This is a genomic window from Ruegeria sp. AL11, from assembly GCF_056540865.1.
The window spans coordinates 57,180-114,850 of sequence record NZ_JBQFXO010000009.1; the positions used below are offsets into that span (position 1 = coordinate 57,180).

At 55.7% G+C, this 57,671-nt stretch carries 50 protein-coding genes, 1 tRNA gene and 1 pseudogene (1 of these 52 only partly in view); 24 read left to right on the plus strand and 28 right to left on the minus strand.

The window, feature by feature from the left end:
• The first annotated feature begins 67 nt into the window (after positions 1 to 67).
• The gene (locus ACR0IP_RS15230; protein ID WP_480526502.1) at positions 68 to 2,077 is read left to right on the plus strand and encodes a peroxidase family protein; all 2,010 of its coding nucleotides are present in this window, start codon (positions 68 to 70) and stop codon (positions 2,075 to 2,077) included.
• 208 nt (positions 2,078 to 2,285) lie between these two features.
• Entirely contained in the window at positions 2,286 to 2,693 is a 408-nt protein-coding gene (locus ACR0IP_RS15235; protein WP_480526676.1) for an alpha/beta fold hydrolase, read from the plus strand.
• Here the strand turns inward: ACR0IP_RS15235 and ACR0IP_RS15240 are convergent.
• Both ACR0IP_RS15240 and ACR0IP_RS15245 read right to left on the minus strand, forming a co-directional pair.
• A complete protein-coding gene (locus tag ACR0IP_RS15240) occupies positions 2,619 to 3,326 on the minus strand; it encodes an IS6 family transposase (protein WP_480526504.1) in 708 nt (235 codons plus the stop codon). The two genes, ACR0IP_RS15235 and ACR0IP_RS15240, sit on opposite strands and share 75 nt — an antisense overlap.
• Positions 3,327 to 3,383: 57 nt before the next feature.
• Positions 3,384 to 3,548: pseudogene (locus ACR0IP_RS15245) on the minus strand (IS6 family transposase); the annotation flags it as partial.
• A gap of 163 nt (positions 3,549 to 3,711) precedes the next feature.
• On the opposite strand from ACR0IP_RS15245, the gene ACR0IP_RS15250 reads away from it, so the two are divergent.
• On the plus strand, positions 3,712 to 5,523 hold the full coding sequence (locus tag ACR0IP_RS15250) for a BCCT family transporter (protein WP_170719234.1): 1,812 nt from the start codon (positions 3,712 to 3,714) through the stop codon (positions 5,521 to 5,523).
• A 21-nt stretch (positions 5,524 to 5,544) separates the two neighbouring features.
• On the opposite strand, the gene ACR0IP_RS15255 is transcribed toward ACR0IP_RS15250, so the two are convergent.
• Positions 5,545 to 6,153, minus strand: coding sequence for a TetR/AcrR family transcriptional regulator (locus tag ACR0IP_RS15255; RefSeq protein WP_170565504.1), 609 nt, complete (start codon positions 6,151 to 6,153; stop codon positions 5,545 to 5,547).
• 171 nt (positions 6,154 to 6,324) lie between these two features.
• Between ACR0IP_RS15255 and ACR0IP_RS15260 the strand changes: the two genes are divergently transcribed.
• A complete protein-coding gene (locus ACR0IP_RS15260) occupies positions 6,325 to 7,719 on the plus strand; it encodes an aminotransferase (RefSeq protein WP_480526506.1) in 1,395 nt (464 codons plus the stop codon).
• Between the two features lie 64 nt (positions 7,720 to 7,783).
• On the opposite strand, the gene ACR0IP_RS15265 is transcribed toward ACR0IP_RS15260, so the two are convergent.
• The 7 genes from ACR0IP_RS15265 to ACR0IP_RS15295 all read right to left on the minus strand — a co-directional run bounded on the left by ACR0IP_RS15265 (position 7,784) and on the right by ACR0IP_RS15295 (position 16,589).
• Entirely contained in the window at positions 7,784 to 9,352 is a 1,569-nt protein-coding gene (locus tag ACR0IP_RS15265) for a trimethylamine methyltransferase family protein (protein ID WP_170565509.1), read from the minus strand.
• 25 nt (positions 9,353 to 9,377) lie between these two features.
• Positions 9,378 to 10,577 carry an aromatic ring-hydroxylating oxygenase subunit alpha gene (locus tag ACR0IP_RS15270; protein ID WP_480526508.1) on the minus strand — a complete coding sequence of 400 codons (1,200 nt, stop codon included), beginning with the start codon at positions 10,575 to 10,577 and terminating at the stop codon, positions 9,378 to 9,380.
• Between the two features lie 8 nt (positions 10,578 to 10,585).
• Positions 10,586 to 12,652 (minus strand): oxidoreductase, encoded by a 2,067-nt coding sequence (locus ACR0IP_RS15275; protein ID WP_170660088.1) that lies wholly within the window; start codon positions 12,650 to 12,652, stop codon positions 10,586 to 10,588.
• A gap of 94 nt (positions 12,653 to 12,746) precedes the next feature.
• Positions 12,747 to 13,802 carry an ABC transporter substrate-binding protein gene (locus ACR0IP_RS15280; protein WP_170565520.1) on the minus strand — a complete coding sequence of 352 codons (1,056 nt, stop codon included), beginning with the start codon at positions 13,800 to 13,802 and terminating at the stop codon, positions 12,747 to 12,749.
• Positions 13,799 to 14,914 carry an ABC transporter ATP-binding protein gene (locus ACR0IP_RS15285; protein ID WP_480526511.1) on the minus strand — a complete coding sequence of 372 codons (1,116 nt, stop codon included), beginning with the start codon at positions 14,912 to 14,914 and terminating at the stop codon, positions 13,799 to 13,801. The genes ACR0IP_RS15280 and ACR0IP_RS15285 overlap by 4 nt, the downstream gene beginning before the upstream one ends.
• 20 nt (positions 14,915 to 14,934) lie before the next feature.
• On the minus strand, positions 14,935 to 15,729 hold the full coding sequence (locus tag ACR0IP_RS15290; protein ID WP_170565526.1) for an ABC transporter permease: 795 nt from the start codon (positions 15,727 to 15,729) through the stop codon (positions 14,935 to 14,937).
• Positions 15,726 to 16,589 carry an ABC transporter permease gene (locus tag ACR0IP_RS15295; RefSeq protein ID WP_170565529.1) on the minus strand — a complete coding sequence of 288 codons (864 nt, stop codon included), beginning with the start codon at positions 16,587 to 16,589 and terminating at the stop codon, positions 15,726 to 15,728. The genes ACR0IP_RS15290 and ACR0IP_RS15295 overlap by 4 nt, the downstream gene beginning before the upstream one ends.
• Positions 16,590 to 16,781: 192 nt before the next feature.
• On the opposite strand from ACR0IP_RS15295, the gene ACR0IP_RS15300 reads away from it, so the two are divergent.
• Positions 16,782 to 17,423, plus strand: coding sequence for a TetR family transcriptional regulator C-terminal domain-containing protein (locus tag ACR0IP_RS15300; RefSeq protein WP_170565532.1), 642 nt, complete (start codon positions 16,782 to 16,784; stop codon positions 17,421 to 17,423).
• Positions 17,424 to 17,919: 496 nt separating this feature from the next.
• On the opposite strand, the gene ACR0IP_RS15305 is transcribed toward ACR0IP_RS15300, so the two are convergent.
• Positions 17,920 to 18,792: a bile acid:sodium symporter family protein gene (locus tag ACR0IP_RS15305; RefSeq protein WP_170379994.1), complete on the minus strand. Its 873-nt coding sequence runs from the start codon at positions 18,790 to 18,792 to the stop codon at positions 17,920 to 17,922.
• Between the two features lie 227 nt (positions 18,793 to 19,019).
• Between ACR0IP_RS15305 and ACR0IP_RS15310 the strand changes: the two genes are divergently transcribed.
• The 4 genes from ACR0IP_RS15310 to ACR0IP_RS15325 all read left to right on the plus strand — a co-directional run bounded on the left by ACR0IP_RS15310 (position 19,020) and on the right by ACR0IP_RS15325 (position 22,266).
• Positions 19,020 to 19,997, plus strand: coding sequence for an AraC family transcriptional regulator (locus tag ACR0IP_RS15310; protein ID WP_237217123.1), 978 nt, complete (start codon positions 19,020 to 19,022; stop codon positions 19,995 to 19,997).
• Between the two features lie 161 nt (positions 19,998 to 20,158).
• A complete protein-coding gene (locus tag ACR0IP_RS15315) occupies positions 20,159 to 21,025 on the plus strand; it encodes a cysteine hydrolase family protein (protein ID WP_058282012.1) in 867 nt (288 codons plus the stop codon).
• Positions 21,026 to 21,073: 48 nt separating this feature from the next.
• Positions 21,074 to 21,559 (plus strand): YHS domain-containing (seleno)protein, encoded by a 486-nt coding sequence (locus ACR0IP_RS15320; RefSeq protein WP_170379992.1) that lies wholly within the window; start codon positions 21,074 to 21,076, stop codon positions 21,557 to 21,559.
• Between the two features lie 137 nt (positions 21,560 to 21,696).
• Positions 21,697 to 22,266, plus strand: a complete 570-nt coding sequence (locus tag ACR0IP_RS15325; RefSeq protein WP_170473744.1) for a carboxymuconolactone decarboxylase family protein — start codon at positions 21,697 to 21,699, stop codon at positions 22,264 to 22,266.
• Between the two features lie 11 nt (positions 22,267 to 22,277).
• On the opposite strand, the gene ACR0IP_RS15330 is transcribed toward ACR0IP_RS15325, so the two are convergent.
• Both ACR0IP_RS15330 and ACR0IP_RS15335 read right to left on the minus strand, forming a co-directional pair.
• On the minus strand, positions 22,278 to 22,706 hold the full coding sequence (locus tag ACR0IP_RS15330; RefSeq protein ID WP_170769020.1) for a LysR substrate-binding domain-containing protein: 429 nt from the start codon (positions 22,704 to 22,706) through the stop codon (positions 22,278 to 22,280).
• Positions 22,707 to 23,566: 860 nt separating this feature from the next.
• A complete protein-coding gene (locus tag ACR0IP_RS15335) occupies positions 23,567 to 24,784 on the minus strand; it encodes an adenylate/guanylate cyclase domain-containing protein (protein ID WP_480526515.1) in 1,218 nt (405 codons plus the stop codon).
• Positions 24,785 to 24,986: 202 nt separating this feature from the next.
• Here ACR0IP_RS15335 and ACR0IP_RS15340 point away from each other — a divergent pair, with 202 nt between their 5' ends.
• The gene (locus ACR0IP_RS15340) at positions 24,987 to 25,787 is read left to right on the plus strand and encodes a methyltransferase domain-containing protein (RefSeq protein ID WP_170379997.1); all 801 of its coding nucleotides are present in this window, start codon (positions 24,987 to 24,989) and stop codon (positions 25,785 to 25,787) included.
• Between the two features lie 106 nt (positions 25,788 to 25,893).
• On the opposite strand, the gene ACR0IP_RS15345 is transcribed toward ACR0IP_RS15340, so the two are convergent.
• Together ACR0IP_RS15345 and ACR0IP_RS15350 are read right to left on the minus strand one after the other, a co-directional pair.
• Entirely contained in the window at positions 25,894 to 26,673 is a 780-nt protein-coding gene (locus ACR0IP_RS15345) for a methyltransferase domain-containing protein (protein WP_170379996.1), read from the minus strand.
• Positions 26,674 to 26,895: 222 nt separating this feature from the next.
• Entirely contained in the window at positions 26,896 to 27,468 is a 573-nt protein-coding gene (locus ACR0IP_RS15350; protein ID WP_170379995.1) for a carboxymuconolactone decarboxylase family protein, read from the minus strand.
• Between the two features lie 537 nt (positions 27,469 to 28,005).
• Here ACR0IP_RS15350 and ACR0IP_RS15355 point away from each other — a divergent pair.
• Positions 28,006 to 30,744 carry a cation-translocating P-type ATPase gene (locus ACR0IP_RS15355; RefSeq protein ID WP_480526516.1) on the plus strand — a complete coding sequence of 913 codons (2,739 nt, stop codon included), beginning with the start codon at positions 28,006 to 28,008 and terminating at the stop codon, positions 30,742 to 30,744.
• 246 nt (positions 30,745 to 30,990) lie between these two features.
• Here ACR0IP_RS15355 and arcC read toward each other — a convergent pair whose 3' ends face one another.
• From arcC to ACR0IP_RS15380, 5 genes are read right to left on the minus strand one after another with little or no spacing between them, the layout of a single operon-like run.
• Positions 30,991 to 31,929 (minus strand): carbamate kinase, encoded by a 939-nt coding sequence (gene arcC / locus ACR0IP_RS15360; RefSeq protein ID WP_480526517.1) that lies wholly within the window; start codon positions 31,927 to 31,929, stop codon positions 30,991 to 30,993.
• A gap of 3 nt (positions 31,930 to 31,932) precedes the next feature.
• Positions 31,933 to 32,931 carry an ornithine carbamoyltransferase gene (argF, locus tag ACR0IP_RS15365; protein WP_170423409.1) on the minus strand — a complete coding sequence of 333 codons (999 nt, stop codon included), beginning with the start codon at positions 32,929 to 32,931 and terminating at the stop codon, positions 31,933 to 31,935.
• A gap of 55 nt (positions 32,932 to 32,986) precedes the next feature.
• Entirely contained in the window at positions 32,987 to 34,213 is a 1,227-nt protein-coding gene (locus ACR0IP_RS15370) for an arginine deiminase (protein ID WP_170719940.1), read from the minus strand.
• On the minus strand, positions 34,210 to 35,589 hold the full coding sequence (locus tag ACR0IP_RS15375) for an amino acid permease (protein WP_480526518.1): 1,380 nt from the start codon (positions 35,587 to 35,589) through the stop codon (positions 34,210 to 34,212). The genes ACR0IP_RS15370 and ACR0IP_RS15375 overlap by 4 nt, the downstream gene beginning before the upstream one ends.
• A 9-nt stretch (positions 35,590 to 35,598) precedes the next feature.
• The gene (locus ACR0IP_RS15380) at positions 35,599 to 37,086 is read right to left on the minus strand and encodes a YfcC family protein (protein WP_480526519.1); all 1,488 of its coding nucleotides are present in this window, start codon (positions 37,084 to 37,086) and stop codon (positions 35,599 to 35,601) included.
• A 500-nt stretch (positions 37,087 to 37,586) separates the two neighbouring features.
• Here ACR0IP_RS15380 and ACR0IP_RS15385 point away from each other — a divergent pair, with 500 nt between their 5' ends.
• Complete coding sequence (locus ACR0IP_RS15385; protein ID WP_170660751.1) at positions 37,587 to 38,354, plus strand: inositol monophosphatase family protein; 768 nt, start codon at positions 37,587 to 37,589, stop codon at positions 38,352 to 38,354.
• Between the two features lie 6 nt (positions 38,355 to 38,360).
• Here the strand turns inward: ACR0IP_RS15385 and ACR0IP_RS15390 are convergent, their stop codons facing one another.
• From ACR0IP_RS15390 to ACR0IP_RS15420, 7 genes are all read right to left on the minus strand, one after another.
• Positions 38,361 to 38,927 (minus strand): histidine phosphatase family protein, encoded by a 567-nt coding sequence (locus ACR0IP_RS15390; protein ID WP_170660750.1) that lies wholly within the window; start codon positions 38,925 to 38,927, stop codon positions 38,361 to 38,363.
• 2 nt (positions 38,928 to 38,929) lie between these two features.
• Positions 38,930 to 40,003: an ABC transporter ATP-binding protein gene (locus ACR0IP_RS15395; protein WP_425085049.1), complete on the minus strand. Its 1,074-nt coding sequence runs from the start codon at positions 40,001 to 40,003 to the stop codon at positions 38,930 to 38,932.
• Positions 40,000 to 42,126, minus strand: coding sequence for an ABC transporter permease (locus ACR0IP_RS15400; RefSeq protein ID WP_425085059.1), 2,127 nt, complete (start codon positions 42,124 to 42,126; stop codon positions 40,000 to 40,002). Before ACR0IP_RS15400 ends, ACR0IP_RS15395 begins: the two co-directional genes overlap by 4 nt.
• Positions 42,127 to 42,216: 90 nt before the next feature.
• The gene (locus ACR0IP_RS15405; RefSeq protein WP_117872863.1) at positions 42,217 to 43,242 is read right to left on the minus strand and encodes an ABC transporter substrate-binding protein; all 1,026 of its coding nucleotides are present in this window, start codon (positions 43,240 to 43,242) and stop codon (positions 42,217 to 42,219) included.
• A gap of 585 nt (positions 43,243 to 43,827) precedes the next feature.
• Positions 43,828 to 45,318, minus strand: coding sequence for a phage terminase large subunit (terL, locus tag ACR0IP_RS15410; RefSeq protein ID WP_480526520.1), 1,491 nt, complete (start codon positions 45,316 to 45,318; stop codon positions 43,828 to 43,830).
• The gene (locus ACR0IP_RS15415; RefSeq protein WP_170719166.1) at positions 45,299 to 45,748 is read right to left on the minus strand and encodes a DUF5681 domain-containing protein; all 450 of its coding nucleotides are present in this window, start codon (positions 45,746 to 45,748) and stop codon (positions 45,299 to 45,301) included. Before ACR0IP_RS15415 ends, terL begins: the two co-directional genes overlap by 20 nt.
• Positions 45,741 to 47,135: a site-specific DNA-methyltransferase gene (locus ACR0IP_RS15420; protein WP_480526521.1), complete on the minus strand. Its 1,395-nt coding sequence runs from the start codon at positions 47,133 to 47,135 to the stop codon at positions 45,741 to 45,743. Before ACR0IP_RS15420 ends, ACR0IP_RS15415 begins: the two co-directional genes overlap by 8 nt.
• 448 nt (positions 47,136 to 47,583) lie before the next feature.
• Between ACR0IP_RS15420 and ACR0IP_RS15425 the strand changes: the two genes are divergently transcribed.
• Genes ACR0IP_RS15425 through ACR0IP_RS15440 form a run of 4 tightly spaced genes read left to right on the plus strand, consistent with a single transcriptional unit; the run spans position 47,584 to position 49,902 of the window.
• The gene (locus ACR0IP_RS15425) at positions 47,584 to 47,814 is read left to right on the plus strand and encodes a DUF3489 domain-containing protein (RefSeq protein WP_170554399.1); all 231 of its coding nucleotides are present in this window, start codon (positions 47,584 to 47,586) and stop codon (positions 47,812 to 47,814) included.
• Positions 47,811 to 48,227, plus strand: a complete 417-nt coding sequence (locus tag ACR0IP_RS15430; RefSeq protein WP_480526523.1) for a DUF2924 domain-containing protein — start codon at positions 47,811 to 47,813, stop codon at positions 48,225 to 48,227. Before ACR0IP_RS15425 ends, ACR0IP_RS15430 begins: the two co-directional genes overlap by 4 nt.
• Positions 48,224 to 48,499 carry a hypothetical protein gene (locus ACR0IP_RS15435; RefSeq protein ID WP_480526526.1) on the plus strand — a complete coding sequence of 92 codons (276 nt, stop codon included), beginning with the start codon at positions 48,224 to 48,226 and terminating at the stop codon, positions 48,497 to 48,499. Before ACR0IP_RS15430 ends, ACR0IP_RS15435 begins: the two co-directional genes overlap by 4 nt.
• Positions 48,397 to 49,902, plus strand: coding sequence for a recombinase family protein (locus tag ACR0IP_RS15440; RefSeq protein WP_480526678.1), 1,506 nt, complete (start codon positions 48,397 to 48,399; stop codon positions 49,900 to 49,902). Before ACR0IP_RS15435 ends, ACR0IP_RS15440 begins: the two co-directional genes overlap by 103 nt.
• Before the next feature lie 375 nt (positions 49,903 to 50,277).
• Here the strand turns inward: ACR0IP_RS15440 and ACR0IP_RS15445 are convergent.
• Positions 50,278 to 50,367 (minus strand) — tRNA-Ser (locus tag ACR0IP_RS15445).
• 202 nt (positions 50,368 to 50,569) lie between these two features.
• Here ACR0IP_RS15445 and ACR0IP_RS15450 point away from each other — a divergent pair.
• The 8 genes in view from ACR0IP_RS15450 to ACR0IP_RS15485 are tightly spaced (at most 59 nt apart) and all read left to right on the plus strand, a layout consistent with a single transcriptional unit that may run on beyond the window.
• Entirely contained in the window at positions 50,570 to 51,886 is a 1,317-nt protein-coding gene (locus ACR0IP_RS15450; RefSeq protein WP_480526528.1) for an SPOR domain-containing protein, read from the plus strand.
• Between the two features lie 16 nt (positions 51,887 to 51,902).
• A complete protein-coding gene (locus ACR0IP_RS15455; RefSeq protein WP_480526529.1) occupies positions 51,903 to 53,069 on the plus strand; it encodes a D-alanyl-D-alanine carboxypeptidase family protein in 1,167 nt (388 codons plus the stop codon).
• Positions 53,066 to 53,692, plus strand: coding sequence for a dTMP kinase (gene tmk / locus ACR0IP_RS15460; RefSeq protein ID WP_480526531.1), 627 nt, complete (start codon positions 53,066 to 53,068; stop codon positions 53,690 to 53,692). The genes ACR0IP_RS15455 and tmk overlap by 4 nt, the downstream gene beginning before the upstream one ends.
• Positions 53,693 to 53,695: 3 nt before the next feature.
• Positions 53,696 to 54,817, plus strand: a complete 1,122-nt coding sequence (locus ACR0IP_RS15465; protein ID WP_170660727.1) for a DNA polymerase III subunit delta' — start codon at positions 53,696 to 53,698, stop codon at positions 54,815 to 54,817.
• Positions 54,814 to 55,620, plus strand: coding sequence for a TatD family hydrolase (locus ACR0IP_RS15470; protein WP_480526533.1), 807 nt, complete (start codon positions 54,814 to 54,816; stop codon positions 55,618 to 55,620). Before ACR0IP_RS15465 ends, ACR0IP_RS15470 begins: the two co-directional genes overlap by 4 nt.
• Positions 55,617 to 56,414: an MBL fold metallo-hydrolase gene (locus ACR0IP_RS15475; RefSeq protein WP_170691986.1), complete on the plus strand. Its 798-nt coding sequence runs from the start codon at positions 55,617 to 55,619 to the stop codon at positions 56,412 to 56,414. Before ACR0IP_RS15470 ends, ACR0IP_RS15475 begins: the two co-directional genes overlap by 4 nt.
• A gap of 45 nt (positions 56,415 to 56,459) precedes the next feature.
• The gene (locus tag ACR0IP_RS15480; RefSeq protein WP_170375187.1) at positions 56,460 to 57,392 is read left to right on the plus strand and encodes an AEC family transporter; all 933 of its coding nucleotides are present in this window, start codon (positions 56,460 to 56,462) and stop codon (positions 57,390 to 57,392) included.
• A gap of 59 nt (positions 57,393 to 57,451) precedes the next feature.
• Positions 57,452 to 57,671, plus strand: the beginning of a protein-coding gene (locus ACR0IP_RS15485; RefSeq protein WP_170375185.1) for a CbiX/SirB N-terminal domain-containing protein. The gene runs 479 nt beyond the window's last position; 220 of the gene's 699 nt are visible here — the first part of the coding sequence; the start codon lies at positions 57,452 to 57,454; its stop codon lies beyond the right edge, outside the window.

A 57,671-nucleotide genomic window follows, 5' to 3' on the forward strand; every position in this document is an offset into this window, starting at 1 on the left:
CTCAAATTGAACATGAACATTCACAATGCGCGCTGATTACCTCGGCGCGTGGCAAGAGAGGTGCGCTATGAAGCAGAGCTCCGCAAGAAGACAACCAAGAGACGATCGACAAGACCGCCGGTCAAACGAGAACTTCGAAGAGCGCGGTGATCGTCAACGTGAAGATCGACATGGCCGAGACGAAAACCCACGTTCCGAAGATGTAAGCGAGATAGTAGCTCGCGCCGTAGATGGAACCGGCAACAACGCGGCGAAAGTTGACTGGGGTTCTGCCGGACAGGACCTACTTAGACTGGCACCAAACAGTTTTGTGGATGGTATCGGAGAGATGGACGTCAGCAGACCAAATCCACGTGCAATCTCCAATGCGGTTGTTGCCCAGGAAGGTGAGATTCCCAGCAGTTTTGGTATCAGCGATATGGTTTGGGCCTGGGGTCAGTTTATTGATCATGACCTTGACCTGACCGAGGGCGGAGACACCGAATTCGCTCCGATCGTCGCCCCTGTGGGTGATACTGTTTTTGAGCCCGGCGGCGTAATTTCCTTCTTCCGGGCTGATCCGGTTGAAGGCAGTGGCGAGGATTTTGAGCGCACATATCACAACGAAATCACGGCGTTTATTGATGGCAGTATGCTTTATGGCTCTGACCAAGCTACAGCCGCCACACTGCGTGATGGAGCCTATCTGATACTGGACGACAATGGGTTGCTAGTTCCAACCGAGGATGGCGGTGTTCTTGCGGGGGACGTACGCGCAGCAGAGAATATCGCGCTGACGTCTCTGCACACACTGTTCGCGCGCGAACACAACCGGTGGGTGGATACACTTGCAGAACGACAGCCTGGTTTGTCCGAAGAAGAGCTTTTTGATGCAGCCCGCATGCGGGTCGAGGCAGAGTTGCAGGCGATTACCTTCAACGACTTCCTACCAATCCTCGTCGGTGAAGAAGCTATCTCTAGTTACTACGGATATGATCCGACGATCAATCCGGGTATCGCAGTCGAATTCTCAGCTGCGGCCTATCGGTTTGGCCATTCTCTTTTGTCGTCAGATCTGTTGCGTCTTAACGAAGATGGCAGCAGCATCGCGGAAGGGTCTATTGCGCTGCAGGATGCCTTCTTAAACCCGCAAGCCATTGAAGACGCAGGGGGAATTGATCCAATCCTACGCGGATTGATGGGAAGCACAGCCCAAGAGCTTGATACTATGGTCGTCGAGGACGTACGTTCCTTCCTGTTTGCTCCCGATGGGTCCTTCGGGCTGGATTTGGCATCGATCAATATTCAGCGCGGTCGAGACCTTGGCGTCGCCAGCTACAACGACCTGCGTGAAGCGTTCGGTCTGGAACGGGCGGAAGACTTCTCGGGCGTGACATCGGATGCCGAAATAGCGGCAACGCTTTCGGACCTTTACGACAGTGTTGACGAACTAGACGCCTGGATCGGCGGGCTGGCCGAAGACCCCGCAGACGGCGGTATTCTGGGTGAAACCTTCTCGGCAGTGATAGTCGATCAGTTCCTGCGTCTGCGGGATGGCGATGCCTATTGGAGTGAAGCCGGGTATCTGAACAAAAGTGACGTAAAGGCCCTCTGGGATACGACTCTGGCGGATGTGATTGCGGCAAACACTGGTATCGAGCATCAGCAAGAGGATGTATTCTTTGCTGCTGGACGTATCGGCGGAACCAATGAAAACGATGTTCTCACTGGGACCGATGACCGCGATCTCTTGATTGGCTTTGAAGGCGATGACGTAATCACCGCAGCAAACGGCGATACCGTGGTTGGCGGTAGCGGAACCGACCGGTTTGTCTTTGAAGAAGGCGGAGCATTCATCGCTGACTTTAGCAAAGCAGATGACGATATGATCCAGATTGATGGCAGTGCCTCGCGTGTTTTAATCAGCTACGAAGTGGAGGACGACGAAATCACAACGCTGCTAACGTTGTCATACGGTCGTCGAAGCGAAGTCGAGGAACAGGAAATCCTGATCGCTGGAGACATCGTGGAGGCGGATGATCTAGAGACACAGATCTCGATCAGCGTTGACCACAGTAGCCTAGACTTGATTGCCTAGATGCTGACGAGAGGCAACACTTTGGCAATTGACTAAGACTTCATACACAGTCAGAAAATTTGCCTCTGGTATTCGCAAACAGGGCCTGCTCTGTTTGCGATTTTATCCACTACCTTTGTCATGTTTGGAAAATAAGTTGGCCAATAAATCCGCATTTAGTTCCGACGGGATAAAGTTCTCGGTACACGGCGAATTCACAGACGATACCATGGTGTTTCAACGCGGTTTGTGCGACACCGCTCAATTTCCAATTGAGGCTTTTCCGAAGGACACAATTACAAGTGTTGCCGCGATGGAATTTCGCGGACATGGCGACTCAGAAACCGGGCCTGTTGATGACTTCTCGATCAGACAATTCACAGACGACACAATTGCGCTCATAGAGGCAAAGGCTTCCCGTCCTGTGGTAATCGGTGGTATTTCCATGGGTTCTGCAGTTGCTCTGCGTGTGGCATCTAAGCGACCTGAGCTTATCCGAGCATTGGTGGGGTGCTGTCAGACGAATTCGAACCAGTGTCAGTTTGCTGCGAAAACCGCGTACCTATCCGGAACAAAGTTGACGCCACTCGGCGAGAGTGGCGGCGCGGGTCAGCTTGAAGGTGTCCCGGCTGGCTAGCGATCTTTCCTGGTTGAAGTGGTTGTATACGGAGGTAAGGACGGAGGCGAATTTCTGTAGACTTCGCATGCGCCTGAAACGCTGCATCGCGCGTTCGCGTCGTCGAAACGGGAGGTGCGAATTCTCGACTCGGTTGTTGAGCCACCTGCCCGTCTGTTGTTTTTCAAGCGCGCCCATTTCTCTGAGCGCAGCCTTGTAGGAAGCGAAGCGATCTGTGACGATCTCTTCGGCGCAACCATGCCGCTTCATCAATTTCTTGAGGAATTTCAGTGCTGCAGCTTTGTTTCGACGCTTCGTGACAACGGCTTCCAGCACCTCACCTTCGTGATCAACAGCCCGCCAAAGATAATGCCGCTTGCCGTTCACTTTCACGAATACTTCGTCCACGTGCCACTTCCATTTCGAGAACGCGCGCAGTTGCTGAACCCGTTTTCTTCGGATCTCTGATGCAAACAATGGGCCAAACCTGTTCCACCAATACCGGACGGTTTCGTGGCTCACGTCGATGCCTCGCTCGTGCAGCAGATCTTCGACATTCCGAAGCGAGAGCGGGAAACAGATGTACAGCATCACCGCAAGGCGGATGATCTCGGGACTGGTTTTGAAGTACTTGAAAGAGGCAGGTCTGGTCATGGGAAAAAGCTACGCAACCGCCCTGCCCGCCTCAAGCCAAGTTCTTCTGACAAGGCCGTTCCACCAATATCGGACAATTTCGTGGCTTATGTCGATGCCTCGCTCATGCAGCAGATCTTCGACATTCCGAAGCAAGAGAGGGAAACGGATGCACAGCATCACCGCAAGGCGGATGACCTCGGGACTGGTTTTGAAGTATTTGAAATAGGCAGGTCCGGTCATGGGCAAAAGCTACGCAACAACCCTACCCCGCTCAATCAAAGTTCTTCTGACAAGACCAATCCCGCTGCTACACTCCTAATCTGGCTGGAATTGAAATAGTCTGAAACCCAGCGACTGACACCGTGGCGTGCAAAGCAGTCAATTTATGTAAGACCGGGAAAATATGGCGCTTGAAGAACCTTTCACAGAACTCAAGATAAGAACTCAGGGAACTGGCTTTTACAAAGGATATAGCCTGCCGATTGCGCTGGTAAGCAAACTTTCGGTTTCTCTGCTCGTTCTCTGGGCGCTGGTTTGGCCACTATCTGCGAACGATAAACTGCGATCCTGGAAGTCAGGAGTGCTGGCCGAGTTCAACACATTTTACAACCTTTCCGTTGGATTATTTGTATTTTTCCTTTTCCTTATCGCGCTCATACCTTCAACCGGCCGGATGAGGCTGGGTTTAGAAGATGAGAAACCGGAATTTTCAAACTTCTCTTGGTTTTCGATGATGTTTGGGGCGGGTCTAGGCGTGGGCCTAATGGTCTATGCAACCGCCGAACCACTCGGCCTTTGGGAAACAAATCCATTGACTATTTCCGGGGAAGTCGCACCCAAAAGCGAGGACGCTATTGATGGAGCCTACCGCTATACCTTTTTGCACACCGGATTTCACGCCTGGGCAATATACGTCGTCACCGGCCTTAGCCTTGCCTATTATGCGTTTACAAGAGGCATGCCGCTAACAATCCGCACCGCACTGACCCCATTGCTTGGAGAATACTCAAACGGTGTTGCAGGCCATGTGGTCGATGTACTCGGCGTCGTTGCGACAATACTCGGCGTGGCGGTAACGATCGGTTATGGCGTTTCTCAATTGGTGGACGGTGCGTTTCTAATTACCGGTGCGAATTGGCTTGTTGAAAAAGAAGTAACCAAAGTGATCCCGTCGACCGCCGGCCTAATTACGGCGTTGATCGTTGTTATGATTATGTCGACACTCTCAGCCGTCTCTGGCGTGGGGCGTGGTGTCAAATACTTGTCAAATATTAATCTTCTCTTTTCACTGGTATTGCTGGCGGTATTCATTGTTTATGGTTCATTCGCTTTTGCGGCGACGACCTACGCCACAGCACTGGTTGACTATATCAAAAACTTTGTCCCGCTGAGTTTCCAAGCTTTTCGACCGATTTCCGAAGGCGAGTTTGGCTCCGCATTGCCAGCTGAGGCTGCGCCCTTTGTCGGCGAACTCTTCGCGGGTGCAACTGATCCCTGGGGAACAAAAGCAACCTATCTTGAGGGTTTGAGCAACGATACAGCCGATCTTTCTGACGCGACCAAGACTGCAGCTTATGACGCGGGCACACGAGGCAGGTTGTTCGGATGGCAGGCCGGATGGACTACATTTTATTGGGCATGGTGGATCGCGTTTTCGCCCTTTGTCGGCCTTTTCCTAGCGCGTATCTCCAGAGGGCGAACCGTACGCGAGTTCATATTTGGCGCGGTCATTGCCCCGTCCCTCGTTTGTTTCGCGTGGATGGCCATTCTGGGTGGAGCGGCCATCGATCTGGAACTAAATGGGAATGCAAGTGGATCAATCCTCGCAGCTTCAACGACGGCAACCCTGTTCGTCACATTGGGGGAAATGATATCGGGCAACTTGCTCGCGGTAGTGAGTGTCATGTGTGTGCTCTTAACCATGACATTCCTTGTCACGTCCGCCGACTCTGGCATCCTTGTGATGAACACGATCATGTCCGGCGGGTCTGAAAACACCGGCCTTCTTCATCGTATCCTTTGGGGTGTTCTTCTGACTCTTGTAATTGGAACTCTGCTGATCGCTGGCGGCGGCGGATTGGAAGCATTGACCAATTCGATGATCATCGGGGCATTGCCGTTCAGCGTCGTTTTGCTACTGATGTGCGTCTCTCTGGCCAAAGCAATGATCAACGACTTGCGCCGATTGAACCACAAGACTCGGACGGGTTCGTGATTGCCCGTGGCTAGTTCCCAGTCACCTACTCCCGCGGATCGACCGAGTGCCAAAGTGTTTAGGAAACATCGATTGCAGCACAAACAGGCAGATCTTCAAAGCCTCGGAGGGGTTGAAGATATCTGAGTGCAAATGGTAGTCGGTCCAAAGCCCTTCCAACAAAGCAACCAACGCGTCTGTTGCAAGTTTGGCGCTTACATCCTCGTATTCGCCTTCACCCTTTATTTGTTCCAACAACTCCAGGATCACCGCGCGGAAACCTTTGTCGCGCGAGTCGATGAAAGGAAATATGTTCGGGTTCGAGAGCGCTTCAGCCCGAAAGGAAAACCAGATCGCGACGTCCCGCGCATTTAGGACCAGTGGGTCGAAATCTGCCTTTATAATAGAGACTAGCTTGTCTGCCGGGTCTAACTCTGGATTGACTGCAATGGCCGTCCACTGCTCCGCGTATCGGACTGACAATTCCTCAGCCACTGCAAGCAGCAGCTTTTCCTTGGAACCAAAGTGTAGGTTGACCATCCCTTGCGATAATCCCGACAATTCTTGGATTCTTGCCGAAGTTGTTCCGCGTATTCCGTATCTATAAATGGCGTCCGCAGCCGATTGGATCAGCAGCTTTCGGTTCTGCAATTTACCCAGGTCTCGGGCATTGGTTGGTGTATCACGCTCGAGATTAATCTTATTTCTCCTTCACTGGGGTAGTCGCCTTTGTCTTCTCGCATTTAGCGTTAAGACAGTTCAAGGATTGACATTGAATGAATGCTTGTTCAATTTGTGATTTATATTACATTAAGGTGCTGCATGACCCTTTTCAACTCCGACTTTCGGTCCATACGAGAATGGGACAACGAACATTTCCTGCACCCTTGGGAAGGGATGTCACACCTTGGCCAAAATGAACGAACCTTTGCCGAAAGCGGCCTTGGCGTTCATGTCGTCACAGAGGACGGAAAGCGCCTGATAGACGGCCCTGCTGGCATGTGGTGCATTCAATTGGGCTATGGAAACAACGAGATTGCCGATGCGATGGCTCAGCAGGCGAAACAGATGGCGTATTTTTCGCCCTTCAACAACGCCAACTCAACTCCGGCCCGTTTGGCACATGAAATCGCCAAGAGAACGCCGGGCGATTTGAACCATGTGTTCTTCACGACCGGTGGTTCAACGGCCGTGGATAGCGCTCTGCGGTTTGTACAATTTCGCAATAACCTGTTGGGAAAACCTCAAAAGAAAATCGTGATCTCGCGCCAGAAAGCATATCACGGATCGACCTATTTGGCGGCCTCGGTATCCGGAAAAGAGCGCGACAAAGGGTGGTTGGACCAAGCCTCGGACCTGACGCGGTTTTTGCCGAACGTGAATCCGTATATACGTCGCCCCGATCAGACGGTCGATGACTTTCTGGACGAAAAAATTGCAGATCTGGAGAACATGATACTGCAAACCGGAGCAGACAAGGTCGCTGCCTTCATCGCTGAACCGATACTGTGCTCTGGTGGCGTCATTGTGCCTCCGCAGGGGTATCACCAGCGCTGTCTTGAAATCTGCCGGAAATACGATGTCCTGTATATTTCAGACGAGGTCGTAACCGGATTTGGGCGGCTTGGACATTGGTTTGCTTCAGAAGACGTCTTTGGGATTAAGCCCGACATCATAACCTGCGCCAAAGGCATGACGTCTGGGTACGTACCCATGGGGGCTTGTATCATCTCTGACCGGCTGATTGAAGATGTAAGCGGAGACAATGCGCAGAACGCTACGTTTTCAAACGGCTTCACTTACTCAGGCCATCCAGTAAGCGCGGCGGCAGGCCTGAAGACGATTGAAATCATGGAGCGCGACGGCGTTCTGGAACATGTCCGCGCAATCACGCCGCTCTTCGAAGAGCGCCTCCAGGCTCTGGCAGATTTGCCGCTCGTCGGTGATGCGCGCGGCATGGGGCTCGTTGGCTGCGTCGAATGTGTTGCAGACGCAAAAGCAGATAATGCACTGGACCTAGATAAATCTGTCGGCGCTTTGATTGATCATCATTGTCAGGAGAACGGGCTGATTCTGCGGCCGATCATCAACATGTGCGTGTTTTCCCCACCTCTGATCATTACCGAAGGCGAGTTGAACCAGATGTTCGACGTCCTTGAAAAAGGTATCCAGCTGGCAACCGAAGACCTAAAGCAGCAGGGTACGTTTAAACCTTAGGAACTGCCTCGGCGCGCCATCGCGATTTTCATGGTTGCTATGCCTTCGCTTAAGTGCGCTGCGTTTAACCTGCCCGCATCACCTCTGGTGGCAATTTGATCGGGAACTTGGACCGAACCTCCGCATCCGCCTTGCTGCCAAAATAGTTTGGATAGTGATTGGATAGAATGTCGTTCACGACTGACCGGCTCCGTTCAAACATATCCTGACGACCGGCTTTTTGCCAAGTATCGGTTAGCTCCCGATCCATCAGGGTTGGATAGACATACTCAGTCTCCATGTATTGCAAGGTCTGCGTGTTGCCGAGGAAATGACCGGGATCAATTGCACATTCGTGGATGACGTCAACCGACAGAGTGTCGTCGCTCACCTCGATACCACGCAGGGTTCGTGAGATCATACCCGCGGCCTCGTTGTCGATGACCATGGACTCAAAGCTGCAACCCATCAGGCTGCCGAGCATACCGCCAAATTCGCAGAGCCTGTTGGCCCCAGCATGAGCCGCTAATGCGAAAGTCAACGCCTTTTCCAGACCATATTGTGCGTCAGGAATCTTGGAATCCGTCATGCCGCAACCAACGCTGGTCGGCAGGTTGTAGAAATTGCCCATTTGGATAGCCGCCGCGGATATCAATGCTTGCTCACCACTGCCACCCGTAAATGAACCAGTTCGCAGGTCAGTAATAAACGGCCAAGCTGCAAAGACGACGGGGGTGCCCGGGTTAATCAGGTTGGCAATTGCGACGCAAGATAGGGTCTCGGCTACGGCTTGCGCCAAAGTCCCGGCCAGAGGCGCAGGCGACGTCGCCCCAGCCTGTGGCGGAACAGCTAAATCGCAGACAAGCCCCATCTTCGCTGTATCAATCAGGATCTCCAAGTTTTCCCGCCCAAACCGGAGCGGGGATACTATGGGACAACCGCCAAAAATGACTGAGGGTTTCTCGAGGAATTTACCCTCCCCGCCTGATGCCAGATCGAACAGATGAATCGCGTCCTGAATATGCTCTCGAGTACGGAACGTCAGGCAAGATGGTTTTTCGCTACCCGCCAGAATGGCGTAGAGCATGCTCATGTCGTGCTCGTAGTCCTGTGGCACATCCGTTGCCAAAACCGTATCACCGGTCATGTGGATATTATCGAGCCGGTCAACCAATCGTGTAAAGTCGTAAATGTCTTTGAGCGTCGACGGCCGGTAACTGCGAGTTTCCGCATCAAACGTTGTCACAGCGGTGCCGGAGTTCGCATAGTACACCTTGTCTTTGGTGCAGTGCATGTCATCCTTACCGGCCCGCGATCCGCGTGCATGGACATAGAACTCACGGGCCGCCTTAGCCAAAAGATCTTCCATCAACGCGCGAGGAAAGCACAGCCTACCATGCTCGTTCAACGTCGCCCCTTTGGACAGCACGAGATCGAGAACTTCCTGCGTTGGATCACCGACGCCCGTACGCTCCAGAATGCTAAGGGCGGCCTCGTGAATATTTGACATGTCAGCATCTGAAAGGGGCTTGTAGCGCCCACCCGAAATGCCCGGCCAGATCGCTTGCGAAGCGACGTTGCTGGTTCGCACGGCTGCACGTGCTTCGCGCCCACCCCCGCGCCGCCTTGATCTGCGCTTCGTTAATTCTGTCATAGTATTTCTCCGAATTCTGAGCGTGTCAGATCATGCTGAAGTAATTGCGATAGAAACCCGGAATGCTCCATTCCATCTCGGACAGCGGTCCCGGCACGAAGCGGTGGGAGTTCACGCCCTCTTGGTTGTGACGGATGATCCGCTCATCATCGAGCGACGTGACATGCCAGAGCCATGTAATGGCATCCTTGTTATAGTCCCGACCTTCTTTAGCATCGCCGCGCACATACCAGACGATTTGAATATCCGTTTCCTGCAGCGCGCGTGGGACGAACCGGTAGCCAACCATGTGATCTGCATAAACAAGGAAGTAGTTCAGCGTCCCGATCCCCAGATCGGTGGCACCGCCATCGTGACCTTTCAGTTCACCCAAAGGCGGCGCCAGCGAAGCGCCATCCTTACTACCGGTCAAATAGCCGGGAAACAGCGGGTAGCGGCGCCAATAGACATCTGCACCCGGGGCGAGCGCGTTATCTCCGGTCAGGTCCAGCTCCTCAACGGGCACTCCGGCTTCTTTCATCCGCTCATGAAGTGCGCCGCTGAACTCCAGAACCTGAGCGGGGTCTTTCAACGAATGGCTGCGCGAATAGTCCTGATGAGACGGCGCGCAGTGGTAGCATTCCAGGTAATTCTCCAAAGCCAGTTTCCAATTTGCTGGAACTGGGTATGAGGCTTCATGAGCGACCTTCAGGTTTTCAAATTCGAACGGTTTTGACAGTGGGGCCAACTGCACCAACGCAGCATCTAGCGGCGGGGCGTCTTCATCTGCGCAGACAAAAATCAGACCTTGGAATATCTTCACCTGAACCGGGAGCAATCCGTATTGGCCCGGGTCGAAATTCGACCCCATTGAACGCCCGTTTCGTAGCTTGCCGTTCAGATCAAAAGTCCACGCATGATAGGGGCAGATGAAATTGCGTGCCTTGCCTTTCCGTTCAATGCAAACCCGCGATCCCCGGTGGCGGCAAACGTTCAGATGCGCGCGCACCTCACCTTCGCGATCCCGAACGATGATGATGGACTCGGGCCCATAGTCGAACAGGAAAAAGTCCCCCGGTTCTGCGACCTGACTAACATGGCCGACCCAGATCCAGTTACGGTTCCAGAACGCGCCGATATCGTTCTCGTATACTGCTTGAGACGTATAGAAGTGACGAGGCAGGGCGAACCCTTCCTGTTGCGCGTCCATCAAATCGCGCATTACTTGCAGGTCATCTTTTGGCATTGCGCACCTCATGCAGACTCAAGGGAAATGACTTCCCGGCGGAAGAATTCACGGTCGATGTCGTCCGCGTTACGTTCGAAATTCCGGGCAGCCATGTGACCCGAATATACAGCATCCGCGATCAAGCCGGGGTTTGCGGCATCTCCGATTAATTCCAACGTTTTCAGCGGACTTGCCGTCAAACCGCAAAGCTCGTCGTAAAGAGTGGTTTCTCGCATTCGCTGCGTCACCAGTACCACAGAGCTGCATTCAATGGAGTTCTCTCGCCCCGTGTAGACGCACTGCAATGTCGCCTGGCCGGGCGCGATACCGGCCAAGGTCTGGGACAGGTTCAGACGAACGCCTTTTTCCAACAGACTGCGTTGCACTTTAGTCTGCTCCAACGTCAATTCGGTAAACGGCGAAACTATTGAGGCCGGCGTTACAAAGACAACCTCTCGCCCAACCTGAGCCAAATGATCAGCCAAGACTCCACCGAGATAGGCTTGATCATCATCGTAGACCACAATCGGGCCGTCCTGCGGCATGACTCCGGCCACAATGTCATCCGGAGTGAAAATCTGAGAACCTAAACCGATTGATACACCGTGAAATGCAGATTTCCCGCGCCCGTCTCGCCGCCATTTTGCGCCGGTTGCAACAAAGACGTTCGGTATACCCAACTCGATGACCTCACTTGCTGACAAACGGCTGTCGGTGAACAGTTGAACGTTCCCGCGTTGTTGCAGGTCGTAGATTCTGTGATCTGTCACGCGCTTCCAAGCGGATAGCCCGGTCAGGGCAGCTTCCTGCATCACACGGCCGCCGAACTCTTGCTTTGCTTCCGCCAGAGTTACCTCGTAGCCCCGCCGCGCCAATTGCATGGCGCATTCAAGTCCGGCTGGTCCGCTGCCGACAACAAGCGCAGCTTCCTCGTTTACCCGACGCTCAATGATCTCAGGATGCCATTTCCTCCGCCACTCTTCACCCATAGTCGGGTTTTGAGTGCAGCGTATTGGGACGCCGAGAGAGTCGGATGAAACACAGATATTGCAACCGATACACTCACGTATTTCTTCGATGCGATCTTCCCTAATTTTGTTGGGCAGAAACGGATCGGCGATGGATGGTCGCGCCGCGCCGATAAAATCAAGGATGCCCTTCCTGACCAGTGACGCCATCAAGTCCGGCGACGTAAGGCGCCCGACGCCCACAACAGGCTTAGAAGTCACCTGTTTCACGAACTCGATATATGAGGTCTGAAAGCCGTCGCGGGGCTCGAACCGGGTCGTAGCAGAGTCGTTGCTCCAATCCGCCACATTAACATCCCAAAGGTCTGGAAGCTCGGCCAGCAATTCGACTACTGCACGGCCTTCTTCCTGCGCTTGCATCCCCTCTGACCCGAGCATTTCATCAACCGCGAACCGAAGGGCAATGGCGCAATCATCTCCGACCTCTTCCTTGGTTTCTTCCAGAAGCTCGCGGGTAAGTCGCACCCGGTTCTCCAACGAACCTCCATATTCATCCGTTCGATCATTGAACTGTGGCAGCAGAAAATGATGAGGCAATGTCATGTGATGCCCCGCATAGACATACACAATGTCGAACCCGGCTTCGCGCGAACGACGAGCCGCCGCGCGATGCCACTTGCGAAATTCTCGAATGTCAGCCTTGTCCATTGCCCTTGCCTGTTTCGGGTATGGAGTCTGCAAGACAAGTTCTGATGGGGCCAGCAGAGGCGCGCGGGTCAGGTGGTTTTGGGCATGGTGCCCGTTATGCGCCAATTGGATTGCCGCGAGCGAGCCCTTCTCATGAATTGAGTTGGTTATCAGACGCAGTGCGGGAATATCCTGATCGTCCCAAATTCGGTTTTCAGAATAAGGAGACAAATCCGAAGTCGGATGAATCTCGGCCTCCTGAGTAGACACCACTGCCCAACCGCCCTCGGCTTTCATCGCCCGCATGGCAGCTTCGGCCTGAGGTCGCAAATGACCCAAACCATTGCAGTGGGGCACCTGGTAGAACCGGTTTCGAGCCGTTACTGGCCCGATCTTGACCGGTTCGAAGAGAACAGAATACTCGTCAGCGCCTGACATTGCCGCGCTTCCTCCAAGGAAATTGGAAATTGGTTCGTGGGAATGGAAGGATTTCTACCTCCCCACCATTCCCGGGTGTGTTGTAAGAGTGCCCTTAGAAGCCAGCTTTAATGCGCTCGAATTCCTTCAACATCTTGGCCTCCAGCTCGGGGTTAACAGCGTCAAAGAACAGGCTGCCTTCAAAGAAGCTGTCCACATCCGAAAACCCGTAGGTTTCGATCAGCTCCGGGTCTGCCTGTGCAAAAGCGTCTTCATTGGCGTGGGCATAACCCCAGCTTTCAATGATGTATTTACCGCTTGCCGCAGAGCTGAGCGCGTTCAGCATGTCATAGACTTGCTCATCCGACTGCTTGGCAGATTTCAGATGCACATAGCCGCAGACCCAAGTCGCGATACCTTTGTCTACATCACGCATCATGACCGCTGGCGTTTCGTTCCAGATCAGGTTCAGTTCTGATTGGTTCCATCCCCAACCCAGCGTGACCTCACCGCTGGCAATTGCCTGATCCAGTTGGCCGGCGTCAGACCAATAAAAGCGCACGTTCGGATGAATCGCGCGCAGGTAGTCCGCCGCTTTTTGGAATTCCTCGTCACTCATATCGGTATAGCTGGAGGCGCCAGTTGCCAATGCCGCCATTGCAAAGGCACTGGAAGCGGCGTCCGGAATGGCGACTTTGCCCTGATATGCAGGATCGGCAAGCAATTGCAGCGAAACATCATCTGCCGAAATCATATCGGTTCGATAGATAAGACCAGTATTGCCCCATTCGAACGGAACCATGTAGGTCTGCCCATCAATGGTTATGCCATCGACCTCTTTGATCTTGGGCATCAGCTTGTCCCAGTTTTCCAGCTTGCTGGTGTCAATCGGCTTGATCATGTCTGCCGCTACCCACTTTCTCAGGGCATCCGTGCAGGGATGGGCCAAATCAGCTTCAAAACCGGACTGAAGCTTTGTGAACGCTTCTTCCACGCTGCCAAAATAGGTGTAGCTAGGCGCGCCGCCGTATTTTTCGACATAGTCGCCGTAAAAGCCCTGATCCTCATATCCGGACCAGTCAAAAACGGTCAGATCAGCGGCGTTCGCCAGAGTTTGGCTGGCGGCAAAGGTGGCAACTACTGCTGCCATAAGTGATGCTGTTTTATTCATTTGTCTCCTCCCAAAGATTCACGTTTACCCAAGTCAATCACCGAGGCGCTTTGAACGCCAAGCCAGACGGTATCGCCGCGCGTGTGATCGACCGTGTGAAAGTAGTTTGGTACTGCGACGGCGATACTGTCTTTCAGACCATCGACGCGCACATAATAGTGGACACTCTCTCCATAAAAGGCGACGTCCGAAACCTCGCCCTGAACAAGAGCATCGTACCCATCCGGCTTTTCCGCACTGATTTCCAATTGCTCAGGACGAACGCCGACAAGAAGTTCCTTGTCATGCAACTGGACGTTGGGGTTCACCCCGATTTCCATCTTCCCTAAGCCCTTAACGTTGACTTCAAACGTTTCAGCATTCTCTGCAGTCACTACGGCATCCAGAAAGTTCATTCCACCGATGAAAGAAGCCACTTCCCGGTTACACGGTTGGGAATACAGGACCTCTGGCTTATCCACCTGCTTGAGCTGCCCCCCAAACATGACGCCAATACGGTCGGACATGGTCATCGCCTCGTACTGGTCATGCGTGACCATTACAAAAGTTATTCCAAGCTTCTGCTGAAGGCGGCGCATTTCCAATTGCATCGCTTCGCGCAGATTCTTGTCCAACGCAGATAAAGGCTCATCTAGCAGTAAAACCTTGGGTCGCATGACGAGTGCGCGGGCGAGCGCTACTCGTTGCCGCTGACCTCCCGACAATTCGTTGGCCTTACGGTCCTGCAGGCCGCCCAGTTCAACCATCTCAAGCGCCTCGGCAACGCGTTCTTTAATTTCCTGCCGCGAAAGCTTGGTCTTGCGTAATCCGAAGCCAACATTGTCGCCGACATTCAGGTGAGGAAAGATCGCATAACTTTGGAACACCATATTGGTGGGACGCTTGTTCGCAGGCACCTCTCCCATCGTTCGACCATCGATCCGGATCTCGCCTTCTTCGTGATCTTGAAAACCCGCGATGATGCGCAAAGCCGTCGTCTTGCCGCATCCCGAAGGGCCAAGCAGCGAAAAGAACTCACCCTCTTTCAAGGTCAGGTTCAGATCGGACACAGCCACAAAGGAACCAAAGCGTTTTTCGACGCCCTGAATTTCGATGATGTTCTGTTCGCTCATCTTATTCGTTTCCTTTGGCTTCAATCTGACGATTGGATGGAACGGCGGCGGAAATATTCGGCGATCAACAACAGCAGCACCGAGGACAGCAAAAGCAGCGATCCTAGGGCCAACGTGTTGGGCAATTTTGCCGGGAAGCGGATCTGGCTCCAGATATAGACCGGCAATGTCGGGCTGTTCCCGGATAAGAAAAAGGCCAGGACGAACTCGTCAAACGACACCGTAAACGTGACCAAAAGGCTGGCGACAATACCCGGCGCTACGATTGGGAGGGTAACACGCCGAAACGTTCCCACGACGCTTTCACCAAGATCGAATGCAGCCTCCTCCAAGGACTGGTCGAAATCGTCAAATGCAGATTTCATAATCGACACGGAAAATGGCAACGCCACAAACACATGCCCAAGGATCACGGTGGTCAGCGATGGCTTCAAGCCGATGCTGATGAACAGGACCAGCATCGAACTGGCCACGATGATGCCGGGAATGACCAGTGGAAGCATGACCAGTCCCTCAGACAACTCACGCCCCGTGAACCGATAGCGGACATAGGCGCGCGCGGCGAACAGACCCAGAGACGTCGCCATCAGGGCGGTCACACTGCCGACGATCAACGAGTTCACCATAGCCTGTAGCAGCGTGTCCTGCTGCCCCAACTGGGCGTACCACTTCAAGGTGAATCCCTTTAGTGGAAAGGCTACGATAGTTCCGTCGTTGAACGAAAACAGTGGCAATAGCAAAACCGGCAGGTAGAGAAACACCAGATAAGCAATCGCATAAAACAGCAACCATGAGAAACGAAATGCCTTGGTCATCTGATCCTCCGGCCCAATGCGGTAACGACCATCACGAACAGGATTGCAACGCAGCCGACTGAAAGCATGGCAAGAAGAGACAGGGTTGCACCCAACGGCCAGTTATTGGCGGCACCAAACTGCACTTGGATCAAGTTCGCCACCATTTTGCCCTGCGATCCACCGACTAAGGCCGGAGTGACGTAATCGCCCACCGTTGGGATGAAAATGATCAGACAGGCCGCAATGACCCCCGGCACCGTCAGAGGCAGTGTCACGCGAACGAACCTTTCAAGCTTGTTGCAGCCAAGGTCGGTTGCAGCCTCCAATAGGCTGCGGTCGATCTTTTGCAGCGATACATAGATCGGCAGGATAGCAAACGGTGCCCAGGCGTGGGCGAGCGTAAGGACAACAGCGAATTCGTTGTAGAGCAAGAATGTCAGCGGCTCTTGTATCAAACCAAGTGAAATCAGCGCAGAATTCAACACCCCATTGAAGCCAAGAATTAGTTTCCAGCTGAACACGCGCAGAAGGTAGCTGCTCCAAAAGGGAATAGTGATCAGCAACAGCCAGAAGGTCTTCTTCTGTGTCCGAAACGCGATGAAGTATGCAATCGGATAGGCCAGACAAACAGTTGCCAATGTCACCGCGCCTGCAATTGCGACCGAACGGAACATTAGGTGTCGAACCAATGGGTCGGTAAACGCCTCTTGGTAGTTTGCCCAAGTCAAGGTCCGGTCGATCTCGACATAGTTCTGGGTCCAAAAACTGTATGCGACGAGAATGCAAAGCGGCACGACGACAAGCAGACCGACGTAGAGCGTCGCAGGTGCGCTCAGTGCGAGGCCCTTGCCCGTTTCACTTCGTAGTACTCCGGCCATGCTTCCCTGCTGAACTTTGCTTTTTTGGTGGCGCGACCATGTCGATCACAAAATGGACAATCGTCCATTTAAATCTGGAATTTTTGGACTAGTTGTGTCAACTGATAAATTCGCAACCGGGGATGGCCAATTTCACACTGGCCGTTAGAAGGGACCGCAAGAGACTGAAAACAAACAGAGCCGCCTGATCCAATGACTGGAAGACGACAAGAAATACGCGAGCGAAACCGCCTTTCCCTGATCGAGGCAGTACTCGACTCGGTCGCAGAAAAAGGGATTTCCGAAACCTCCGTCAGTGAAATCATTCAACGCGCCGAGTTGTCCCGTGGCATGATTCATCTTCATTTCGGTGGCAAGGACAACTTGGTTGACGAAGCCGCCCGCTACTCCTCCGAACAATACTACAACGGAATTTACGACTTGTTGGAAACGACCGGGCAAACCGGACAGGAACATATTGAGATGATTGTTCGGGGCGACTTAAGTGAAACCATTCTCAATAAGAAAAACGTTTCCATTTGGTACGCGTTTCGAGGCGAGGCCCGAAATAGAACAGCAATCGCTGCGTTTTCAGATACCCGCGACGCTAAGCTTCGGAACCTAGTTTTCAACGCTTTCGCTCGAATTGCGAAAGAAGCCGGAACCGAACGCCCTAATCAAGTTGCTAGGGACGCTACACACGGCACACTCGCAATGCTGGAAGGCATGTGGACCGATTACCTACTCCACCCGGATTCATTTGACCGCGACGAAGCGATGAGAATTGTTTTTCGTTTTCTGCGCGCAATGTTCCCGAAGCATTTTGACCTAAGCGGCGCTTTGTTGTCTGAGTAAAGCTTGAGACAGGTTTCCTATCTGGCTGCTTTAGAAGTGGACAATACCCATCTTCCAGTCAACATGATATCAGCGCACATTGGACGCAAAAAGTACAATTGAAGAAGCTGCCAAGTGCTGTCAGAAAAATTCTGAACCAGTCTCAGTTTGCTGCGAAAACCGCGCACCTATCTGCTGCTGTTGCAAGGTGCGTAAAACGGGCTTCGGCATCTGGTAAGCGAACGACAGAAAAGTCCGCGAAGCAGACATTGAACAGAGTTGCGACGAATGACCATTCTGCGGACAAAACTGACCTTGGAGTCTACACCTTCGCTGACGCAGGATCCACCGCACTGGCGGCAACAGTTTTCCCCTCCAACAGGGAAAATCGCCAAAGCGGCCGTTCCACAGAGGGCTTGGGAGCTCCTTGATCGCTCTTTGACCAGATGGCGCTCCGGCATGGAAACTAAGGGACTTGGCCCAGCCCATAATCAGAGCTGGCAAATAGGCGTCAGGATCATAAAATTGGGCTTCTTCGCGCAAGGAAAGCGAACACAGGCAACATTGTTACGATCCAGACCACGCTATAAATTGCGGATGGGATGGCATATTCGCTTAACCCATTGGTGTTAGGCAACAGCAAGGTGGCAATTGCGATCCCCAAAGCTCCGTTTTGAACGCCGGTCTCAATTGAAATCGTCTTCGCCTCGATGTCTGTGCATCCGAGCATCCCTGAACTCATGATGCCAATAAACGTGAGTGACGCACCTACAACCAAAAGTGCGGGTCCAAGCCTAAGGAAGTTATCCGCGACCACCACCCAGTTTGAAATGATCGCGCCTCCAATGACCAGCGCAAAAAGTAGCATAGAGACCTTGCTAAAGACTGGTTCGACAGCGGCTACAATACGCGGCGCCAATGACCGCGCGGTCACCCCGACTAGGATTGGAGAAGCTGTTAAAAAAAACATTGCTAAAGCCGTCGAAGAGATGTCGATGGCGGGCGCAGTTGCCCCCATGAACATCTGCATCGAAAACCCCAGGATAAGCGGTACGGTAACGACACAAGTCAGACTGAAGACTGCTGTAAGAGTAACGGACAAAGCAACATCCCAATTCGAAAGCTTGGTTACGATGTTACTGATCGCCCCGCCCGGACAGGCCGCTAAAATCATAATGCCAACGGCTGTCTCGGTGGAAATCCCAAAGATAAAAATCACCATCAAAGCGATGCAAGGCAGCAAAATGATCTGGTTGAGAGCCCCGACGCAAAAGGCACGTGGACGTCGTCCGATGCGTTGAAAGTCAGCCGCTGTGAGTCCGAGGCCAAGGCAGAACATGATGACAACAACTGCGAGCGGCAGCAGCACAGATATAAAAATTTCGCCCATCTACCATGACCTCTATGACTGCATGCTTCTTCACGCTTTCGGACGATACCGTTCAGAAAACCTGATGACGAGTTTTATCAGTTTGGCGCATTTATCCTCAAGCGCCCGAAGATCGAGGCTGTCTTTATTTATTATACCTATCACTGGGTGGGACGATCTGGTGTGAAAGAGCATTCCAGTGCTAATCTCACTGTATGGCAAGTGTAACTTACGCATTCGCCCGCGCGATGGCCAACGCCGCCGGGATGACGCTGAACGACGATGGCGCCCTGATTTCGAATGGCGCTGTCGTGCTGCGTTTACCAGAAGCTCAAGACGGCCAATTGGCGGATGATGCGTATTTCGATTTGATAGATTGGATTCGTGCGCAACAAGCGGATGAGGTTGCGTTGGTTGAGGCCTATGCGAACGCGATTGCGACCGATGATCTCGGCGTCCTTGGCCTGGCTGTAAAGACAGCTCCCACCTTGCGGGAATCTTTGCAACGGATTGAACGTTATTTTCGTCTCGTCACGGACACCGCAGTTTACAGACTTGACGAAACCGGCGATCCGGTCCTTTGGATATTTGAAGGGCAAACGCCACATCGCGCCGCCTTGGAATTGCGCAACGAATGCGCGCTTGCCGCCTTTGCACGGAATATGTATCGGTTTGTGGGTGCTGGATTGTCGCTCGAATATGTCGCGTTCAAACATGCGTGCCGACAAGAGCATGAACGTTACGCCCAGCATTTTGCTTGTCCCGTGCAATTTGGTACTGACCACAACGCCATTGCTATGCGCCCTGCTATGCTGGAAAGCGAAAATCGTCTTGGCGATCCGGGCTTGTCAGATTTCATGACGAAGCACCTGGATGAGGAGTTCAACTCTCGCGATGACGACACCTCACTGAGCCAAGCAATTGTCCACCGGCTTACGCCAGCCCTAAGTAACGGCGCACCGCAGGCGGCGCATGTCGCCCAAGAGATGGGAATGAGCGAGCGCACTCTTTACCGCAGGTTGGCCGAAGAAGGGCTGACCTATCGCGACGTTCTTGGTCAGGCACAAGTTGCACTCGCTCGTGACCTGCTCCGTGACGGTAAGGCTTCCATAGCCGAGATCGCCTTTATGACCGGGTTTTCGGAACAGAGCACGTTCAGCCGCGCCTTCAAGCGCTGGGTTGGCCAGGCTCCGGCACGATTCAGGCAGCAGGCGACCTCCGACTAGGCACACACCTCAAGACCACATGGCAGGTTCGGCCAAAACCTTGGCAGGGCGGGCCGATACCTCAATCGATGTGGCGCCTAACTTCTTCTTTGTCAGATCCACCTGGGGCGCTCCCGAGTAAAGCAAACCCATTTGCCCCTCTCAGACAAAGGAAATTTGCAATGAGCAATCATGACCACAAACATGGAGCAAGCTGCGCTTGCGACGTCACGCCCGAACGCGTTGATATGGCGCGCCGGCGACTCTTGCAACAAGCCGCCGGTGCGGCCGCGGCAGGTACAACAATAGTGGCTGGCGGGCAGGCCCTTGCCGCGACCGACGAAGCACGCGCCTACTATGCTGACCCGGAAAATCCAGGCCTTCCCCAAATCGACATGACCATCGAGCCGGGGCGTACTGCGCTTGTGGTGACCGACCCCCAGATTGATTTTTTGTCAGAAGACGGTGTGACGTGGGGTGTCGTTGGCGAAAGCGTGACCGAACAGGGCACGGTCGATAATATCGAACGGCTTTTCATTGCCGCCAAGGCTGCGGGGATGCCGGTCTTCATCTCGCCCCACTATTACTACCCGCATGACCACAAGTGGGAGTTCGAGGGCACTCTGGAAGCCACGATGCACAGCATCGGCATGTTTGACCGCCTGGGACCGCTCAATTTGGACAACTTCGAGGGCTCAGGTGCCGACTGGATGCCGCAATACAAGAAGTACATCGAGGATGGCGAAACCATCATTTGCTCGCCACACAAGGTTTATAGCCCTGCTCAGAATGACCTGAACCTGCAATTGCGTAAACGCAAGATCGACAAGGTGATCCTCGCGGGGATGTCGGCGAACCTGTGTACGCAGGCGCATCTCTACGAGCTGCTGGAGCTGGGCTACGAAGTCGCTGTCGTTCGCGATGCCACAGCCGGGGCCAAGGTGCCTGAAGGTGACGGGTATCTCGCCGCCATAATCAACTTCCGAATGGTCGCCAACGGCGTCTGGTGGACCGACGACGCGGTTGAGCGCATTGGCCAATCGGCCTGACCCAAATCGATCTTCAAATTTGATCCCGACATCCTGAAAGGACATATCATGACACGCATCTTTACATTTCCCGCACTTACAACAGCGTTGACTCTCGCCCTGGCGGCGGCGGCATTGGCTGACGATGAATACAACGTTTCGAACAGTCTTACCTTGACCGGGCAGCCCCTCGGCATGCATGGCGTCGATCCTGTATCGATGTTTGAAGCCGAAAAACCCGAAATGGGCAACGCCACTTTTACATCGGCCCATGATGGAGTGGACTACTATTTTGCGTCGCAGGCAGCGCAAGCCACATTCGAGGCGGATCCGACGGCACATCTGCCTCAATTCGGCGGGTTCTGCGCCTTTGGCGTCTATGTAGGCAAGAAGCTTGATGGCGATGTTCGGTATGCCGATATCGTGGACAACAAGCTCTATCTCTTTGTGAATGAGGACATCTTCAAGAAATACCTTGAGGACAAAGAGACCGTGATCCAAGGCGCCCATGCCAAGTGGGCAGACATCCACCACACGCCTGTCAGCAGCCTTTGATCGAGGAATTTGGTGGCTTTTGCCGGTCGGAGCCACCGCTGCCTCTCCCCTCCCCAAAAGGCCGGCATTTCTCCAAGACGCCCTGTCCGCAATGACAATTCGCGAGCGTCGAAAACTCTTCCCAAAGGAAACCAGACATGACTGATTTTGAGACCTATACAATCGCCTCAGCCCCTGATGCCGCGAAACCAATTCTGGAAGCATCGCTGAAAGGATATGGTTTTGTGCCCAACCTTTATGCGGCCATGGCCGAAGCGCCCGCAATTTTGGAAGGCTATACGACACTTTCCAACATCTTTGGAAAGACCAGCCTGTCAGAGACTGAGCGCCAGATCATCCTTATGACTAACAACCGGTTGAACGGGTGCAAGTACTGCATGGCCGCCCATACCACTCTTTCACAGATGGCCGGTGTCCCCGAAGACGTGATCGCAGCGTTACGCGATGGCAGCCCTATCGCCGACCCCAAATTGGAAGCACTGCGCAAATTCGTCATCGTGATCAACGAAAGCCGAGGCTGGCCCAGCGACGCACAGGTCGAGGCGTTTCTGACGGCTGGCTATACCCGCCAGACCATGCTGGAAGTCATCCTTGGCACAGCGTTGAAAATCCTGTCGAACTATACGAACCATGTGGCGGAAACGGCTTTGGATGATGCGTTTGTCCCAAATGCATGGACCGCCTCATCCGCGGCGGCGGCTGAATAACGCGATATTGCCTAATTGTTGGTCTTGCGCTTAGGCCTGAGTTTGGTTCTGGCCAATAAGGGAATCCGATTTGAGACGTTCGACCGAAAATCAACAAAAGCGCGTACCTTCGCAGACACGGTTCGACCCTCTTGATGCACAAGATGGATGGGAACCTCGGGTGGCTCATATGACTTCATGACAGTCTTGAGCCGCCCATCTGCAATGTAGGGTGCCACCTGATACGACAAAAGCCGTCCGATCCCATGACCTTGCAACGCCAACTCAATCACGGCGTCATTAGTATTCATGCTGATGCGTGGGTTCACTCGTTTGGTTATGCTCTTTCTACCGCTTTGAAAATGCCATTGGGCGGATGCATTCAGGGCAGTAGAATTAATGATCGCCGACCTTGTGGCTCTCCACAGCCCGGGAGGAGTGGTTTCCGAGGCACTGTCCATTGGTAAGCAGGTGAGAGGTGCTGAGCTTTCTACAGCCGTTCTAGCTGGCTCGATGTGCGTGTCGTCATGTCCTTACATCCTTGCAGGCGGTGAGGAACGCCTCGTCTCTCGTCGAGGCATTGTGGGTAGGCCCGGAATACTGCGAAAATAGGCTTCTGTTGCTACCCGTACCAAAGACTTTGCAAAGTCCGCTTACTGCGCTTTGCTGTAATTGGGGCATCGCGCAGCATCGGTCAAAGTGGGCTCAGTGTTTCCGTTCTCTGCGGCTTGCATGATTGACTGGTCGCAGCCCGAAGCGGACAATCAAATCCGAGCCTTTTAGTAAAAAAGATGCGTTAACAAGCTTTCGAATTAACCAACTCAACTTGGTTCCGGCACTGCTATTCTGGCAACCCTGCCCTGCGAAGCGCTTCAAAGTAACGTTCAGCGCCTTCAGAGCCACCATAGTCCACGTTGCTACGCCACTTCGAAATCGTCTCACCAGGTTCCATTTGCAGCATTTGCGTCAAAGCAGCAGACGCCTCTTCAGGTTCCCCAAGCATTGCGTGAGCAGCAGCCCTCGTGCTGTGGAGCGGGGCATAGTTCTTTGAAAAGCGCAAACCTGCCTCTGCGTAGGCGATAGCATCGCGGTCTCGACCAAGCATTACGCAAGAGGTGGCAGCACCTCCGGAAGCCCCCACGAAAACGGCACCATATCGTCCCAACCGAAGCGCCGTCTGAAAACAGCTTAGTGCCATTTTAGGAAACCCAGCCCAGTTGTACCCCCACCCCATAAACAAATGCAGACGGGCATCCAATGGCGCCCTTTGCCGGATTTGCTCAAGCGCCACGGAGAGCCGATCCGCATCTCTGTCTACATTTTAGTCAGCCACAGCGACACTCAGATCAAGAGTTGGGCTTTGCCCCGCCATGTGTCGTCCGGCCTCGATCCAGTCTGGCAGTTTCTCATAGTAGGATGACAGTTCGCGACGAAGATCATAGGTGCTCGCGCCATTCATTGTCCAAATAGCTTCCGCATAGGCCGCCGCGAGGGTTGGTTTGGTTTCTATGGCCCTGGCGTGGTACGATAGCGCCTCTTCGTAGCTGCCGATGCCGGCATCCGACCAAGCGATCATGCCCATCAAAACGCATTGCTCGGCTGTCAGTTCGTCTTCTGGCAACGCGGAGAGCTTTGCGGTCTCAGACTGGATCAAGATTCCGCTAACCGCATCCAATAGCTTTTCCACGACCTCGTCCTGCCAATCAAAGATGGCATCGACCGAACCGTCGAACTTCTGGGTCCAGATTTCAGAACTAGAAGAGTCACTTAAGCGGGCTTCCAGACGCAATCGGTCGCCGTGTCCACGCAACACACCGCGAAGTGCATATCCCTCTGATGGTTCTGTGGAAGATATCGCTGCGTTTAACCAGTTGATCGTTCGAAAATAAGAACCGAAATCTGAAGTGAGAGCCGCGGCCATTTCCTTTAACTCAGTGCTTTGGTCGCTGCACGTGACAGGATGGATGGATAACTTTGGCAAGCTCGTCTCTGTGAAAGAAGGCGAGCTTTGCGATGCACCCAGGTGTGGTCCATCGTGAATCCACACATCCAGGCTGCGCTGGATGTTCTTAAGCCTCTTCTTCCCTACAGCTTTGAATGCGTCTGCCAGAGTGTGTTCAAGGTTCAAGTGTACGGGTTCAGAAATTGCGATGCCACCGGTTGGCGCAATGCTCTCAAGCCGAGCGGCAATATTCACGCCGTCGCCCAGAATGTCGTCACCTTTTTCTGTGACATCGCCCACATGAACGCCGATCCGCAGGTTCATTAACGAGTGTTCAGCCAACTGCTCTTGTAGCCGGATTGCTGCGGTTACAGCTCGCGCCGCGCTGTCAAATTGCACCAACCAACCATCGCCCATGCTTTTCACGACACGACCTGACTGGCCTGCTATCGTTGGGGCGAAGATGTCGCTTTCCAGGTGATCAAGCATTAGAATTGTGGCTTGCTCATCTTGGTGCATAAGCGCCGAATACCCAACGACATCCGCGGCTAGAATTGCCGCCAACCTTCGTTGCAACTGTTGCCCCTTGTTCGACATGCGTTCGACGATAGATGATGCGGCCCTCTACTCCAACTGCCTGAATACGAGGTTCGCTCAGGGCTTTTTACTGAAGCTCCTTGCCCTTGGCATAAACCTCCTATTTGCCCCAAGTTAAGCATTTCGGCACGGCTTGTGCTTGATTCAGGTGATGCTAGGATTTTTGGTAGAGAATACTGAGCAGTATTGGAGGCTGGTGGGGATGGCTGATCCGTTTCAAGATGTAGATGCTGCGGGAGCGGAGTTCATTTCCGCATTTGCCGACTCGATGGACGCGCGTCAGGCCGACCCCACAATGGAAAAGATCGTTTCAGACTATCTGGCCAAACTTTTGTTTGCGAAAGATAGCCTAACGATTGAAGTCGGATGCGGTGCAGGAGCTGTCACGCGCCGCATTGCGGAGAAGGCCAAACCCGCGCGTGTTATTGGTTTCGAGCCGTCTGTAGGCTTTGTGACCGAAGCAAGGGCGCGGGTTGGGGGCCACGACAATGTGGAGTTTGAGGTCGCAGGAGGAGCGTCGCTTCCCCTGGATGATGGCTCAGTTGATAACGTGATAATGCACACAGTGCTTACCCATGTGGAAGATCCGGCACCTCTTTTAGCCGAAGCAGGGCGCGTCCTTCGGTCGGGGGGGTGTCTCGTAGTGTGTGACGCTGACTTTTCGAAAGCGTCACTGGGAAACATGCCGAACGATCCCCTGGGCGCCTGCGCCAAGATATTTGTGAACGAGTTCGTGACCGACCCATTTGTTGTCGCCAAGCTGCGCGGCCTGGCCTCCAATGCGGGGTTCACAGTTGAAGACTTCAGTCTTCAAAGCAGAAGCATTCTGGACAACGACCAAATGCTCCCTTGGGTCGAAGAGACTGGAAAGGTGCTAATGAAACGCGGTGAAATTGGAGAGGATCTGCACAATGGATTGGTCGCCGAGTATCGCCGTCGAGCAAGAGAGCGCACACTTTTTGGCTATCAGGTATTTGCAACACTGATTTCGAGGCGGCCCTAACTCTTGGCATTCGAGTTGCGACGGTAGACAACAGCCAGCCACCAACCCTGCTCCATAAGATGGTTTAGCGAGCGCAGCCGAGGTCAAGGGGCGCGTTGTAGAACGATCAATCCTTTTTGCGCACCACGACGATAAATTGGGTCATCGAAAAGAAGAAGCGCCCAACTTTTGCAAGGCTGAACTGTTCGTCAAACCACGATAGTGCAAAAGCGGGATCAACATGATCATTTGCAACAGCGTATTGCTTCATGAGGTGCATCATCATGATTGCGAGGCCATCAGGCTTTAACTGGTGATCTGTCATTGTGAACGACAATACATCTTCCACATGGTCGCCACGCGCTTTGATCAGTGCGGGCAGTCTTTCCGGGAGGGAACCACTCACAAAGTGCTGGTTCCAGGAAGTCAGCATCTTTTGCATTCTGTCGGGCTCATCGCTGAACCAGATCAAGCTGCCAAAGTGTAGATCGCTGATGACGAGGCGCCCGCCGGGTTTGACGCACCGCAGCGTGTCAGCCAACGCACCGTCTACGTCTTCGATGTACTCAAAGACCTGTACCGAGACGGCCTTGTCAGCACTCTCATCCTCAATGGGCAAGCTATTTGCGGCACCAGCACGAAACTCCACGTTTGCGTAGTCGCTGCACCGTTCTCTAGCAGCTGCCGTCATGTCAGCGCTTGGGTCGATCCCGATGACATAGCCATCCGAGCCAACTGCCCGGGCCAACTCAACTGTTAACATCCCGTTGCCACAACCGATGTCCAAAATAGTTTCACCAGGAGCCGGGCACAGCGCATCAAATGAAGCCTGTCTTCGCCGCGTCAGTTCTGCGCCTTGATAGGCGATTTCAAGTAATTTCGTTGTTTCAGCGTCAAATTTAAGCAACTCGCTCCCCTTACAAAGACCACAAGTCTCCAAAACTTATCAGAAATTGGGTTATCTAAGAAAAGCAGGATGGATCGTTGAGTTTTGAGCATGGATCCACCAACAATAAATGAATGCGCCGACTGGTATCGACGTATTGGTTAACCTCGGGAGATAAGGCCGCTTCTGCCGCGATATCGGGCCAGCTTTTTGTCGTCGTTCGAAAGTTCGAGCAACATCAATTCAAGGGATGTCGAGGCCGTTCTCTCGTCCGAAATCGGTATAGAAAGTGTCGCTGCGGTATCGATCCAAAGTGGCTTCGTCTGCTTGTCTTGGGTCGTTGCCAGGGCTCTGGACACCGGTTCCTTCTATGAAACGGTTCACGAGATTAAAGACACCACAGACCTGGATAGCATCGAACAGCGCGCTCTCTGACCAGCCTGCCGCGTAGACCGCATTTGCGTCGGCTTCTGTCATTCGCGATGGCGAGACGGTGAGCTTTTCAATGTATGCCAGTAACGGTTGGAGATGGTCTTCGATTGGTGCCGTATCGCGGTCTTCCATCAGTGCCTCGATTGTCTCGACCTCAATGCCGTAGGCTTTGGCGAAAACGATGTGTGCGCCATGGCAATACGCACAAGCATTCAAGCCCGAGACATAGGCTGCAATCAATTCACGTTGGGCAACCGATAGGTCGCTCTCTCCTCTCATCACCAAGCTTTCGTACGCACAAAGCGGAGAAAGCTTGTCCGGAAAGGCTTGATAAACACTTCCCAGTGTCGCGTTCTCGGGCAGAGATGGAAACAGGCGTTTCATTCAATTCTCTTTCAATCTTGCTTTGGATCACTTCGTCTCAAAATGAGGAAGCAACGATGTGTACGCAACCTTAACGCAAATCCGGGTTCCGCACAGAATTTCCGTTGGAACACTACGAACGGCAGGTTTGCCTAACGAGACCCCAGCAAGTTCGTCGTTTGGTTAAAGGCAATTTCATTTGAGCCGTTCTCGTAAGTCTTCAAAGGATGGATTGAGCTCAAAACCGGGGCTTCACATCCAAGCGTGGTGACTTCTGCCTTGCGGACATTGCTGCCCTTGACAGGAAGAGCCTAAATGTCGGCTAACCGCGGTCTCTCTAGGCTGGGCGTATTCCATTCAATGGCGAACATCTGCTTTTCTTACCTTTCTCGATTTTGCAGATGACAAAGCTCCGTCGCTGCTGGTATCTGGATAAAGGCGTGCGCATCACAAATTGGAGAACCGTCAATGAACTGCGCAGGTTGGCTCATTGGCTGAGAATGGGCACTGGCACCCCAAGACTTATCCGGTCACGCAATTGCTCATTCGGAGTTGAGAATGTCAGGTTTCGCACAGACAACCCCATCGGTTCTTGGAAACGCGAACGCACCTTGGGTGTTGGACGGTAGAGCGGTCGCCGAAAACCTCGGCGTGAACCCTGAGACGGGATTGAATCCGGACGAGGTGGCCAAGCGGCTTTCAACACACGGTACAAACCGCTTGGAAGAGACTGCAACAGTTCCGCCATGGAAGATGCTCCTGCGGCAATTCGCAAGCCCGCTGCTGATCATCCTGATAGCAGGTGCTCTTGTCTCGGCCTATACGGGGCATTGGGTTGATGCGATTGCGATATTCGCGATCGCCGTCTTTAACGCCTTCATCTCCTTCTGGCAGGAATATAAGGCCGAGCAGTCCTTGGCAGCCCTGCGGGAGATGTCTGCACCGCAGGCCTTCGTGCGCCGCGGCGGCGAGATCGTCGAGGTACCGGCGGCGGATCTCGTGCCGGGCGATATTCTGCGAGTAAAAGCCGGTGACATTCTGGCCGCCGACATTCGCTTTGTCACCGCCAGCCGGATGCAGGTCGACGAAGCCGCGTTGACGGGAGAATCCGAACCGGTCGACAAACATGCCGATCCGATCGAGGACGAAGACGTCGTTTTGGCCGATCGTCTGAATATGGGCTTCATGAGCACGCAGGTCACTGGCGGCGCTGGTGAAGGCATTGTCGTGGGCACCGGAATGGAGACCGAGGTCGGTCACATCGCTGCCCTCATGTCCTCTGCGAAAGAGCCAAAAACCCCGCTGCAACTCAAGATCGAGGGCCTTTCCAAGGTGCTGATCATGGCGGCCCTGATCGTGGTCGCCATCGTGATCGGCATTGGCGTGGTCAATGGAATGGATGCGGCTGAGATGCTGAACACGGCAATCTCGCTGTCGGTCGCGGCGATCCCGGAGGGCCTGCCGACAGTAGTCACCATCGTTCTGACGCTGGGATCACAAAACATGGTTGCCAGCAACGCCTTGGCGCGACGGCTTTCCTCTGTAGAAACGCTCGGCGCGACCTCGGTGATCTGTTCAGACAAGACCGGCACGCTCACGCAGAACCAAATGCAGGTGATGCAATGCTGGGCCGGTGGCAAGGATTGGGAAGTGACCGGCGAGGGGTTCGATCCGCATGGCGAGTTCCGTTCCGAAGACGGCAGCGTGGCCGAGATCGAGGCCGAAACGGATCTTCGGCAGATGCTGGCCGTCTCCGCCTATTGCAACGATGCGCGTATGGTCGAGGCTGACGGGCGCCCGGCGATCCAGGGCAACCCGACTGAGGGCGCTCTGGTCGTGGCCGCGGCCAAGGTCGGGATTTCCCGCGAGAAATTGACAGAAGCGCGGGTCGAGGCGCTTCGGCAATTCCCCTTCGATTCAACGCGCAAGATGATGTCTGTCTTCGCTCGATTGCCGGATGGGCGCACTGTACTCGGCGCCAAGGGGGCGCCTGATGTGATCCTGTCAAGGGCGAGCCATGTCCGCATGGCCGGGGAAACGCTTGAGATCTCCCCGGCTTTGCGGGAAGAGATCGAGGCGGTGATCGACAGTTTCGGCGAGAAGGCGCTCCGGACCCTCGCCGTGGCTTATCGGGAGGTGGCAGAAGAGGATCTGGACCATGCCGATCCCGAGCAGCGGATCGTACTGCTTGGCATTCACGGCATCATGGACCCGCCGCGCAGCGAAGTACCCATCGCCGTTTCGGAGGCAACCGGGGCCGGCATCCGAACGGTGATGATCACCGGCGACCACGCCGTGACCGCCCAAGCGATTGCGGAACAGATCGGCATTCGCACCAGCGACGCGCAGACGGTTCATACCGGGGTCGAGCTCGACCAGATGAGCGATCAGGATTTGAAAGAGATGGTGCAGCACGCGGCCGTCTTTGCCCGGGTGACCCCGGAGCACAAGCTGCGCATCGTCAATGCCATGCAGGAGAATGGCGAGGTGGCGGCAATGACCGGGGATGGCGTCAACGACGCGCCCGCTCTGCGAGCGGCGGATATTGGTGTCGCCATGGGCATCACCGGCACGCAGGTCGCCAAGGACAGCGCTGCCCTCGTGCTGCTCGATGACAATTTCTCCACCATCGTGACGGCAGTCCGCGAAGGCCGGCGCATCTTCGACAATCTTTTGAAATTCATTCGGCAGGCGCTCACCGCCAACGTGGCCGAGGTCTCAACGATCCTGTTCGCCTTCCTACTGATGGGGGCAGACCCGCTCCTGCCGATCACACCGCTGATGATCCTCTGGGTGAATCTTGTATCGGATGGGCTACCGGCTCTGACACTCGGCTTCGAGAAAGCGGAACCCGACCTGATGCAGCGCCCACCGCGCCCGCGCGACGATAATCTGTTCGGCGGCGGAATGAAGGAGCGGATCCTGATCCGGGGAACGCTGCTCGGCCTGCTGACCTTTTATGTCTTCCAGGAGTTTCTCGAACGAGGCGCCTCCTTGGAACACGCCCAGACAGCAGCGTTCATGACACTGATCTTTGCCCAGATCTGGCATATTTTCGACGCCCGAACGACCTCCACGCTCTACCGCAAGTCGCCGCTCGGCAACCGCACCTTGCTTGGAGCGGTGAGCATTTCCATATTGCTGTCTCTTCTCGCCATTTATACCGGCGCTGGACATTTCGTGCTTGGAACAGTTTCCCTGCCTCTGTCGCATTTGCTCGGAGTGTTCTTCATCGCCGCACTGCCCACGCTTCTGTTGTCTGCGCTGAAGGAAATGTTCGGACTGAAATGGCTCTGACGCTACCTTTGCTTAGAACGGCACTGAAGGTGCTAGAATGGACATCCTGAAGCACCCATTCGTTGTCAACTTCTTGGCAGAGGGTCTGCATTGTGCCTGGCCAGCATTCCGCCCACAAGGATGTCAGAGGAAGTTAAATTTTATGGCCTGATAACCCATACGCACGATCTAGTGACGCGCAGCGCGCAGTGTCGACCCCGGTGTCCCATAGAAGGCATTACAATCAACAAAGCCTATTCTTCGGGCCTAGTGAAACTGTGTTTCCCCCGCCTCTAGCGATACTGTCGTACCTTTTTCACCGCGAACGGCTGCAGGAACATCGGCTAGGGCGCAAATGATCGCACGACCGCCCGAGGATCGCACAAAGTCTTGTGCCGCCTGAACCTTGGGGGCCATTGACCCGGCGGGGAAGTCGTACTCATCCAATGAATCCGGAGTGATCGATCTAATTCCTGTTTGTTCAGGCGTTCCCCAGTTCAGGAACACGGCTTCTGCATCTGTAGCGATGACAAAGAAATCTGCGCCAAGGTTCTGCGCCAGAAGGCACGAGGCGAAATCCTTGTCGATGACGGCTTCGACCCCGACCAGTTTCCTTTCAGCGCCTGCCTCGTACATCGTCGGGATGCCGCCTCCGCCAGCAGCGATCACGGTCGCGCCCTTTTCCAGGATCCAACGGATCGGTTCGACCTGAAAGATACGTTTCGGGCGCGGCGAGGGCACCACGCGCCGCCAGTACTCGCCATCCGGTTTCACCGTCCAGCCCTTGTCAGCCGCCTCTTTCTTGGCGTCCGCTTCGGAATAAACCTGCCCGATGAACTTGGTAGGGTTGTCGAAGGCCGGGTCGCTTGGGTCTACCTCGATCATGGTCAACAGGGTGGCGATATGATGCTCGAAAGGCAGAATGTTACCAAGCTCCTGCTCGATCATGTAGCCGATCATGCCCATCGTTTCGCCGACCAAAACGTCCAGCGGGTACTCCTCGACATCCGAATACATAATCTCTTGCAGGGCCAGCATCCCGACCTGCGGGCCATTGCCATGAGTGATGACGGTTTCGTACGCTTCGCAGAGCGGGGCGAGGGCTTCGGCGGCAATCTTCGCGTTCTTGCGCTGATTGTCCGCTGTCATCGCCTCCCCCCGTTTGAGAAGCGCGTTGCCGCCAAGTGCTACAACAACGCGTCCCATGGTTCAGGCTCCCAATGTCGCGACGAGGATCGCCTTGATCGTGTGCATCCGGTTTTCGGCTTGCTCGAACGCGATGTTCATATCGCTTTCGAAGACCTCCTCGGTCACTTCCATCTCGGTGATGCCAAATTGTTCGTGAATGTCCTGACCGACCTTGGTCTCCAGATTGTGGAAGGCGGGCAGGCAGTGCATGAACTTGACAGCCGGATTTCCGGTTTTCTTCATCAGATCCATGTTGACCTGATAAGGGCTCAGCAGCTTGATCCGCTCAGCCCAGACCTCTTTTGGCTCACCCATCGACACCCAGACATCGGTATGAATGAAATCCGCGCCCTCTACGGCCGAGGTATCGTCGGTGATGGTCACACGTGCACCGGTCTTTTCAGCCCGCTCCATCGCCAATTCGCGCACATCGTCATGGGGCTGGGTTTCTTTCGGCGAGATCATCCGGACGTCGCAGCCCATGATCGCGCCCAACATCAGCAGCGAGTTGCCCATGTTCGACCGACAGTCGCCCGAGTAGGCATAGACAATGTCCTTGCGAGGCTTGTCAGCGTGCTCGATCATGGTCTGCATATCGGCAAGCATTTGGGTCGGATGCCAGTCATCCGTCAGGCCGTTATAGACCGGAACACCGGCATACTCTGACAGCGTTTCAACCATGTCCTGACCCGCGCCGCGGAATTCGATCCCGTCGAACATGCGGCCCAATACGCGGGCTGTGTCCTTCATCGACTCCTTGTGCCCGATTTGCGAGCCCGATGGATCGAGATACGTAATGTTCGCACCCTGATCGTAGGCGGCCACTTCAAAGGCGCAACGGGTGCGCGTCGAAGTTTTTTCGAAGATAAGGCAGATGTTCTTGCCGGTCAGCGACGGCTGTTCGGCGCGGGCATATTTCGCGCGTTTCAGATCGCGGGCCAGATCCAGCAGGTACAGCATTTCACGCTGGCTGAAATCGGCAATTTTCAGATAGCTACGGCCTTTGAGATTGAATGCCATTTTGTCTCTCCCTAACAAAAATCAGTGGGCGCAGGGGATTGCACCCAAGGTAAATTCAATAGGCGGGGTCGCGGTCGATCGGGCAGGTCATGCAGTGGCCACCACCGCGACCGCGTCCCAATTCCTGACCCGAGATTTCGATCACCTCGACGCCGGCTGCGCGCATCTTGCCGTTCGTAAACGTGTTGCGCGCATAGCCAACGACCACACCGGGCGAGAGGGCCACGACGTTATTGCCGTCATCCCACTGTTCGCGCTCGGCCTGGAACTCGTTGCCGCCGGTCGAAATGACCTCAAGCGAGTTCAATCCCAGGGCTTCTTTGTAGACGTCGAACAGGTGTCCTTTTTCCACGTGAATATCCAAGTCCCCGCGGTCACCCGGGCGGATCGAGATACAGGTGATCTGGTCCGCAACTTCCGAGAATGCAGTGACTTTGTCATGGTCAAGGCAAGTGAAGACGGTATCCAGATGCATGGCCGCGCGGCTTTTTGGCATCGCACAGGCGACGACACGTTCAGCACCGCCTTTCCTGAACAGCGCTTCGGCAACCTGGGCGACGGCCTGCCTGGTTGTGCGTTCGCCCATTCCTATGAAGACAGTACCGTTGCCCACCGGTTGAACGTCGCCACCCTCGACCGACGCCAGGCCGAAATCGTCGTCGCTGTCGCCCCACCAGAACTCGAACTCGGCGTCCTTGAACATCTTATGGTGGCGATACACCGTACGCATGATCAGGGTTTCCGGTTTACGAGCAGGCCAGAACATCGGGTTCGTCGTCACGCCATCGAAAATCCAGCAGGAGGGGTCGCGCTGGAACTGCGCATTGGGGATGGCGGGAAGGATAAAGTCGCCCAGAGAAACCAGATCACCGAACTGTTCGTCGATCATACCCTTGGGCAGGTCTGCGAAGATGATGCCGCCAAGCATATGGCGAGCAAGCAGCTTGGCGTCCATCTCGTCCAACCAAGCACGCATTTCTACGGAAAAGCCCAAGCCGACCATGTTGGGCGTGATCAGACGGTCCAGAAGGAAGGCGCGCGCTGCGGGGTCGTCTGCGATGGCTTGAGCCAGCAGATCCTGAATGTCGTAGACCTCGACCCCGCGTTCTCGCATCAGGGAACAGAATTCTGCGTGGTCCTTGCGGGCCTGCTCGACCCAGATCACGTCATCGAACAAAAGCTCTTCGCAATTTCGTGGTGTCAGACGATCATGCGCCAGTGAAGGGCGCGAGACGATCACCTTGTTGAGCTTTCCGATCTCGGAATGAACGCCGAGCTTCATGGCAACTCTCCTTTCGAACTATCCGTTTTCTGAATCTCTTCAATGTCATTGGCCTGGCCCCAGCGAACCCAGACATGGATAGGCACGCCCATAAGCAGCAGGACCGAGCCAACCAAAACAGTTTCGGCGCCTGAGCCGATGAAGGCCCAGACCGAATAAATGAACCCAAGCGCGCCCAGTACGATGACCTTCGCCAGTTCCGGGCCATGCAGGACCTGCCCGCCTTTCAGCCGGATCATAATCTCGGCCACAGAGCAGATGGCATAGGGCAAAAGGCTGGCGACAACGGCGAGCAAAATGACAAAGTTGAATGCGGCGACCAGCCCTTGCGCATAGTTCATGATGATCAGAACCGAAGCCAGCGCATTCGACAGGATTAACGCATTGGCAGGCGTTCCAAATTTGGATTTTTGGCCCAAGGCTGCAGGAAAGACGCGATCCAAGGCAGCACCGTAAGGGACCTGGCCACTGAGCAGTGTAAAGCCGTTCAAAGTGCCAAAGGTCGAAATCACCGCGCCCACAGCAACAAGGACGCCGCCAACGGGACCAAACATCACCTCACCGACGGCTGCCAGAGGTGCGGCGGAAACAGCGAGCAACTCGGCAGGAATGACGCCCATCGAAACGGCGGTTACCGAGATATAGACGCTTGCGGCGATAATCACGCCGATCACGGTGGCGCGCGGGATAGTCTTTTCCGGCTCGATAACATCACCAGAGGGAACCGTCGCAGATTCAAGACCCAGGTAGGCCCAAAGCGTCAGAGCAGCCGCGGCAGAAATCGCCGTAAACGCCGTGGTGCCGCTTTGATTGACCGGAACATAGTTCTCGGTGTTGATCCAGAAGATACCCAATGTGCCAATCAAAATCAGCGGAGCTAGCTTGAGCACGGTGGTCACGATCTGAACCAAACCAGCCCCTTCGACCCCTCGGATGTTGACCAAGGTGAGCGTCCAGATTGCAACCAACGCGGTCGATAGGCCGTACATTGGCACTTCGATGATAATTGGGAACAGGAAACCCAGATATCCCACCAACGCGACAGCAACAGCTGCGTTCCCGGTCCAAAGTGCGATCCAGTACCCCCAGGCAATAATGAAGCCTGCAAAGTCTCCGAATGCTTCTTGCGAATAGGCGTAGGGGCCACCGGGTTTCGAAACGACGCGTGACAGCCTTCCGAAAATGATCGCGAGAACAAGCGCCCCTGCCGAAGTCAGAATCCACCCACCAATTGCGATTGGCCCAAACGGTGCAAGTGACGCTGGTAGAAGGAACACTCCCGACCCGATCATGTTTCCAACAACCAAAGCGATACAGGCCGTCAGCCCTAGGGCACCTGATGTCGAAGTCGTCTCTGGAGCGGAGCGATCGGTCATTGCGACGGCTCAGTTCGATGTTGTGTCTGAAGTCTCGGTTGCCGGCCCGTCGATCCCCGGATCAGTTATGGCCCCAACGGTAAGTGCGGCGCAGATGATCACGGCTAGAATTACGAGCAGCGGGAAAACAAAGCGCAGCCACCGGTCATATGACACACGACCAATGGCTAGCCCTCCCATGACGACGGCAAATGTCGGGTTGAACAGGTTCACCCATCCGTTTGCTGACTGATACGCTGTAACCACCAGGTCACGACCGACGCCCGCAAAGTCTGCCAGTGGTGCCATGATCGGCATCGAAAGCGTGGCCAGCCCTGACGAGGACGGCACCAGGAATGACATCAAGATCTGAATGCCAAACATCGCGTTGATAAAAGCAAACTCGCTCAGCCCCGAGACAAACCCCTCGGCTCCGGCGAGGATTGTGTCGGTGATTTTGCCCGCGTCCATAATGACGACAACACCGCGCGCGACGCCAATGATCAGGGCAACGCCCAGCAAATCGCGCGCGCCATCAACGAAGGTTTCCACAAAGGTCCCTTCGTCCATTCTGGACCCTTCATCCGTTTTCCCGACCCACCAAACGATGATGGACATCACCAGGAAGAGACCGGACATCTCGGCCATCCACCACCCCAGCGCGACAACACCATAGATCATGATGGCGAAGGTAATCCCGAAAAGAACCAGAATGATCGAACGCGTCTTGGTCATCTCGGGGAACGTATCATCGCCTTCCGAACCCTTTAGGAAATGCGCCCGGTTTTCCTCGGCCTGATCGGCCACCACGGACAATGACGGGTCGGCTTTCACGCGTGATGCGTATCGCATGACGAATGCGATGCCCGCAGCAAGACAAAGGACAAGGATAATGAACCTAAGAACGATCCCGTTCGTGAACGGAATACCCGCACCTTGCGAGGCAACAACTGTCGCAAATGCGTTGAAGGTTGAGCCCAGGGTCCCAATGCCTGCGCCTAGCATGATCACCGCAACCCCGGTCAAGGAGTCGTACCCTGCCCGAATAAAAACCGGAATGATCAGAGCGTAGAACGCGAGGGATTCTTCGGCCATGCCATAGCTTGTCCCGCCAAAGGCAAAGGCGATCATCAGGATTGGGATCATCAGGATTTCCCGCCCTGCCAACCTGTGCAGCAACCAACCGATGCCGGCGTCGATAGCTCCTGTCTTGGTGACAACCATCAGGAAACCGCCGATGACTAAAACAAACAAAGCGACATCAATCGCCGCGCTGGATGAACTTCCCAGAAGACCAGGATCGTACATACCTGCAATCGGGGCAAGGATAACTGCCGTAAGTCCTTGGGGGTTCGGCTCGACTTCGTGGTAGGTGCCCGGGACAGGCGCTTCGCTGCCCAGAGCTTCGTTCATCTGACGGTCGTACTCACCGGCCGGAATAACCCACGTAAGGGCGGCCACGACGGCAATCAGTATGAACAGAATGGTAAAGGCGGTAGGAAATTTGAACTTGAACATATGAAACTCGCGCTGGGTGAAGCTGAGAAACTGGGCAGTCAAATATTTGAATATTTATGTCTCAACTTAGTACCAACGCGGTGACTTGTCACTTTCGTAAAACGTGAGGTTGTCGAACACATTGAACAATGTCTGCCATGGGCTCAGAGCGGTCGTTCGCTGCGTTCCGTCTGAATGACCGCTCTGCGGACAAGGCAGTCGCTAGATTTATGGTCGGTCAAAGGTTTTATGGGTTTAAGCTGTACCGTCGGAAATTAATCGGCTTTGGGCTACAACGCGCTCAAAGCGGGCCTTCACGTAAGAGACATCAAATGCATAGGTCCGCTGTCCACGATTAGTTTGGGGCTTCATTTCGTTGTCGTAATATGTATCTGAAGAAACCGACGAAACGGGTTTCAATGTTGCTTAGTGGTGCTGACCCCCGGCACCGCCTATTGTTCATAATCAGAAACAGAATTTAACGGCAGGAGGGTCGAGTGCATAGCATCTCTGATCGAAGTATGTTCGCCACCAAATTGGCTGAAGAAGCAGGTGCATTGGCTATAAAATATTTTGGCAATAGAGACACTCTGGTGGTGGATGCAAAGGGTGCTCAGGATTGGGTCAGCGAAGCCGACCGGAATGTCGAGACGTATGTTCGCGAAAAAATAGCCGAGGCCTATCCCGATGACGCAATCTTCGGAGAAGAGCACGCTGCGAAATCAGGGTCCAGTGGGTTTGACTGGGTAATAGACCCAATTGACGGCACCACGAACTTCGTAAACGGCATTCCGGCGTGGACGATCGTCCTGGCGGTTGTTTCAGAGGGACAAACACAAATCGGTGTCATTCACGAGCCGAACGTGGCTGAGACCTATGTCGCCATGCGGGGGGCGGGAGCAACGCTCAACGGGCAGCCAATGCAGGTCGCATCAGGCGTCGATATGGCAAGCGGGACCGTCTCGGTCGGATATTCGAACCGCATCGAAGCGGCAAAGGTGATACCAATCATTTCAGCCATCATCGAACGCGGGGCCATGTATCATCGCAATGCAAGCGGCGCGCTGTCGCTTGCCTATGTCGCAGCAGGCCGGCTGTTGGGGTACGTCGAAGAGCATATGAACGCGTGGGACTGTCTTGCCGGTCAGCTGTTGATCACAGAGGCGGGCGGCGTCGTCGAAGAACAGGACGTGAATGAAATGATCCGCGATGGTGGCCGTGTCATTGCCGGTACGCCAAAGATCTTTGATGATCTCAAAGCAATTTGCGAGAAGGCGTGGCACGTCTGATTTGCGTCAGGCGATAGCCCGCCAGCCGGGGTTGCAGCACAGCGTGTCCAAATCAGCGCTCCAGAAATGCCCCTGCCCAGGCTGGTCGTGCTGGCGATCAATCCGCACCCCGGAGAGATGACACCACAGCAGCGTCCCAACCGCGCCGTGGGTTACGATGGCAAGATCACCACCATCGTGCGCGTCCATGATTGACGTGACTGCCCCGACAATCCGGGCCTGAGCATCTGTCGCGGTTTCCCAGCCGCGAAAGCTCACGTCGGGTGCAGCGAAGAATGCATCGGCGGCGGCTTCGAACTGGTGCGGTGGCAAGAAACCGGTGGCACTGCGGTCATTTTCGCCCAGCGCCGGGTTTACCTTCACCTCAAGGCCGTGCGGTTTGGCCAGGATCGCAGCTGTCTGTTCTGCCTTGCGTTCGGTGCTGGACCAGATGGCGCTGACCGAAGCCATGATCGGCGCATTTGCAAATGCTTCGGCCCGGGTGCGGCCCACCTCACTCAGTTCCCAGTTGGTGATTGCGATCTCTGGGTTCACGACCACTTCCGGGTGCGAAATGATAACGAGTTTCGGCAATGTCAGCCCTTCGGCAGCAAAACCGGTCCCCGGTCTGCAAAGGCCATTTTGACGTCAGCGCCCGGTAGCAACGGATCATCCACGTCGTCCTGCACGGCAAACACCTGTCCGAATGCGCCGGTCAGCGTATATTCCATGCGCACGCCGACATAGGTAGCTTTGGAGACTTTTACCGGGATGCCGGTTTCGTATCCGATCAGGATGCGGGACGGACGCACCGCCAGCGTTGCCGGACCCACGGGCAAATCGCGAGAGGGCAAGCTGTGGCGGTGACCTTCGATGTCGATTGTCGCCTGATCGCCATCGACTTCGACGATTTTGCACTCGATCAGGTTCGCTTCACCGATGAAGTCAGCCACGAAGCGGTCGATTGGTGCGTCATAGAGTTGCCGTGGTGTGCCGATCTGGGCGATGGCGGCGTTACGCATGACGACGATCTCGTCGGACACGGCAAGCGCTTCCTCCTGATCATGGGTTACATAGACAACCGTCAGTCCGAGGTCCCGCTGAATGGAGCGAATGTCTTCGCGCACCTGTCGGCGCAGTTTGGCATCGAGGTTCGAAAGGGGTTCGTCAAAGAGCAGCACCTGCGGTTCCAGCACCAGCGCGCGGGCGACTGCGACACGTTGTTGCTGGCCTCCTGACAGCTCGCTAGGCAAACGGTTGTCGAAGCCCTTGAGGCCCACCAGTTCCAACCCTTTGAGCGCGCGCGATCTGGCCTCGCTCTTAGCAAAGCCGGAGAATGTCAAACCGTACATCACGTTTTCCAGCACGCTCATATGTGGGAACAGGGCGTAAGACTGAAACACCATAGACACATCGCGATCAGTCGCGGGCAGCTTGGTCACGTCGCGATCGCCAATCACGATCCTGCCCGAGTTGGCCATCTCCAGACCGGCAATCATGCGCAGCGTCGTTGTTTTGCCGCAGCCCGATGGTCCCAGCAGCGTCACCAGTTTACCTGCTTCCACATGCAGGTCGATGTTGTCGACGGCCACGACATCTTTGCCAAATACTTTTGACACTCCTTCGAACCGAACCGGCGCGGCTTTACTAGCAATGTTGGTATCCGTCATGTCGTTCTTTCCGCTCCGATCTGGGTGCGCCGTCCGATCTGCACGCGGCCCACGAGGAATTGCAAAAGCCCTACAGATGCCAGCATCACGAAGATCAGCGTGGTGGAATAGGCGATGGCAAGGCCGTAGTCATTGTTCTCGACGCGCCCGATGATGTAGCTGGTCGCCATGTCGTATTCGGCCGATACCAGAAAAATGACTGCCGAGATCGCGGTCATCGCGCGGACAAAACTGTAGACGAGTGCCGCTAGGATGGCGGGCTTGAGCAGGGGCAGGATCACGCGTCGGAACGTCTGCCACGAGTTTGCACCCAGAGTCAGCGAGGATTCATCAAGCGACCTGTCCAGTTGCGACATGGATGCAATGCCCGCACGCACGCCGACGGGCATGTTGCGGAAAATGAAGCTGATCACGAGGATCACACCAGTGCCTGTGATTTCAATCGGGGGAACGTTGAAAGCCAGGATGTAGCTGACCCCGATGACGGTACCGGGAATGGCGAAGGACAGCATCGTTCCGAATTCGAAGGCGTTTTTTCCGGAGAAATTTTGGCGCGTGAGCAAGTAGGCGGTCACCAGTCCTACAGCTGCCGTCAGCGGAGCCGCTATGGCCGCAATGCTGATGGTGGTCCAGAAACTGTCCCATGCGGCACCCGTCCAGCGGATACCTTCCTCTTCAAAGCGAACTGAGAAGGCGGTGAAATAGTGTTTGAAGGTGAGCGTGTTGTTGACACCCCAAAGCTCAACGACGCTGCCGTAAATGATCATGCCGTACACAACCGCTGTAAACAGCGCCCAGATGGTCGCGATGGCCAGCACGGGTATTGCCAGCCCATTGGGCATCAGCGGATGCACCCCGGCGTCCCCCTTGCCGGAAACGGTGGTGTAGCTTTTCCTACCGAGCCAGGCGCGCTGCGCGTAAAAAGCAGACAGCGTGAAGAAGAGCAGTACCATGGCCAGCACGGCGGCCCGACCCTGATCATATTGCGCGCCGACGATGGCAAAGAATATCTCGGTCGACAGAACGTCAAAATTACCGCCTAGAACAAGCGGGTTGCCGAAGTCGGCCATGCTTTCGATGAAGCCGAGCAGAAATGCATTCGCCAGACCGGGTCTCATCAGGGGCAGCGACACCGTTCGGAAGGTTTGCCACCTATTGGCGCGCAGCGTTTGGGCGGCTTCCTCCATCGACGGCGACACGCCTTCGACAACACCAATCAGCACCAGAAATGCGATGGGAGTGAAGGCCAGCGTCTGGGCGATCAGGACGCCCGGCATTCCATAGAGCCACCGCGACGGTTGCACGCCAAAAAGATCAGCGAAAAAGACTGTGACCGACCCGGACAAACCGAAGAGTAGGATCAAGGCCAGCCCGATTACGAAGGGAGGCGTGATTATTGGCAAAACAGTCAGCGCGCGCATCCCACGCTTGAACCGAAACCCTGACCTGGTGACCACAAGCGCAAAACAAAGTCCCAGAACCGTGGTGATCAGGCCGACGAGAATGGCCAAAAAGAGGGAGTTCCACGCGGCGCCGCATTTCGCACCCCAAAAACACCCCAATCCCCAGAGACGATCATCAAAGAACTTCGAGGCAAAAACAGATACCGAATAGGCGCCGTCTTCGGTCACAAAGGCCGAAAACAGCATGTTGGCAATTGGAAAGAACACGAAGGCGGTGACAATTGTAATGACACCGCCGATGGCGCTGACGACAAACACATCGCCGTTGACTGCACCGCGCGCCGCGATGCCCTGCGTGAGCAGGAACAGGAAGGCCGACGCACAGAGCATCGCGCCATACCCCATGCCGAACTGTCGGATTTTTGGCGCGCCAAACAGGGCCTTGAGCCAGTCGAAGTTGAAGCCGCGAATGCCGATCCCGAAGCCTTGCGCAATCAGCCAGCCAAAGCCCAGTGCACCCGCAAGTATCAGGATCTTAGCGTAGATCGGATCAGATTTAGGTTTCCCAAGCACCAGAATTGGCAATGCCAGCGGTATCAGCAAGGGTGCAAGCCAGAGCTTTTCACCCTGCCCGATCAGAAATAGAGCGGGCGCAAAATCTTCGTCATACGGATAGCCGTTAAAGAGCCATTCAAATGACCAAAGGCCATCCTCAACCATGTACCATGGCAGCAGGACGTAGCCGACCCACCCGACAATGATCCAGAAGATCAATACCGGGTGGGTCCTGGTTTTCGCAGTGTCAGTCACTTACTGCGGCAGAACCGAAACGTCTTCGTCCCACTTTTGCAGCAGACGCTTACGTTCATCAGAGGAGCCGTACTTTTTGAAGTCGTAGTCAATCAGCTTGATCTGGCTCATATCCGGGGCGCTTTCAGATGTTTGCGCACCCTTGTTGGACGGAACCTGGAAGGCATTGACTTCAAGCGCGAGGTTTTGCGCTTCGGCGCTCAGCGCCCAGTCGTAGAACTTTTTGGCTTCTTCTTCGTTGCGAGCGCCTTCAATGATCGACATCGAACCGATCTCGTAACCAGTGCCTTCGCACGGGGCGACAACCTTTACAGGGAAGCCCGATACCGCCTGCTTGACCGCGTCATGCATGAAGACAATGCCTATCGTGTTCTCGCCACGACCCGCGGCCTTGATGGGCGCCGAACCGGATTTGGTGTACTGATTTATGTTGGCGTGAAGGCCTTTCATGAACTCAAAGCCCTCGTCCTCGCCAAAGATCTGCACCATCGACGCCAGCGTCGTGTAGGCAGTTCCGGACGAATTCGGGTTCGCCATCTGAACGTGCCCTTTATACTCAGGCTTGAGCAGGTCCTTCCAGCAGGCGGGTTCAGGCAGGTTGTTGGCCGCCAGGAGGTCAGAGTTGTAGCCATAGCCCAACGCACCCGAATAGATACCGATGGTCTTGTTGCCAGCACTTTCGGCCTGTGAAATTGCCCAGTCATGCAATTGGTCACGCATGGGCGAGACATATTCCATAGTTAAACCTTCTTCGGCGGCTTGAAGGTGCGGGTCACCAGTGCCGCCCCACCAGACATCTCCTTTTGGGTTTGAGCTTTCCGCACGGATTTGCGCAAAAGTCTCGCCAGAGGATTTGCGAGTCATGTTCACGTCAATGCCGGTGGCGTCCTCGAAACTGCGCGCCATCAGCTGGCACCAGTCTTCCTGCGCCGAACAGTAGAATGTCAGCTTGTCGGCTTGCGCAGCACCCATGGAAGCGGCGAATGCGATCAGTGAGCCAGCAAGTGTGTTTGTCAATTTTTTCAAAGTCTTTCCTCCCATAACTATCCGGCTTCCAGCTTTGAGCCGGGAACTGTCATGTCACCTGTGAGGGCGGCCACGCTTAATTGTGGCATCTTCTTATATCACCGGTCTCGGTACGGCTTTTCCTCTTTGTGACTATGTAAGTCTGACCACTCTAGCACTTGTTTCGCAAGGATTTTTGCAGAGCGACAAAATCAGTGCGATCCAAACGAAGCACCATTGCAAGCATTATTCAAAGGAAGATCGCAAGTTCACCCATAGCCTTCGAATGCGCGGAGCTTGATACTTGCGCCAATTGGCGAATATGTTCTGGGCAATCAGATGGTCTAGCGGTCATACAGATTTTGCCGCGAATGTTGAAAGCTAGCTTCCGATTTTGACCCCACTTGTGATGTGTGGGTTCACGCAGTGAGTGCGTTCTCATCGCGCTACTTGACCGAGGAAATTTACCCTCCGAACGTCAACAATGGGCTCGAGCGGACCTTCGCTGCAGTTGGTCCTAACGGCAGCTTTGCGCTCCATCGCAGACGTTCGAGGTCGAAGACTTGATATCCAACCCAAGGTCGCTGAAAAACGCCCTCGCTGGCGTCAGAACCGCATGCGATCTTCCCTTCTTGGTCGTTCGGGTCGATAGTTGCCTTGGCGGCGGCCGGTGTAAGGATTTGTATCGAGATACGTCCCTTGCCTTCGACGCATGTATTCAGCGAACTGGGTCAGGGCATCTACCTGATCATCTTTGACAGCATCCGGAAACGCCAGCAGTTCCCTACGAAACTCATCAAACCAGGGCTTGTCCGTAGGGATGACTAACTTACCAGATTTTATCCAGTCGGTCTGTGGGATGAAGCGGTCCAGTTTGTCGGTGACCACGTTGACGGGCATGTAAACACCTGCAGCGGTGCGTTTCAATTCATCCAAAAGGTGGATACCCATCGCCGAGGACTCGATCAGGACCCGGTCCGCGCGCCACTGTTTGCGCAATCGAAGAACAGCGTTGCGCACCTCAGTATAGTTCGTTCGAGCCCGAAAGACGTCGAGCAAATACCATCTCTCTTCATACGCATGCCACCCAAAGGTCAGCCCCACCGTAAAGTCAGAACGCGGACTATCCTTCGCGGCTGTATCCCAGCTTTGGACCCGCCGGACGAACACGTCTTCGTCCGGCAAGGTTTCCACTAGATGCAAATCGGACATTGAGAGAAATTCGTTTTCACCGTCCGTGGGGTTCTGTTGATACTGTGCTTGGAAGGCAAAATTGCCTATGTCGGCCTTGATCCGATCAAGAACCTCCTGCGGTTCCCGCTCTGGGTTCAACAAGTCCCCTGGCCGACGCTTCAGCACACGGTTGTTGTAGAGCGGGATCTCTTCCGGGACCTCCGCGATCGACGGCAGGCAAAGATGGTCAAATGTGTCCTTTTCCAAGAGGTAGGCCGAGAAGTCATCCGGGTGCAGACGCTGCTGGATCGAGACAATACGATCGGTGCGCTTGTCGTTCAGCCGCGAGAACAGGGTCTGGTCGAAGAAGTCACGCAACTCCTGCCGGTACGTATCGTGGCGCATTTCAGAGGGTTTACCCAGATCGTCGATGATAATGAGGTTTGCACCGAAGCCGGTGATACCACCGCCAAGAGAGACCGATTTGCGCCCGCCGCCTTTAGTGGTTTTCATATGTTCGAACCGGTTGTGTTTGGGATCGACCTTCATCTTTGGAAACAGGCGCTGATAAAACGGGCTGGTCACCAGCCGTCGAAACTGTTCCGCATGTTCTCGCGCCAGATCTTTGCCGTAACTGACAACAACCACTTTCTTTGTCGGATCGCGTCCAAGCTCAAAGGCTGGCAACAATACAGATCCACAGATCGATTTCAGATGGCGAGGGGCTATCGAGATCATCAACCGTTGGCACTCACCGGAGGCCACGCGTTGAAGGGCATAACACATGGCCTCCAGGTAAGGGGCCCGGGCAAGCTTCTCGCCCGGACACAAGATAGCAAAACTGCCCGCAAGGAATGCGTAGAGGTTTTCACGCATCGCAGCCTCTGCCAGCCTTTTGCGATCATCAGAATTCAGGGCATTCATCGTCGATGCCTCCCTGGATGCTTGCAAAAAGCTGATCCGGATCGCTGCCAAACATATCTGCCAGCACTTCCAGGGCGGCCAGGTCTGAACCGGGGTCGGCCGCAGTTGCGCCTTCGCCACCCGCCAATTCTGCGGCGCGTGCCTCCTGAACCGCGGGCAACAGTTTGAGCACCCGGTCAATCGAGCGCATCTCGCCTTTGACTGCCCCATTCACCAACTGGCGCAGAATTGCTTCCAGCATCGTGACCTCGCGGCGTGATCCATTCTCGGTGATTGAGATTTTCCGAAAGAAGACCTCCTCAAGCATCGACCCAACATTCTTCGACGCTTTCGGCCGGCCTTTTGGATTGCCGGATCTGCCTTTCTTGAACTGGGTCGCTTTGGGCGGTTTGCCGTAGCCCACTTCGTAATCTTTCGTATCGTCAGACATGATCCGCCTCCTGCTTCGAGGTGGTGTCGCTGGCCGCAGAACGCGCATCGAACGTCAGGCCTGTCACCGCATGCACGGCGTTCTCACCAGTCATCTCCTGCCAACGTCGGATAGCGACATCGACATAAACCGGGTCGAGCTCAATCAGCCGCGCCCGGCGCCCGGTTTTCTCAGCCGCCAGCAAGGTCGCGCCGGACCCGCCAAAGGCATCCAGCACGACGTCGCCGCGGTGGCTCACATCCATGATGGCATCTGCAACCAGAGCTGTCGGCTTCACCGTGGGATGATCCGCGAGATCCGCCTCGCGCCCTGCCCCAAAGCTGTTCACACCGGCATAATCCCAGACATTGGTCCGGTTGCGCCCGTGTTTGCCCAATTCGACATTGTTGACATGCGCAGCACCTGGTTTCTTGAAGATCGCAACCAGCTCGTGCTTGGAACGATAAAGGCTGCCCATCCCTCCGTTAGTTTTATTCCAGACGCAGAGATTGATGAGATCAAAGCCACCTGCCTTGCCCGCCGCAATCAGTTCTTCGATATGACGCCAGTCCATGCAGATCATTGCAATACGCCCGTCTGGCAGACGGCCAAACAACTGGGTGATCACGCCTGAAAGAAAGCCGCGGAACTCGCTATTCGACATTTCTCCCGACGCCATGGCAAACTCGCGGTGTTCGGCGCTATTGCCGGACCGCACATGCCCATTGACCGGTACGTTGTAAGGCGGATCGGTGAAGACTATCTGCGGGGTCTCGCCTTCCAGCAAGGTGTCGTAGCTCTGGGCTTGAAGGGCGTCCCCGCAGAAGATGCGATGATCTCCAAGAACCCAAAGATCGCCCGGCTCCGTGATTACGGGTGCCGCAGGGTCCGGGGCCTCTACACTTTCCGCTTCCGTCTCCGTGGCCTCGTCCGCACTATCGATGATGATGTCGATCTCCGGTGCCTCGAACCCCGTGATTTCCAGATCAAAATCCAGCTCGCCATCAAGGCTGAGATCCATCAGCTCCGCAAATTCAATCTGAAGGGCCGCTTCGTTCCAGTCGGACAATTCCGCCAGCTTGTTATCCGCAATGCGCAAAGCACGAACTTCTGCATCTGACAAGTGATCCGCGACAACAGTCGGTACGGAATTCAACCCCAGGGCCTTAGCGGCCTCACAGCGGCCATGACCCGCGATGATGGTACCCTCAGCATCCACGAGGATCGGAGTGACAAAGCCAAACTGGGCCACCGATGCCTTAAGCTTGTCGATATTCTTGGCCGCGTGCACGCGGTTGTTGTTGGCGTAGGGCTTGATCTGGCTGATCTTCAATTGGATGACTTTCTCCGCCATCCAGATCGGCGTATTGGACGCCAGAGCGTCACTTTGTGTTTTGTTGGCAGGCATAACCGCCTCCTTTTGCGTGACGCCGCGCGGACGTCGAGATGGAGGGATCGCGTTGGAAAATCGGAGAGAGCACAAATAGCAACTCCCCGGACCAATCGATCCGAGACGTTGCTCCTTTGAATGCTCTCTGCGGAAACCTGTGTTTCCAATGAGTGCTGCCTGCGGGAGCAGTTTCCCGCCCCGATAGTCCGGGCGATTAGGTCGAATGTAGGTGCCATCAATACGAGACGCAACCCCCCAAACTAAAAGTAACCAATTAAGATTGTTGACGAATAATCGGGGGTACGGCAGCGTCGCACTTCAAAACACACGCCTCCAGTAATCGTTTCAGAAAGAGCTGGACTGTTGCCGTAAACCACGCATCACTGAACCTACGCCCGAGCCATTCGGGCGCCCCTCGGTACCGGGGTTCGGCATCTCGCTGACCCAAGATCAGAGGAGACAGTTCATGTCCAAACGGAAGCAAACCAAAATTGACAAGGTTCAAGCTTTGTTGCGTCGCCCGAGCGGCGCCAGCCTTGAGGCGCTCTGCAAAGCAACGGGGTGGCAGCTTCATTCGGTCCGAGCGGCTCTAAGCGGCCTGCGGAAAAAAGGCGTCACAATTGAAAGGCGGACATCCGACAAACCAGATGGTTCTTCCACCTATCACCTGACGGTGGGAACAGGAGAAGAGTCATGACCAAGACGAGCGATGTTGCCGATCTGGCCGTCATGGGACGATCGGATCTGGTCACGCTTTGGCAGCAACTGTTTGATCAACCCGCCCCCGCCATGCTCAGCCAACCCTTTCTGCGCCGCTTTATCGCCTTTGAGGTGCAGTCCCGCCGTCACGGCGGGCTACCCCGGCAGGTCAAAGCCACGCTGGAAAAGGGCGCTGGGAAGAAACCCCGGCCTACATGCCCTGCCCTAAAACCCGGCGGGCGCCTGCTACGCGAGTGGAATAGTGTGACCCATGTAGTCGACGTTACAGAAGACGGCTTCACTTGGAACGGTCGGTCCTATCGCTCACTCTCGGCCATCGCCCGAGAGATTACCGGCGCGCATTGGTCAGGGCCGCGTTTCTTTGGGCTCACCGGCAAGGCGGCCAAATGAGCCCGCGCCGTAAAATCCGATGCGCCATCTACACGCGCAAGTCCTCAGAAGATGGTCTGGATCAGGACTTCAATTCGCTGGATGCGCAATATGGGGCCTGCGCGGCCTATGTCGCCAGCCAGCGACATGAAGGCTGGACCCACTGCCCGGGCGCTACGATGACGGCGGCCTGTCTGGCGGCACACTCGAACGCCCTGCCCTTCAGCGCCTTCTTGAAGAGATCGATGCCGGGCGTATTGACATGGTGGTGGTCTACAAGATTGACCGGCTGACCCGGTCGCTTGCCGACTTCTCTAAGCTGGTCGACCGGCTGGAACAGGCAAACTGTTCTTTTGTGTCCGTCACGCAGGCCTTCAATACCTCATCTTCCATGGGCCGGTTAACGCTGAATGTGCTGTTGTCCTTTGCTCAGTTTGAACGGGAAGTCACCGCCGAACGTATTCGCGACAAGATTGCAGCATCGAAGAAGAAGGGGCTTTGGATGGGTGGCAACCTGCCTCTGGGCTATGATCGCCACCCCGATCCGAAGGCAAGAACGCTGGTGGTGAATGAAGAGGAGGCCAGAACGGTCCGGCATCTCTTTGGGCTTTATGACGAGCTTGGTTGCCTGCGCAAAGTAGAAGAACGGGCAACGGCAGAAGACCTGCGGTCAAAACGGGTTGTTCGGACAGATGGCAGTGTGAAGGGGGATTGTCCGCTGTCACGGGGTCAAATCTATTACCTGCTGCGCAATCCGGTCTATCTCGGAAAAATCCGCCACAAGGATAAGATCTGGGACGGACAACATCCGGCGATCATCGATCAGGACATCTGGGACCGGGTGCAGGAAAAAATGCGACAGGCCTCCAACCGCTCGCGGGCACGCGGCGACTCCGATGCGCGCCAACACTCCACTGACCCCGGGGCCTGGCTCACCGGTCTGCTGTATGACGAAACTGGTGATCGGTTGACGCCGACCCACACCACGCGCAAAGGCCGACGGTTGCGCTACTATATCTCCAATCGACTGATCTCAGGCGGCAAGGATATCTCTGGCTGGCGACTGCCCGGCCCTGCGCTGGAAAACGCGGTCATTGATGTCATCGTCAGACATTTGCAAGACGCCGCCGCGGCGCACCAAGTACTGGCGCAGCCGGAGGCCGGGTCAGCCGAGGCAGTTCAGACTTCAGTTGCGGATTTAGTAACCCGGCTTCTAGGCCATGGCTGTCAGATCGGCGCTGCTCTTCTGGCCAAAGGCAAACTTGCACGAGGTCAGATCGACCTCGAATTTAACCCCAAAACTCTGGCAAGCGCACTTGGCATCGCGGCCGATCATCTGCACCCGGATCTCACCGACATCACCACATCTTTCGATCTGCGCCGCCGCGGCGTCGAGGCCAAGATCATCGCCGGAGACATGGCACCCCAACCTGATCCCCACCTCCGGTCCATGCTGATCCGCGCGCATGGCTGGGCCCGTGATCTGAAGGCCGGAGTTCAACTGATGGAGATTGCCCGCCGCGAAAGCGTCCCTGACGCCTTCATCCGCACCCGTGCTCAGCTCGCCTTTCTCTCACCAAAGATTCAAACGGCGATTCTCGACGGGACCCAGCCGCCCGAACTCACACTCAAGCGTCTGGTCAGCAAGACCCACCCACTTGATTGGTCCGAACAGGAACGCCTGTTCGGCTTTTGATAGCTCCAGATCCTGCTTCCCTGATACAGGGTTCGCCCTCCCTGATCCGTCGGCACAATTCCCTGTTCCCACGAGAAAATTCCCTGTTCCACCTTTTAGGGAATTTGCAGCATTAACCTCTGAAAAACATACAGTTCTGATAAGAGAAATGACGGAAGTCAGTCCCGGTTTGCGAAAATTCCCTGTAAATTGCAGGTTATCAGGGAAATCCAGCCCAAAGCGACCCCGCTAAAATGCGACACTGAGACTGGCGCCTGAATTGTCCTCTGAATGTACGGTTTGCTTCGTCTCTGATTGAAAGCGCATGCGCCAACGCGCGGGAATTGCGTAACAATTCCGGATCAGAAAATACAACTGAAGTGAGACAGGTATGAGTGGCGGGGAGACAGGGATTCGAACCCTGGGGACGCTCTCACGCCCAACGGTTTTCAAGACCGCCGCATTCGACCACTCTGCCACCTCCCCGTCGAAAGCAGGGTCTAAGGCCAACTGAAATCAGAGGCAAGTCGAAATCGGGAAATCTTGCCGAAGCCCAAGCAGCGGACTTTCCATAGAACCGTACCCACGTTATGATCCGCATGAAAGACCGCAGCAGACTGGCGCGAAGAACCGGCTGGCTGACGGTGGGGCTCGGGGAACGAGGCCCCTTCAGGCAAGGGATGACAAAATGAAGCGAGCGACTGAGATCCGCCCAGGGCCAAAACGGCTGGCGTGCTTGGCTGTAGCCTTGGTGGTGTTGTCGGGTTGCGAGGAAACGCTGGCAACCGCAGAAAAACCCGACGAAAATACCAGCAAGAACGAACTTTTCCCGCAGTCCTCCGGCGACACACAGCGCGATGTCGAGGCACCGGACGTGTTCCAATTGACCGAGGCCGGACTGTGGGACGGTCGTCCCTCTCTGGGCGGGATCTGGGTGGCTCATCCGGATGTGACTCAGCCCGAACGGGTGATCATCAAAAACGCCACGAACAACAAATCGGTGACCGGCGCTTTGTTCCGGCGTGAACGCAACCTGCCCGGCCCCGCCTTGCAGGTATCATCTGCGGCGGCGGAGCAACTAGGTATTCTTGCCGGCGCGCCGACCAAGATCAACGTGGTTGCCTTGCGGCGCGAAACCGTAGAAGTCGCGCCCGAGCCCGAGGTAGCCGAGATCGAGACTGCGCCCGAAGCAAGCATCGAGACCGCCGCCGCCAGTGACGTGGCCGAGGTTGATGCATCCGAAGCCACCTCTGGCACGGAAAAACCGGCTAAGCGCAAATGGTGGCAGAAAAAAGCCCCTGCCGCAGCGGCGACTGCAGGCGTTGTGGGCGCAGCCGCTGTTGCCTCAGACGCAGCCGAAGATGGGGCCGAGGCCGCCGTAACTAGTGACGTGGCCGAAGTTGATGCGCCCGAAGCTACCTCCGAGACGGAAAAACCGGCCAAGCGCAAATGGTGGCAGAAGAAAGAACCCACCGCCGCGGCGACCGCCGGCGCTGTAGGCGCAGCCGCTGTTGCCTCGGACGCAGCCGTGGATGGCGCCGAGGCCGCCGTCGAGGCCACCGCAGAGATATCGGCGGCCAGCACGTCTCCGGCTTTGACCGATGCACCGGTGGTTGCGCCTGCGGAAAAACCGACCAAGCGCAAGTGGTGGCAGAAAAAAGATCCCAACGCAATCACCGAAACCACGCTTGATCCGATCGAAGGGGCCGCAGCAGCTATCGACGCCGCAGAGCCCACGCCTGTCGCCGCGACGGCCGCCACGACATCCTCGCTTTCGAAACCCTTTGTTCAGGTCGGCACGTTTGGTGTTCAGTCCAATGCCGACAGCGCCGCCGCCAAGATCCGCAGAAACGGCATGTCGGCCGAGGTGCGAGAGTTAAAGACCGAAGACAACACCGTCTGGCGCGTGCTGGTTGGACCCGCCGCCACCCGCGCCGAGCGCAAGGCCATCCAGAACGACGTGAAAGATCTGGGCTTTGGCGATGCTTTCACCGTGGCCAACTGAGAACAGGAGGCACCTTATGCTATCCGCATTGCGAACATCCGTTTTCACCCTCGGGATGGCTGTTTTGGCCCTGCCCGCCCACGCGTTCGACACCTCGGCACGCGCGGCATATGTGATGGATCAAACCACAGGTACCGTGCTTCTTTCCAAAGACGCTGATCAGCCGCTTCCGCCTGCATCCATGTCCAAGCTCATGACGCTTTATGTCGCGTTCGAAGCGCTACGTGATGGGCGTTTGACGCTGCAGGAGACATTGCCTGTCTCGGAACATGCCATGAGCTATGGCGGCTCAACCATGTTCCTGAACACGCAGGACCGTGTGACTGTCGAGGATCTGATACGCGGTGTCATCGTGCTGTCCGGCAATGACGCCTGCGTGGTGATCGCCGAGGCGCTCAGCCCCGATGGGACCGAGGCCGGATTTGCCCGCTATATGACCCAGCGCGCGCAGCAGATGGGGATGAACAACTCGAACTTTGCCAACTCCAACGGCTGGCCCGCTGCTGGGCATATGATGTCCGTGCATGATCTGGCCGTTCTCGCGGATAGGCTGATCACGGATTTCCCCGAATATTACCCTCTCTTCGCCGAAGAAGAATTCGAGTTTGACGGGCGCGCGCCTTCGAACAAGCGCAACCGCAACCCGCTGCTACGGCTGAACATTGGGGCCGACGGCCTAAAAACCGGCCACACGCAAGAGGCCGGCTACGGCCTTGTCGGATCGGCCAAACAAGGTGATCGCCGGGTGATCTTCGTTCTCACCGGCCTAGACAGTACCGCTCAGCGGGCAGAGGAGGCTGAGTCCGTGGTTAACTGGTCGTTTCGAAATTTTGTCGAGAGGACAGTTGCCACCGAAGAAGCGCCGATAGCCGAAGCCAAACTTTGGATGGGTGAGAAAAAGACCGTGGGTCTGGTGCCCAAAGGTGACCTGAACGTACTGTTCCCGGTTCTGGGCACCCAGAATATCGAAGCCGAGGTTGTCTATGACGGCCCCATCAACGCACCTGTTGCCAAAGGCCAGCAACTGGCCGAGCTCGTGATCAAGCCCGAGGGTTTGCCCGAGATTCGCCGTCCTCTGTTCGCGGCCGAGGACGTCCCGCTGGGCGGTTTCATGGTGCGAATGATGACCGTTGGCGGGATTGTCCTGAAAGACGTTATCAATAACCCGCTGGAGTCGATGTGACGCAACGCGGGTTATTCCTGACCTTTGAAGGCATAGACGGATCAGGCAAATCAACTCAGGCCCGGATGCTGGCCGAGTCTCTCCGCAATGCGGGCCATCAGGTCGTGCTGACGCGCGAACCCGGCGGGTCGCCGGGGGCAGAAGAAATCCGCCGCCTCGTACTGGAAGGCGACCCTGACCGATGGTCGGCGGAAACCGAGCTGTTGCTGTTCACCGCCGCCCGTCGCGATCATCTGGAACGAACAATCGAACCGGCCCTGGCTGCGGGTAATGTGGTGATCTGCGATCGCTTTGCCGACAGCACAAGGATGTATCAGGGCCTGTCCCGCGGGAACCTGCGGGCGGTGGTCGATCAGCTACATGACCTGGTGATCGGACGCGAGCCAGACATGACCCTGCTGATCGACATGGATCCGGACACAGGCTTGTCCCGCGCCAAAGGGCGACAGGGCACCGAGGAGCGGTTCGAAGATTTCGGCCCTGCCCTACAAAAACAGATGCGCGCTGGGTTTCTGGCGCTGGCCGATGAGTTTTCCGACCGGTTTCGCGTCATCGATGGCAATCGCGACATGGACAGTGTCGCCCACGATGTGAGAGATATCGTCGAGGCAGCCTTGCGATAGACGATGAGCGACGACACCCCAACCCCAGATCAAGCGCCCGGAGCGCCGCATCCGCGTGAGACCGCGCAGCTGTTCGGGCAGGACACGGCCGAGCAAGCGTTTCTGAGCGCCTACAACTCGGACCGGCTTCACCATGGTTGGCTTCTGACTGGCCCGCGCGGCGTCGGCAAAGCCACGCTGGCATGGCGGATCGCGCAGTTTCTGCTCGCCACCCCTCCGTTGGATGACCGAGGGCTGTTTGGCGCGCCTCCGCCCCCGGAGACTCTAGAGATCGACCCGGACCACCCGGTGTCGCATCGCATAACTGCTGGCGCTGAACCGGGGCTGGCGGCGATCACCCGGTCGTTGAACGATCAGGGGCGTCTCCGGAATGAGATCGTGGTGGATGACATCCGCAAGCTGGGCAAGTTCTTCGGCCTATCCTCGGCAGATGGCGGGCGGCGTGTGGTCATTGTGGACGCGGCTGATGAGATGAATGTCAGTGCTGCGAATGCCCTTCTGAAAATGCTGGAGGAGCCACCGGCGCGCACCACGTTGCTGCTGATCTCGCACCAACCCTCGCGCCTGTTGCCGACCATCCGGTCCCGTTGCCGCACCTTGCGTCTCTCACCGTTGGGCCCTGAGGATATGCAGGCCGCTTTGGCGCAGACCGGGGCGGAGGTTCCCAGCCAAACCGATCACCTTGCCGCTCTGGCCGCTGGGTCGGTGGGCGATGCGGTCCGTCTCATCAATCTGGGCGGGCTTGAAATCTATGCCGAGTTGATCGCCATTCTGGGCACCTTGCCCCGAATGGACCGTCAGCGTGCTCTCAAGCTGGCCGAAGCCGCCGCCCAGCGCGGCGCAGCCGAACGTTTCGAGCTGTTGCTGACCCTGATCGACGTGGCACTATCTCGTCTGGCAATGACCGGCGCGACAGGCGCAGCCCCCTTACCGGAAGCCGCCCCCAACGAGGCGGAAACTCTGACCCGGCTTTCGGCCTCACCCCATCAGGCCCGCAACTGGGCCGAGGTGGCGGCAACGATCACCGCCCGGGCACGTCATGGTCAGGCGGTGAACCTTGACCCTGCCGCGTTGGTCCTAGATACGATGTTCAAGATACAAGAAACCTCCGGTCAGAGCAGATGAGCAACACCCCCCAGATCACCGATAGCCATTGCCATCTGGACTTCCCCGATTTCGAAGGGCAGTTGGACCAGATCATCGCCAATGCAGCCGAGGCCGGTGTGACCCGCATGGTCACCATTTGCACCCGCCTGCGCAATGAACCCAACGTTCGCGCCATCGCCGAGGCTCATGCGCCGGTGTTCTATGCCGCCGGTACCCACCCGATGAGCGCGGCGGACGAGCCAATGGCGACGGTCGATGAACTGGTCGCACTGGCGCAGCACCCCAAGTTCGTGGGCATCGGTGAGACCGGGCTGGACTATCACTACACTGCCGACAGTGCCGAGGTGCAAAAGCAATCCCTGCGCATTCATATCGAGGCGGCCCAACGCACCGGCCTACCTCTGATTATTCACGCCCGCGCAGCCGATGACGATATGGCGCGCATTCTGACTGAGGAATACCGCAACGCGCCCTATTCCTGCGTGATGCACTGTTTCTCATCATCGGCCGAGCTGGCAAAGGCTGCCTTGGACCTTGGGTTCTATCTGTCGATGTCCGGGATCGCTGCATTCCCCAAAAGTCAGGAGCTGCGCGATATCTTCGCGACCGCTCCGGCAGATCGCATTCTGGTCGAAACCGACGCCCCCTATCTTGCACCGCCCCCATACCGCGGTAAACGCAATGAGCCAGCCTATTCCGCTCACACTGCCCGCAAAGGGGCCGAGGTATTCGGCATGGACTACGCAGATTTCGCCGCACAGACACAGGTAAACTTTGACCGCCTGTTCTCAAAAGCGGCACAGTATAAGGCTGCCGCATGACACAGCTGCGCTGCACCATTCTAGGCTGCGGGTCCTCGGGCGGCGTGCCGCGCCTTGGTGGCCATTGGGGCGATTGCGATCCCGATAATCCAAGAAATATCCGCCGTCGCTGCTCGATGCTGGTCGAAAGAGACGGGCCAGAAGGCACGACCTCGGTCCTGATCGACACCTCGCCGGATATGCGCAGCCAGCTTCTGGATACCGGAACCGGGCGGCTCGACGGGGTGGTGTATACTCATTCTCACGCCGATCATGTGCACGGCCTTGATGATCTGAGAATGATCGTCTTCAACATGAAGACCCGTGTGCCGGTCTGGGCGGATGGCGACACCCAGAATGCCCTGCTCGGACGGTTCGGATATGCGTTCATCCAGCCCGAGGGCTCTCCGTACCCACCGATTCTGGAGCTGAAATCTATTGACGGCCCTTTCGAGATCGACGGTCCCGGAGGTCCGATCCCCCTGCGCCCGTTCCGCGTGAACCATGGTTCAATCGACTCGCTGGGGTTTCGGATGGGCAATCTCGCCTATCTGCCAGACGTCGCCGAAATCTATGACGATGCATGGACCGAGATGGAAGGGCTGGATTGTCTGGTCATCGACGCCCTGCGCCGCGCGCCGCATCCTACCCATGCGCATCTGGAAAAAACCCTGGGGTGGATTGAGAAACTGCAGCCCAAACGCGCCGTCCTGACCAATATGCATATCGACCTGGACTATGCGACGGTCGAGGCCGAAACCGCCGATCACATCACCCCTGCCTATGACGGGATGGTGATCGAGCAAGCGCTGTAAGGCCCTGCCTTTTGTGACGCACATATCGCCAGAACCGGGGGCGATATGCTTCAAAGCCTGATTGACGTTATCCTACCGGTCTTTCTGGTGATTGGCGCTGGCTATGCGGCGACCCGTTCGGGCTATTTCAAAGAGGTGCATGTCGACGGGTTGATGCGCTTCACGCAGGGCTTTGCCATTCCCTGCCTTTTGTTTCTGGCCATCGCTCATCTAGATCTCAGCGCCAGTTTCGACCCTCGGCTTCTGGTCAGTTTCTATTCCGCAGCCGCGCTATGCTTTACAGCAGGGTTGTTCGGGGCACGGCTGATCTTTGGTCGTGATTGGGAGGACTGCGTCGCCATCGGCTTTTGCTGCCTGTTCTCGAACTCTGTCCTTCTGGGCCTGCCCATTACCGAACGCGCCTATGGCCCCGAAAGCCTGACGGGCAACTACGCGATCATCGCCTTCCACTCGCCCTTCTGCTACGGCGTTGGGATCACGGTGATGGAGATCGTGCGCAATCGCGGCCATGGCGGCACAAAGATGGTGCGCTCAGTTCTGTCTGCGATGTTCAAGAACGCCCTGATCCTTGGCATCGCGCTGGGTTTTGTCGTTAATCTGTCCGGACTGGTCATTCCACAAGTGGTGGATGAAGCGCTGGAACTCGTGACTCGTGCCGCCCTGCCCGGCGCGTTGTTCGCACTGGGCGGCGTGCTCGTGAAATACAAACCCGAAGGGGATCTGCGCACGATTGCCTATGTCTGCGGAATTTCTCTGATGTTGCATCCGAGTCTTGTGTGGCTGTTCGGAACATCCACTGGACTGCCGCAAGACCTGTTCCGCTCCGGAGTGTTGAACGCAGCGATGGCGCCCGGTTTCAACGCCTATATTTTCGCCAACATGTACGGGCGCGCCAAGCGGGTCGCGGCCTCGTCAGTGCTGATCGGAACCGCCACCTCGATCCTGACCGTCTGGCTTTGGCTGACACTTTTGGGCTAACACCCGCCTTGACACAGAGAACCGGCGACACACTTACCGCTCAGGAACAGGAGCCCGGAATGCCGCACGCCATCATCGTTGCCCATGGTCAGCCCTCAGACCCGGAGCCAGCTGAGGCCTCTCTGGCCAAGTTCGCCGCTGAGGTGAACGCGCACGCGGCCGATGTGTCGGTCCATTCTGCCACGCTGGCAAATCCCGGCGTGCTAGAAGAGGTGATGGACAGCCTGCCCGACGACACTGTGATTTACCCTTTGTTCATGGCCAAGGGCTGGTTTGTGA

Excerpts from the sequence above, each read along its gene's own strand:
- ACR0IP_RS15230 (WP_480526502.1), top strand. The coding sequence starts at position 68 with ATGAAGCAGAGCTCCGCAAGAAGACAACCAAGAGACGATCGACAAGAC.
- ACR0IP_RS15235 (WP_480526676.1), top strand. The coding sequence starts at position 2,286 with ATGGTGTTTCAACGCGGTTTGTGCGACACCGCTCAATTTCCAATTGAG.
- ACR0IP_RS15240 (WP_480526504.1), bottom strand. The coding sequence starts at position 3,326 with ATGACCAGACCTGCCTCTTTCAAGTACTTCAAAACCAGTCCCGAGATC.
- ACR0IP_RS15250 (WP_170719234.1), top strand. The coding sequence starts at position 3,712 with ATGGCGCTTGAAGAACCTTTCACAGAACTCAAGATAAGAACTCAGGGA.
- ACR0IP_RS15260 (WP_480526506.1), top strand. The coding sequence starts at position 6,325 with ATGACCCTTTTCAACTCCGACTTTCGGTCCATACGAGAATGGGACAAC.
- ACR0IP_RS15265 (WP_170565509.1), bottom strand. The coding sequence starts at position 9,352 with ATGACAGAATTAACGAAGCGCAGATCAAGGCGGCGCGGGGGTGGGCGC.
- ACR0IP_RS15270 (WP_480526508.1), bottom strand. The coding sequence starts at position 10,577 with ATGCCAAAAGATGACCTGCAAGTAATGCGCGATTTGATGGACGCGCAA.
- ACR0IP_RS15275 (WP_170660088.1), bottom strand. The coding sequence starts at position 12,652 with ATGTCAGGCGCTGACGAGTATTCTGTTCTCTTCGAACCGGTCAAGATC.
- ACR0IP_RS15280 (WP_170565520.1), bottom strand. The coding sequence starts at position 13,802 with ATGAATAAAACAGCATCACTTATGGCAGCAGTAGTTGCCACCTTTGCC.
- ACR0IP_RS15285 (WP_480526511.1), bottom strand. The coding sequence starts at position 14,914 with ATGAGCGAACAGAACATCATCGAAATTCAGGGCGTCGAAAAACGCTTT.
- ACR0IP_RS15290 (WP_170565526.1), bottom strand. The coding sequence starts at position 15,729 with ATGACCAAGGCATTTCGTTTCTCATGGTTGCTGTTTTATGCGATTGCT.
- ACR0IP_RS15295 (WP_170565529.1), bottom strand. The coding sequence starts at position 16,589 with ATGGCCGGAGTACTACGAAGTGAAACGGGCAAGGGCCTCGCACTGAGC.
- ACR0IP_RS15300 (WP_170565532.1), top strand. The coding sequence starts at position 16,782 with ATGACTGGAAGACGACAAGAAATACGCGAGCGAAACCGCCTTTCCCTG.
- ACR0IP_RS15305 (WP_170379994.1), bottom strand. The coding sequence starts at position 18,792 with ATGGGCGAAATTTTTATATCTGTGCTGCTGCCGCTCGCAGTTGTTGTC.
- ACR0IP_RS15310 (WP_237217123.1), top strand. The coding sequence starts at position 19,020 with ATGGCCAACGCCGCCGGGATGACGCTGAACGACGATGGCGCCCTGATT.
- ACR0IP_RS15315 (WP_058282012.1), top strand. The coding sequence starts at position 20,159 with ATGAGCAATCATGACCACAAACATGGAGCAAGCTGCGCTTGCGACGTC.
- ACR0IP_RS15320 (WP_170379992.1), top strand. The coding sequence starts at position 21,074 with ATGACACGCATCTTTACATTTCCCGCACTTACAACAGCGTTGACTCTC.
- ACR0IP_RS15325 (WP_170473744.1), top strand. The coding sequence starts at position 21,697 with ATGACTGATTTTGAGACCTATACAATCGCCTCAGCCCCTGATGCCGCG.
- ACR0IP_RS15330 (WP_170769020.1), bottom strand. The coding sequence starts at position 22,706 with ATGGACAGTGCCTCGGAAACCACTCCTCCCGGGCTGTGGAGAGCCACA.
- ACR0IP_RS15335 (WP_480526515.1), bottom strand. The coding sequence starts at position 24,784 with ATGTCGAACAAGGGGCAACAGTTGCAACGAAGGTTGGCGGCAATTCTA.
- ACR0IP_RS15340 (WP_170379997.1), top strand. The coding sequence starts at position 24,987 with ATGGCTGATCCGTTTCAAGATGTAGATGCTGCGGGAGCGGAGTTCATT.
- ACR0IP_RS15350 (WP_170379995.1), bottom strand. The coding sequence starts at position 27,468 with ATGAAACGCCTGTTTCCATCTCTGCCCGAGAACGCGACACTGGGAAGT.
- ACR0IP_RS15355 (WP_480526516.1), top strand. The coding sequence starts at position 28,006 with ATGTCAGGTTTCGCACAGACAACCCCATCGGTTCTTGGAAACGCGAAC.
- arcC (WP_480526517.1), bottom strand. The coding sequence starts at position 31,929 with ATGGGACGCGTTGTTGTAGCACTTGGCGGCAACGCGCTTCTCAAACGG.
- argF (WP_170423409.1), bottom strand. The coding sequence starts at position 32,931 with ATGGCATTCAATCTCAAAGGCCGTAGCTATCTGAAAATTGCCGATTTC.
- ACR0IP_RS15370 (WP_170719940.1), bottom strand. The coding sequence starts at position 34,213 with ATGAAGCTCGGCGTTCATTCCGAGATCGGAAAGCTCAACAAGGTGATC.
- ACR0IP_RS15375 (WP_480526518.1), bottom strand. The coding sequence starts at position 35,589 with ATGACCGATCGCTCCGCTCCAGAGACGACTTCGACATCAGGTGCCCTA.
- ACR0IP_RS15380 (WP_480526519.1), bottom strand. The coding sequence starts at position 37,086 with ATGTTCAAGTTCAAATTTCCTACCGCCTTTACCATTCTGTTCATACTG.
- ACR0IP_RS15385 (WP_170660751.1), top strand. The coding sequence starts at position 37,587 with ATGTTCGCCACCAAATTGGCTGAAGAAGCAGGTGCATTGGCTATAAAA.
- ACR0IP_RS15395 (WP_425085049.1), bottom strand. The coding sequence starts at position 40,003 with ATGACGGATACCAACATTGCTAGTAAAGCCGCGCCGGTTCGGTTCGAA.
- ACR0IP_RS15400 (WP_425085059.1), bottom strand. The coding sequence starts at position 42,126 with ATGGTTGAGGATGGCCTTTGGTCATTTGAATGGCTCTTTAACGGCTAT.
- terL (WP_480526520.1), bottom strand. The coding sequence starts at position 45,318 with ATGAATGCCCTGAATTCTGATGATCGCAAAAGGCTGGCAGAGGCTGCG.
- ACR0IP_RS15415 (WP_170719166.1), bottom strand. The coding sequence starts at position 45,748 with ATGTCTGACGATACGAAAGATTACGAAGTGGGCTACGGCAAACCGCCC.
- ACR0IP_RS15420 (WP_480526521.1), bottom strand. The coding sequence starts at position 47,135 with ATGCCTGCCAACAAAACACAAAGTGACGCTCTGGCGTCCAATACGCCG.
- ACR0IP_RS15425 (WP_170554399.1), top strand. The coding sequence starts at position 47,584 with ATGTCCAAACGGAAGCAAACCAAAATTGACAAGGTTCAAGCTTTGTTG.
- ACR0IP_RS15430 (WP_480526523.1), top strand. The coding sequence starts at position 47,811 with ATGACCAAGACGAGCGATGTTGCCGATCTGGCCGTCATGGGACGATCG.
- ACR0IP_RS15435 (WP_480526526.1), top strand. The coding sequence starts at position 48,224 with ATGAGCCCGCGCCGTAAAATCCGATGCGCCATCTACACGCGCAAGTCC.
- ACR0IP_RS15450 (WP_480526528.1), top strand. The coding sequence starts at position 50,570 with ATGAAGCGAGCGACTGAGATCCGCCCAGGGCCAAAACGGCTGGCGTGC.
- ACR0IP_RS15455 (WP_480526529.1), top strand. The coding sequence starts at position 51,903 with ATGCTATCCGCATTGCGAACATCCGTTTTCACCCTCGGGATGGCTGTT.
- ACR0IP_RS15465 (WP_170660727.1), top strand. The coding sequence starts at position 53,696 with ATGAGCGACGACACCCCAACCCCAGATCAAGCGCCCGGAGCGCCGCAT.
- ACR0IP_RS15470 (WP_480526533.1), top strand. The coding sequence starts at position 54,814 with ATGAGCAACACCCCCCAGATCACCGATAGCCATTGCCATCTGGACTTC.
- ACR0IP_RS15475 (WP_170691986.1), top strand. The coding sequence starts at position 55,617 with ATGACACAGCTGCGCTGCACCATTCTAGGCTGCGGGTCCTCGGGCGGC.
- ACR0IP_RS15480 (WP_170375187.1), top strand. The coding sequence starts at position 56,460 with ATGCTTCAAAGCCTGATTGACGTTATCCTACCGGTCTTTCTGGTGATT.